Here is a 56,477-nt window from a genome sequence, read left to right as displayed (position 1 = left end):
AGTCGCGCAAGATGCCGGTGGTGTTCGTGATCGATCCGAAACTGCCGAAGGACGTTAAGACGATCACGCTGTCGTACACGTTCTTCGAGCTGAATACGCCGGCCACGCCGGCGCCCGCGCCGGGCAAGACCGCGGCGCAGGGCGCGGCGAAGCCGGACGCATGACGACGGAGGCGGAGCGATGACGGAGGGCAAGCGGGGCGGGTCGTTCGGCCAGGCGCTGAAAGCGGTGTTGTGGTCGTTTTTCGGGGTGCGCAAGCGGCGTGACCTGGAGGCCGACGCGACGCAGCTGAATCCGCTGCACGTGCTGATCGTCGCGTTGTTGGCAGCCGGTTTGTTCATCGGCGTGCTGATCCTGGTCGTGCGTGCCGTCGTGGGCTGAAGCCCGCGGCCACGAAAGAAGAATGCAGTGCGCGGCGCCACGGCGGCGCGTGCAGGAAGGAGCGGTGGTGGTCACGCCGCGCAAGAAATAAAGCCGGAGCGGTTTCCGGTACACAAATTGGACAGAAGTGGAGAATCAAGCATGAGCGGTCAAAACCAGACCCCGTACTATTTCGTGCCGCATCCGTCGCACCATCCGATCAGTGCGGCCATCGGCCTGCTGGTCATGCTCGGATCGGCGGCGCTGTGGATCAACGGTCACGACTGGGCGCCGTTTACGGCGCTGCTCGGCCTGCTGTGGTTGCTCTTCACGCTGTATCACTGGTTCGGCGACGCGATCGCCGAATCGGAAGGCGGTCATTACGGCAAGAACGTCGACAAATCGTACCGCTGGAGCATGAGCTGGTTCATCTTCTCGGAAGTCATGTTCTTCGGCGCGTTCTTCGGCGCGCTGTTCTATGCGCGTGAAATCGCGCTGCACCAGCTCGGCAGCCTCGACTACAAGCTGATCTGGCCGGATTTCTCCGCCGTGTGGCCGAACGAAGGCCCCGCCGCGCTCGCCGGTCACTTCAAGACGATGGGCCCGTGGCCGATCCCGACGCTGAACACCGCATTCCTGCTGTCGTCGGGCGTGACGCTGACGATCTCGCACCACGCGCTGCGTGACGATCATCGCAAGAAGGCGATCGCCTGGCTGGCCGCGACGCTCGCGTTCGGTATCTGCTTCCTGTTCCTGCAGGGCTTCGAGTACTACCACGCGTACAACGAACTGAACCTGACGCTGAACTCGGGCGTGTACGGTTCGACGTTCTTCCTGCTGACCGGCTTCCACGGCTTCCACGTGTTCCTCGGCGGCACGATGCTCGCGGTGGTGCTGGTGCGGATGATCCGCGGTCACTTCAAGCCCGATCACCACTTCGCATTCGAAGGCGCCGCGTGGTACTGGCACTTCGTCGACGTCGTCTGGCTCGGCCTGTACGTCGTCGTCTACTGGCTGTAAATGGAACAACGGCCCGCGCAGCAATGCGCGGGCCGTTTTCATTGGGTCGGCCGGGCAGCGTGACTGCCGGCCTTCACCCCTCGGGCGCCGCCGCGACTCAGTCAGGCGGCGCTTTTGCTTGGTGCCGCGGCCGTGCGGCGAAATGTCACAGCGGCGGCGGCGGCGAATCGATCAACGCCCGATCGGCAGGCCGGTCGAATGGATCCAGCCCATCGCGTTCGCGATCAGGATGAGCAGGAACAGCGACACCGACAGCCCGACGCGGGTGGCGAGCGACCAGACCATGCGTTTCGTGTGGCCGCGGTCGTGCATCATGAAGTAGAGCGCCGAGCCCATGCTGGCAATGATGAGGACGAAGGCGATGGGAACGAGTATGTGCATGACACGAACCGGACGACGGCAATTCGAAAGGAAGAGGATAATTATCGCACTTCGCTTGTCAGCAGGTGCCGGGCGGGCCGCATGATGAAGATCCGCTGGCTGCCCGCGCTGCTGATCCTCGTCGTCGTCGCGGTCACGATCCGTCTCGGTTTCTGGCAGCGCGACCGCGCGCACCAGAAGGAAGCGCTGCAGGCGAGCATCGCGCGCTACGAGCAGGCGCCGCCCGTCGACGTCGGCGCGCGGCCGATGCCGCTCGCGTCGATCGAGTTCCATCGCGTGCGTGCGACAGGCCGCTTCCTGCCCGAGCAGGCCGTGTTCCTCGACAATCGGCCGTATAACGACCAGCCGGGTTTTTACGTCGTGATGCCGTTTAAACTCACGGGCGGCGGCGTCGTGCTCGTGAATCGCGGCTGGCTGCCGCGCAATATCGCCGATCGCACGGCGATCGAGCCGTTCGCGACGCCCGCGGGCGACGTCGAGATCGTGGGCATCGCGCGCGCCGACGCGTCGCGGGCGTTCGAGCTCGGCGAAGGCGGGTCGGCGGCGCACCAGAAGATCCGGCAGAACCTGGACGTCGCCGCGTATGCGAAGGAAACGGGGCTGCCGCTGCAGCCGTTCGTGATCCAGCAGACGAGCGACGACGGCGACAAGCTCGTGCGTGACTGGCCGGCGGCGACGACCGGCGTCGAGCGCAATTACGGTTACATGTTTCAGTGGTGGGCGATGGCGGCGGCCGCGCTCGGCTTCGGCCTGTACGCTGCGCGGCGTGCGGCGAAGAAGTCGGCCGGCGCATGAGCGCCATGCCAGGACGCGGCGCTCGCGCCGCGGGTTCGTTTCGAGAGGTCTGATTTGTCCATGCAATCTCCCCGTCAGGGTTCGGCCGCTGCGCCGATGTCGCCGGCGGCCCGCAAGCGCGGCCGCTGGATGCTCGTGCTGCTGGGTCTCGTGTGCGCCGCGCCGATGATCGCGTCGTACTTCACCTATTACGTGATCAAGCCGAAGGGCGGCTCGACCAACTACGGCACGCTGATCGAGCCGCAGCGCCCGATCCCCGCGGATCTGCAGGTGACCGACGAAACCGGCAAGACCGTGCCGCTGTCGTCGCTGCGCGGCGTGTGGCTGTTCGTGATGACCGACAGCAGCGCGTGCGACGAGGCCTGCGCGAAGAAGCTCTATTTCATGCGCCAGATCCGCGTCACGCAGGCGGGCGAGCGGCACCGGCTCACGATGGTGTGGCTGCGCAGCGATGCGGGCGCGATGCCGCAGAAGGTGCTGGACGCGTACCCCGACACGCGCCGGCTCGTCGCCGATCCGGCCGCGGTGGCCGCGTGGCTGCCGGCCGACGCCGGCACGAAGGACAGCGACCACCTCTACATGGTCGATCCGAACGGCAACCTGATGATGCGTTTCCCGAAGGATCCGAACCCCGGCAAGATCAAGGCGGACGTGACGAAGCTGCTGAAGTGGTCGAGCATCGGCTAACGCAACACGAGAGGCATTGAACCGATGGCGTATCTACTGCAACTCGGCCTGATCGGCTTCTGCATCGCGCTGCTGCCGCTGTCGTACGTGTGGGTGAAGGCCGACGACAACAAGTTTCGCAAGCTGGTGTGGATCACCACCTTCCTGACGCTCGACCTGGTGATGTTCGGCGGCTTCACGCGGCTGACCGATTCGGGGCTCGGCTGCCCGGACTGGCCCGGCTGCTACGGCACGTCGTCGCCGTTCATCGCGCATGCCGCGATCACGGCCGCGCACCAGGCGATGCCGACGGGCCCCGTCAGCATGTCGAAGGCGTGGATCGAGATGATCCACCGCTATTTCGCGATGGCGATCGGCGTGCTGATCATCGCGCAGGTCGTGATCGCGTGGTCCGCGCGGCTGCGCCGCCGCCCGCTGCACGTGTCGCCGTGGTGGCCGACGAGCCTGCTGCTGCTGATCCTCGTGCAGGGCGCGTTCGGCGCGTGGACGGTCACGATGAAGCTGCAGCCGGTGATCGTCACGATCCACCTGCTGCTCGGCCTCACGCTGCTCGGCACGCTCGGCTGGCTCGCGGCGCGGCAGACGCCGCTGCCGTCGCATGACCCCGAAGCCGGCCGCTATCGCGCGGCCGCGCTCGCGGCGCTCGTGCTGCTGGTCGTGCAGATCGCGCTCGGCGGCTGGGTGAGCACCAACTACGCGGTGCTCGCGTGCACCGACTTCCCGACCTGCAACGGCCAGTGGATCCCGCCGATGGACTTCCAGCACGGCTTCCACCTGTGGCGCGCGCTCGGGATGACGAAGGACGGCGAGGCGATCACGCAGGACGCGCTGGTCGCGATCCACTGGACGCACCGCACGTTTGCGTTCGTGGTGGTCGCCTACCTGGTCGCGTTCGCGCTGAAGATGCGCCGCTTCGAGTCGCTGCGGCGGCCCGCGAACGGCGTGCTGCTGGTGGTCCTGCTGCAGTTCGTGACGGGCCTGACCAACATCGTGCTGCAGTGGCCGCTGCCGGTCGCCGTCGCGCACAACGGCGGGGCCGCGATCCTGCTGCTGCTCGTCGTCATGTTAAACTTTCGCATCCTTTCAAGCCGCCCCGGCCGTGTCGCGCAGCCTGTGCGCGACGCCGCCCCGGCGTGACCGCCCCCATGCAAAGCACCCTCTCCCAATCGCCCGGTAGCCGGTTTTCGCAGTACATGGCATTGACGAAGCCGCGTGTCACGCAGCTCGCGGTGTTCTGCGCGGTGATCGGCATGTTCCTCGCGACGCCGGGCATGGTGCCGTGGCACGTGCTGATCGGCGGTACGGTCGGCATCTGGCTGCTGGCCGGCGCCGCGTTCGCGATCAACTGCCTCGTCGAACAGAAGATCGACGCGATGATGCGCCGCACCGCGTGGCGCCCGTCCGCGCGCGGCGAGATCACGACCCCGCAGATCCTGCTGTTCTCGGCCGTGCTCGGCAGCGTCGGCGCATGGACGCTCTATACGTTCACGAACCCGCTGACGATGTGGCTGACGATCGCCACCTTCGTCGGCTACGCGGTGATCTACACGCTGCTGCTCAAGCCGATGACGCCGCAGAACATCGTGATCGGCGGCGCATCGGGCGCGATGCCGCCGGCGCTCGGCTGGGCCGCGGTCACCGGCGCGGTGCCGGGCGACGCGTGGATCCTCGTGCTGATCATCTTCGTGTGGACGCCGCCGCATTTCTGGGTGCTCGCGCTGTATCGCCGCAAGGATTACGAGAACGCGGGGCTGCCGATGCTGCCCGTCACGCACGGCGAGAAGTTCACGCGGCTGCACATCCTGCTGTACACGGTGATCCTGTTCGCGGTCACGCTGATGCCGTTCATCTCCGGGATGAGCGGGGCCGTCTACCTGACGAGCGCGGTGCTGCTCGGCGCGGTGTTCCTCGCGTATGCGTGGAAGATCCATCGCGACTACTCGGACGAACTCGCCCGCAAGGCCTTCCGATACTCGATCGTCTACCTGTCGCTGCTGTTCGCCGCGCTGCTCGTCGATCACTATGCACGCCCGCTGCTCGGCGTGTAACCGCACGGTTTGAACGCAATGCTCCAATCACGGTTCGGGCGCCGCGCGCGCCAAGGCTGGATGCTCGCATGCGCATTCACGGCAGCGCTGCTGCTCGCCGGATGCGACAACGCGCCGAAATTCCAGAATCTCGACATCACCGGCAACACGCAGTTCGGCAGCGACTTCTCGCTGCCCGATACGGCCGGCAAGGTACGCACGCTCGCCGACTTCAAGGGTAAGGCCGTCGTGATGTTCTTCGGCTATACGCACTGTCCGGACGTGTGCCCGACGACGATGGCCGAGTTGTCCGAAGCGCTGAAGCAGCTCGGGCCCGATGCCGCGAAGCGCGTGCAGGTGCTGTTCGTCACCGTCGACCCGGAGCGTGACACGCCGGCGCTGCTCGGCCAGTACGTGCCCGCGTTCGATCCGTCGTTCATCGGCCTGCGGCCGGCCGACGAAGCGGCACTCAAGAAGGTCACGAAGGATTTCCGCGTGTACTACGCGAAGGTGCCCGGCAAGACGCCCGGCAGCTACACGATGGATCACACGGCCGCGAGCTACGTGTTCGACCGCGACGGCAAGCTGCGCCTGTTCGTGCGCGATGGCCAGGGCCCCGGCCCGTGGGTCCACGACCTGAAGCTGCTGGTCGACTGACCAGTAGCCGCCGGGCGCCCGGCCCGGCGATCACGTGACGGCCGCCTCGCGCCGTCACGTTTTCCCTCTCTCTTCGTTGTTTGCATGCGCCGCCCGTCGGGCGGCGTGTCGGCCTGCGCGCGTATCGTGCAGATGTCGCGCAGGCGTCGCGTTACGGCAGCGCGGGCACGTTGAAGCCGGATGCGGCACGCGTGATCCGGAATTCCGTCACGCGATACGTGGCGAGCCCCTCGATGACGAACGGATCGGTCTTCAGGATCGCGTCCAGCTCGTCGCGATCGATGCGGGCCGCGAGGATCACGCCGCCTTCGCGCGGCACCTTCGGCCCCGCTGCGATGAAGATGCCCTTGTCGAATTGCGGCTGCAGGAATGCGCGATGGCGTTCGAGCGCGTCGTCGATGCGCTCGAGCGATGCGGTGTAGTGAATGTCGATGACGTACATGGGTGGCCCTCGGAATGGCGCCGGCTCTTCGTGTGCCGGCTAGCCGGTCTTTTTAGCACAGGGGATGCGGACTGTCGCGCCGGCGGTCGCGGTGCGGCGCGGGGCGCGGGCGGCCTGTCGATCGCCGGTTCGCGGCGCCGGCCGTATTCAAGTTGTAAGCCTCGGTGCCGTAAATGAATGGGCAAGCGTTTGCGCGCGGCGGGCCGTTCGCGCGCAGCGTGCGCATCGACATCGACAGAGGCACGCAGATGAGCAGAATGAGTTTGAACCGCAAGCTGTGGCTCGCGCTTGCGCTGGTATGGATCGGTCTCCTGGGCGTCGGCGCATGGAGCGCATACGAGACGCGCGCGACGATGCTCGCCGAACGCAAGGCAGGCATCGCGAATCTCGTCGATTCGGCGGCCGGCATCGTGAAGGCGTACCACGCACTCGCGCAGAGCGGTACGCTGCCGGAGGCCGACGCGAAGCGCGACGCGCTCGCGAGCCTCGCCGCGATGCGCTACGGCGATTCGGGCTACGTGTTCGTGATGGACTCGAAGCCGGTCGTGCTGATGCATCCGACGCTACCGAAGCTCGTCAACACGCAGGTCGGCGACTATCTCGACCCGGACGGCAAACCGCTGTTCGTCACGATCCTGAACGCCGCGAAGGAAACCGGCAGCGGCTTCGCTGAGTACCGCGGGCGCCTGCCGCACAGCGAGACCGCCGTGCCGAAGATCAGCTACGTCACGCGATTTACGCCGTGGGACTGGAACATCTCGAGCGGCGTGTTCCTGAAGGACATCGACACCATCTACTACCGGACGCTGCTCGGCCACCTCGCGGTCGTGTTCGTGATCGGCTTCGTGATCAGCGTGGCGATGCTGGTGATCATCCGCAACGTGCGCAGCAGCCTCGGCGGCGAGCCCGACGAAGCGGCCGCGCTCGCGACGCGCATCGCGCAGGGCGACCTGACGCAGCCGGTGCCCGTGCGGGCGGGCGACCGCACGAGCATGATGGCCGCGATGCACGACATGCAGGCACGGCTGCAGGCGACGATCGGCGGGATTCGCCAGTCGGCCGGATCGATCGCGTCGGCGAGCCGCCAGATCTCGGCCGGCAACGACGACCTGTCGCAGCGCACCGAGGAGCAGGCCGCCTCGCTGGAAGAAACCGCCGCGAGCATGGAGCAGCTGACCGCAACCGTGAAGCAGAACGCCGACAACGCGCGGCAGGCGAGCGGGCTCGCGAACAGCGCGTCGGAGATCGCGCGCACGGGGAGCGACGTCGTGAACCGCGTGATCGGCACGATGGGCCAGATCGACGACAGCTCGCGCAAGATCGCCGACATCATCGGCGTGATCGAAGGCATCGCGTTCCAGACCAACATCCTCGCGCTGAACGCGGCGGTCGAAGCCGCGCGCGCCGGCGAGCAGGGCCGCGGCTTCGCGGTGGTCGCGGGCGAAGTGCGTTCGCTCGCGCAGCGCAGCGCGACGGCGTCGAAGGAGATCCGCGAGCTGATCGTCGACTCGGTCGAGCGCGTGCGCAACGGGTCGACGCTGGTCGGCCAGGCCGGCACGACGATGGGCGAGATCCTGCAGGCCGTCGCGCGCGTGACCGACATCATGGGCGAGATCGCGGCGGCATCCGAGGAGCAGGCGAGCGGCATCACGCAGGTCGGGCGCGCGGTCACGCAGATGGACCAGGTGACGCAGCAGAACGCGGCGCTCGTCGAGGAGGCCGCTGCGGCCGCCGCGTCGCTACAGGAACAGGCCGCGAGACTGCGCGATACGGTCGGCGCGTTCCGGGTCGGCGGGCAGATGGGCGAGCCTGCATTCGAAACGAAGGCGGCCGACCGGGCGGCGGTGGCGTAACGCGCTCGGGCCGATGCGCAACTCGCACAAATGCAACTAACGGCCGAGTCGCGCCACCCCTGCCAGCACCGCTGCGGTGCATACCCATATGAGCGGGATGTATTTCACTTCCCGCCGATCCTGTGACACCATTTGCCCCTTCCTGCGAGTCGGGGCATACCCGTATCGCGCCCCATTTTCAGTCATCCAGTAAGCAAGAAAGCGAGAAACAGATGAAGCGTCGCAGTCTCCTGAAGGTATTTTCCGTGCTGGCCACCGGTGCAGCGCTGACGCTGTCGGCAGGCGCGCACGCCGAAGACAAGGTGATCAAGGTCGGCACGGTCGCCGGCCCGGATTCGGAAGTGTGGCAGCTCGTGCAGAAGGTCGCGAAGGAGAAGGAAGGCCTGAACGTGAAGGTCATCGAGTTCAACGACTACGTGCAGCCGAACGCGGCGCTCGACTCGGGCGACCTCGACGCGAACAGCTTCCAGCACCAGCCCTACCTCGACAGCCAGGTGAAGCAGCGCGGCTACAAGCTCGTCAGCGCGGGCCTGACCTACATCTCGCCGATGGGCGTGTACTCGAAGAAGTTCAAGGCGCTGAAGGACCTGCCGCAAGGCGCGAAGGTCGCGGTGCCGAACGATCCGTCGAACGAGAACCGCGCGCTGCTGCTGCTGCAGACGCAGGGCCTGATCAAGCTGAAGACGGGCGCCGGCACGGGCGGCAACAACGCGACGGTGCTCGACATCGCCGACAACCCGAAGAAGCTGAAGATCTCCGAACTCGACGCCGCGCAACTGCCGCGCGTGCTGTCGGACGTCGACGCAGCCGTGGTCAACACGAACTACGCGCTCGCCGCGAACCTGCAGCCGACCAAGGACGCAATCGCGCTCGAATCGCTGACGAGCCCGTACGCGAACCTGATCGCCGTGCGCGCGAAGGACAAGGATCAGCCGTGGGTGAAGAAGCTGGTCAAGGCGTACCAGTCGCCGGAAGTGAAGGAATTCATCAAGAAGCAGTTCAAGGGCTCGATGGTCGCGTCGTTCTGAGCGACGCACACCGGTCGGACCGCTGAAACGAAAGGGCCTGCATCGCGCAGGCCCTTTTTCATTGGTGCGGCCGCCACGCAACGGTGCGACGGCGACCGGCGTTTAGCGCCGGCTCACATCTCGCCGCGCCGCGAGCAGATCGACATGATCTGCTGGATCGCATAGTTGTCTCGCACGCCCGGCAGTGACTGCACGACGCACTCGTGAAAACGCCGCTCGCGCGGCAGCAGCATCGCGTTGTTGCGATACAGCGCGTCGCACGAGCGCTGGATCAGCTGCGCCGCCGCGCCGTTGCGGCTTTCGCGCAGCGCATTGAGCATGCAGTCGTCGTATTGCGCATAGCCGTCGGTCAGCGCGAATGCCGCGCCCGGCGGCGCCAGCGCGATGGCCGCGAATGCGATGGCTCGGATCGCCCGATTCATGTGCTCTCCAATGGCGTGGATTGGGTCGGTCGACAGCATAACGTAAAGCGGCGATGACGGCCGACGGGTTGTGCCGAGGTCGGGTACGAAGCGGGCCTGCCCCGTGTGGCCTTATCGGTGGTGCGACGCGCAACGCAAGAGGCGTCGATGCTTCACCGGCGCGAAAGAAGGACTGAAGTGGAATGTCGTGCGCCAACCGAGGAAATATAAAAACAAAATTATCTAAAAAATTTTCCGGGCAGGCGAGGCGATATATGGGAATGTCGTTGTCATTTGTTAGACGGTATCGATTGATTTCCCGTCACGTGTTTCCGTCACGCCGGATCCAGGCATGCCGAACGTTCGGCGAGGTCGGATCGCCGTAGCTCAGATCTTGCGATAAATCCTAGTGGAATGGTCGTTTTATTTGTCTGAACAAACGAATTCGCCATCTGAATGAGACAACTTTAGTACTTGTCCGATTATTTTTGGATCCACTTCCATACTTTGTCAGATGGCGGGCCATCGGCGGAAAATAAATAATGATGCCTGAATCGCGCCCCGTCAATTTAAATACAAGTTCATGAAATGATGAATGCGCGTTTCATATCGTCAATAACCGTTTTTTGAGATCAACATAATGAAACTCGCAACTAGCACCAAAGTCATTTCGATGCTTCTGGCCGTAGCGGGCCTCGGTCTGATGTCGGCCGCCCACGCGGCAGACGGCACGATCACGTTCACCGGCAACGTAACCGCGGCAACCTGCAAGATCGACGGTGCCGCGGCAGGCACCACGTCGAACAAGGCAGTTGCCCTGCCGACGGTCAGTACCGGCGCGCTGAACGCGGCCGGCTCGGTAGCTGGCCGCACCGCCTTCGGTTTCAAGCTGACGGGTTGCGCGGTGGATACCGCCGAGTCGAAGGGCAACCCCACCAAGGTCCAGGTTACGTTCGAGAACGCCACGAACGTGACGGCCGACGGCAAGCTGTCGCTCGACAAGGGCACGGCCGAGGCGCCTGCGGCGACGAACGTCGTGCTGCAGATCCTCAACGACCAGCAAAACGTGATCAAGGTCGGCGCGAACGCACCGGACCAGAACTCGCAGGTCGTCTCGATCGGCTCGGACGGTTCCGCCCAGCTGAACTTCTTTGCCGAGTACCTGGCGACGGGCGCGGCAGTAGGCGGTTCGGCGAATTCGAAGGTTCAGTACACGGTCGCCTACGAGTAAGTCTTGCGCTTACCCGAAGGCCCGCCCGCCGGCGGGCCTGGCGGCGGGCTTCGCACGCCGCCACTCCGATCCGCCAGTCGGCCACAACGATTAGAAATCCGCCCGAGTCATCATGAATGCCATCATCAAATCGCTCCAGGCCATCGCACTGGCCACCGTCCTGATCGCTTCGCAAGCCAGCGCGAGCGTCGTGATTTCGGCGACCCGCGTCATCTTTCCGGGCGGCGAGCGCGAGGTGACGATCAAGCTGTCGAACGAAGGTTCGGCGCCGGCATTGGTCCAGGCCTGGATCGACAAGGGCGACGCGAACGCATCGCCTGACACCATCGACGCGCCGTTCGTGCTCACGCCCGCGATGTTCCGCCTGGAGCCGAACAAGGGGCAAACCCTGCGGTTGATGTATACGAGCGAGCCGCTTCCCGCCGACAAGGAATCGCTTTTCTGGCTCAACGTGCTGGAAATTCCGCCGAAGGTTGCGTCGAGCGACGCTCACAACCAGCTTCAGGTCGCGTTCCGGACGCGCGTCAAGATCATGTTTCGCCCGCAAGGTCTGCCGGGCAAGGCACACGACGCGCCGGCGCAGATTCGCTGGCAGATCGAGCGCGGCCAGGCGGGCCGCTATACGTTGAAGGCGAGCAACCCGACGCCTTACGTCGTCAATATCGGCAGCGTCCAACTCCGATCGGGCGCACATCAATACGACGCCGGTGCGGGCTATATCCTGCCCGGCGGCACGCAGGAATTTCCCGTTGCGGATCTCAAGGCTCCGCCGGCGCCGGACGCGAAAGTACGGTTCGGCAGCATCAACGACTGGGGTGCGTCGACCAACAACGAGCTACCCGTTGCGATGCGGTAGTGCCGGCCGGGCTGCGGCCTGCCAGGGCCATTGGCCAGCCGGCTGACGCGGCATTCACGTCCACGTACGTTCGCCGATTCAACGGCAGCCTGCGTCGATTCAACGTCAGATTTCACCTCCGGATCGACACCGCTTTCCGCGTGTGCTGAGCGGCAGCGCCAATGCTCTCGCATTCGAATCCAGTTCACTATCAATAGGAGTCCTGCGGAATGACCCCGTCGATCCGACATCCTCGCCCGGACGTAACCTGCCTGCCTCGGCTCAAACCGATGTGCATGCTGGTGCTGTCCTGCCTCGCCGCGTGGTCGGCTGACGGCCGCGCGGACGCCGGCAATTCCGCGCCTGGCGATTCGATGACGATGCAGGTCGCGCAGGTCGACCTCGCACAGACGCAGTTCGCGCAGGTTCAGTTCGACCCGGATTTCGTGAACAATGGCAACGGCCGTGCGATCGACATCAAGCACTTCGAGCGCGGCAACTTCACCGCGCCGGGCACGTATGGCGTCGACCTCGTCGTCGGCCAGGACTGGGTAGGCCGTTACGACATCGCGTTCAAGGCCGCGCCGGACACGCCGGAAGCTCAGCCCTGCTTCGACGAGAAGGTCTTGCGCCGGATCGGCATCGACTTCGCCAGGCTGCCCGCGGACGTCGCGGCGGCGATCACGGCCAAGGGCGAATGCCTGCGTATCGGTCAGATCGTGCCCGAGGCGAGCGCGTCGTTCGATTTCAACGAACAGCGCCTGGCGCTCAGCATCCCGCAGGCATCGCTGGCGCACCGCGCGCGCGGCTACGTCAGCCCCGATCAATGGAACGACGGCGTGCCCGTCGGCATGCTCGACTACAACCTGAACGTCTACAGCGCGAAGGTCAAGGGCAGCCGCGCGGACACGCAGGGCTATCTCGGGCTGAACGGCGGCGTCAACGTCGGCAACTGGCATTTCCGTCACAACGGTTCGTACGCGTGGTCCGAGCGTGGTGGCGGCAGCTATCAGGATATTGCGACCTACCTGCAGCGGGATCTGCCGTCGCTGTCTTCGCAGCTCGTGATCGGCGAGACGTTCACGTCCGGCGAGTTGTTCGACTCGACGCAGTTCCGGGGCGTGCGGCTGTCGAGCGACGACCGGATGCTGCCCGACTCGCTGCGCGGTTATGCGCCGGTCGTGCGCGGCGTCGCGAACTCGAACGCCAAGGTGACGATTCGCCAGAACGGCGTGACGCTGTACGAAACGACCGTTTCGCCAGGGCCGTTCGAGATCGGCGACCTGTATCCGACCGGCTATGGCGGCGACCTGCGCGTGTCCGTCACCGAGGCGGATGGGTCGGTGCACACGTTTTCCGTGCCCTATGCGTCGGTCCCGCTGTCGCTGCGCCCCGGCATCCAGCGCTACAGCTTCGTCGCGGGTGCGCTGCGCAGCCAGCAGAACACCAGCAACCCGCTGTTCGCGCAGCTCACCTACCAGCGCGGCTTGACGAACCTGCTGACCGCCTATGGCGGCCTCACGGTCGCGGCGGGTTACGCGTCGGCCATGGCGGGCGGCGCGTTCAATACGCGATTCGGCGCGGTCGGCGTCGACTTCACGCAGGCCACCACGTCGATTCCCGGCGTGAAACGCTTCAGCGGATCGAGCCTGCGGGTCAGCTATTCGAAGTCCGTCGCACCGACCGGCACCGACGTGTCGATCGCCGCGTATCGCTATTCGACGAACGGCTATTTCAACCTCAACGACGCGATGAGCGCGCGCGATGCGGTCCGCATGGGCTATTCCGTGGATACCGTCGGGCGGCAGCGCAATCGCGCGTCGCTGATGGTCAGCCAGCGTCTCGGCGAGAAGGGCGGGCAGCTGAGCGTGACCGCGTCGGCGTCGAACTACTGGAATCGCGCGGGCTCGGACGTCAACTACTCCGTCGGGTACAACAACGCGTTCAGGAACGTGTCGTACAGCCTGTCGGCGACACGCCAGCGCGGCCAGGGCAACCAGGCGAGCACGCTGTACTACGCGAGCGTGTCGATTCCGCTCGGCAAGTCCAGCCCGATGATGCTGACGGGCAACATGACGCGCGATACCGAGGGCCGCACGCAGCTGCAGTCGATGCTGTCGGGCTCGCTCGGCGTGGACAACGACTTGTCGTACAGCCTTGCCGCGAACCACACGAATGGGCAGGGCAATGCGAGCACCGACGGCAGCGGCAGCCTCACGTACCGCGCGCGCTTCGCCGAGTTCAATCTCAGCGCCGGCGGCAGTTCGAACTATCAGCAGGGTTCGATCGGCATTCGCGGCGCGGCGGTCGCCCACCCGGGTGGCATCACGTTGTCGCAGCCGCTGTCGGAGACCTTCGGCATCGTCGAGGCGAAAGGTGCGGAAGGCGCGCGCGTCACGAATGCGTCCGGTGTGCGGGTCGACAGCCGCGGCTATGCGGTCGTGCCTTACCTCACGCCGTACAACATGAATACCGTCGAGCTCGACCCGAAGGGCATCTCGATGGACGTCGAGTTGAAGGAAACCAGCCAGCAGGTCGCGCCGCGCGCCGGCGCCGTCCCGCTGCTCAAGTTCGACACCGACACCGGGCGCGCGGCCGTGATCCAGGCGACTCGGTCCGACGGCACGCCGCTGCCGTTCGGTGCGGCGGTCAGCGACGAAACGGGCAAGAGCCTCGGCGTCGTCGGTCAGGCGAGCAGGATCTTCGCACGCGGCCTGAAGGACAAGGGCGAACTCACGGTGAAGTGGGGCGACGATGGCGTGTCGGGCTGCCGCATCGCGTACGACCTGCCGGTCCGGCAAGGGCGCAACAAGGCCCGGGCCTTCGAGCAGTTCAAGGGTGTTTGTGCGGCGAAGACGAGCGCGGCGCGTTGATGCCGTCGAGACGCGCCGCTATCCATTTATCGGACCGGGCCGGCTTCATGGCTCGCCGGAAGTCGACGCACCGGCAGTCGGTCAAAACCAGACAGGAACGTATATGAAGTGGACAAATGCAGGCGCCGACGGCGTCACGCGACGGTCGTCGAGGCGTGCCACGGCGGCGGCGAGGTTTGCGCGCCTTTTGATGCTGTGCCCGCTGCTCTGGTCCGGGTATGCCTTTGCCACTTGCGAACTGAGCAGCCATGCGTCAAGCATTTCGCCGTCACTCCCGGCTACGCTCAGCGTGGCACAGGACGGAACGCTTCTCGGCACTCAATTTCCATCGTCCACGATTGGGTTAGCGATGGTTGCACGGGTCGCCAACAGCGTCGGTACGGTATGCATGTATGACGAGTACGTCGTCAGCCCGGCTGGTGTGCTCATCCCGAATGTGACATACAAAACGAGCACCGGCGCAGTCGCTGCCGTTTTCGAATCGGGAATACCTGGCGTGGGATACGCAGTGGAGGTTGCGGACTATTCAGGCGGGGCATGGGTTGCGATCGGCGCGGACGCTACGTCGGTACCGATCCCTCCAATCGATAAAAGCCTGCTTAACGCAAAGGTGACGTATGTTTCTGTCGGGCCTCTCGCGACGGGCTCCTATACATCCAGAAGGCAGGTGCTCTTCAATTTCCGCTTGAAGTACAAGGGGAATTTGCTGCCGGGCAGCAGTGCGTCGACGCCGTTGAGCGCGACGAGCATGACCGTCACGGCCAGAACGTGCAAGATCACGTCCGGCACGTCCAGAACGGTGACGCTGCCTAGCCTCTATTCCGGCAGCCTGAAAGCGGTCGGCGATGTCGCTACGGCGAAGTCGGCGCCATTCTCGTTCGATCTGCGGTGCGATGCGGACCTGAGCATTTACGCGACCCTGAGCGACGTGACGAATCCCGCGAATACGAGCAACGTGCTGAGCCTTGGCCGTGGGTCGGGGGCTTCGGGCATCGGGATTCAGATCCTGAAAAAAGGGTCCGATACGCCGTTGCGTTTTGGTCCCGACTCGTCGGCCAAGGGCAATACGAACCAGTGGCTGGTCGGACGCTCCACCACGGCCAACACGATGATCCAGGTGCCGTTCGAGGCGAGATATGTCAAGACGGCCGAGAAGATTACGCCGGGCATCGTGGAAGCACTCGGCACGATCACGTTCTCTTATCAGTAGCGCGGAATCGGTCGCCCGGCGCCGCGATCCGGCGTGGCGCGTGAAAGTATGGCGTCAGGCGGTGGTCTGCGGAAATGGTATCCTCGTGCGTTCGCCGCTGCACGCTTTCCCGGAGCGTGCGCGGGCCGCTCGCCAGCACGTCGTACGCATGGCGGCGCCCGCCCGACGGCGGCGGGAATCCATCATCCAGAACCGACACAATACGGGGGAGACACACCCATGAAGCGTTTCAAGACTTTCGCGATCCGTTCGATCACGGCCGGCGTGGCTGCACTCGCGCTGGCCGGTGCCGCGCACGCCCAGACCGTCAAGGTGCTGTCGATCGTCGATCACCCGGCGCTCGATGCGATCCGCGACGGCGTGCGCGCCGAGCTGAAGGCGGAAGGTTACGGCGACGACAAGCTCAAGTGGGAATACCAGAGCGCGCAGGGCAACACGGGTACGGCCGCGCAGATCGCGCGCAAGTTCGTCGGCGACCAGCCCGACGTGATCGTCGCGATCGCGACGCCGGCCGCGCAGGCGGTGGTCGCGTCGACCAAGAGCGTGCCGGTCGTCTATTCGGGCGTGACCGATCCGGTTGCCGCGCAGCTCGTGAAGGGCTGGGGCCCGTCGGGCACCAACGTGACGGGCGTATCCGACAAGCTGCCGCTCGATCGCCAGGTCGCGCTGATCAAGCGCGTCGTGCCGAATGCGAAGACGGTCGGGATGGTCTACAACCCGGGCGAGGCGAACTCGGTCGTCGTCGTGAAGGAACTCAAGGAGATCCTCGCGAAGCAGGGGATGACGCTGAAGGAAGCGGCCGCGCCGCGTACCGTCGACATCGGCCCGGCCGCGAAGAGCCTGATCGGCAAGGTCGACGTGATCTACACGAACACCGACAACAACGTCGTGTCCGCGTACGAAGCGCTCGTGAAGGTCGCGAACGAAGCGAAGATCCCGCTCGTCGCCGGCGACACCGACAGCGTGAAGCGCGGCGGCATCGCGGCGCTCGGCATCAACTACGGCGACCTCGGCCGTCAGACGGGCAAGGTCGTCGCGCGCATCCTGAAGGGCGAGAAGCCGGGCGCGATCGCATCGGAAACGAGCAGCAACCTCGAATTGTTCGCGAACACGGGCGCGGCCGCGAAGCAGGGTGTGACGCTGTCGCCGGATCTGCTCAAGGACGCGAAGACGGTCATCAAGTAAGCCGCGGCCCGACCGCCGCGCTTGCAGGCCCGATCCGGGCCTGAACGACACCGCCGGACGGGCGGCTCCCACCCGGGGCCGCCCGTCCGCTTCGCCCGGCCGTACACGTCCGGCCGGGAAGCAACAGGATTTCCCCATCATGTCTCTGTTCTCGTTTCTGGGCGCGCTGGAGATCGGTCTGATCTTCAGCCTCGTCGCCCTCGGGGTGCTGATCTCGTTTCGCATCCTCAACTTCCCCGACCTCACCGTCGACGGCAGCTTTCCGCTCGGCGGCGCCGTTGCCGCGACGCTGATCTCGGCCGGTTACGACCCGTTCAGTTCGACCTGCATCGCGATCGTCGCGGGCGCGGTGGCCGGCTTCATCACCGGCTGGCTCAACGTGCGCCTGAAGATCATGGACCTGCTCGCCAGTATCCTGATGATGATCGCGCTCTATTCGGTGAACCTGCGGATCATGGGCCGGCCGAACGTGCCGCTGATCACCGAGCCGACCATCTTCACCGTGCTGCAGCCCGACTGGATGCCCGACTACGTGCTGCGCCCGGCGCTGCTCGCGATCGTCGTCGTGGTCGCGAAGCTCGGCCTCGACTGGTTCTTCTCGTCGCAGCTCGGCCTCGCGATGCGCGCGACCGGCGCGAACCCGCGGATGGCGCGCGCGCAAGGCATCGCGACCGGCCGTGCGACGCTCGCCGGGATGGCGCTGTCGAACGCGCTCGTCGCGCTCGCGGGCGCCCTGTTCGCGCAGACGCAGGGCGGCGCGGATATCTCGATGGGGATCGGCACGATCGTGATCGGGCTGGCCGCGGTCATCATCGGCGAGACGCTGCTGCCGGCGCGCCGGCTCGTGCTGACGACGCTCGCCGTCGTGCTCGGCGCGATCGTCTATCGCTTCTTCATCGCGCTTGCGCTCAACAGCGAATTCATCGGGTTGAAGGCGCAGGATCTGAACCTCGTGACGGCGGCGCTCGTCACGATCGCGCTGGTGCTGCCGGCGACGCGCAAGAAGCTGTTCGCGCGCAAGAACGGAGGCGTCTGACATGCTGTCCGCACAAGACCTGAAACTCACGTTCAATCCCGGCACGCCGATCGAGACGCGCGCGCTGCGCGGGTTGTCGCTCGAAATTCCCGACGGCCAGTTCGTCGCGGTGATCGGCTCGAACGGCGCCGGCAAGTCGACCTTCCTCAATGCGGTCAGCGGCGACCAGGCCGTCGATGCGGGACGCATCTCGATCGACGGCACGGACGTCACGCGCAAGGCCGCGTGGGATCGCGCGCACCTCGTCGCGCGCGTGTTCCAGGATCCGATGGCCGGCACCTGCGAGGCGCTGACGATCGAGGAGAACATGGCGCTCGCGATGGCGCGCGGTGCGCGGCGCGGCTTCCGGGCCGCGCTCGACCGGCCGTCGCGCGAGCTGTTCCGCGACAAGCTGCGGCTGCTGAACCTCGGCCTCGAGAACCGGCTGACCGACCGGATTGGGCTATTGTCAGGCGGCCAGCGGCAGGCGGTGAGCCTGTTGATGGCGTCGCTGCGGCCGTCGCGGATCCTGCTGCTCGACGAGCACACGGCCGCGCTCGACCCGAAGACGGCCGCGTTCGTGCTGGAGCTGACCGCGCGCATCGTCGCCGAGAGCAAGCTGACGACGATGATGGTCACGCACAGCATGCGGCAGGCGCTCGACTACGGCGACCGCACGGTGATGCTGCACCAGGGGCAGGTCGTGCTCGACGTGTCGGGCGACGCGCGCAAGGGGCTCGACGTGCCGGACCTGCTGCAGATGTTCGAGAAGGTGCGGCACGAGCAGCTCGACGACGACGCGTTGCTGCTCGGCTGACGGGCAGCTGGCGGACCGGCGCGGTGTGCAGGGTGCGCATCGTGCCGGTTGGCCGGCCGGGCCGGGCTCTGCTCGGTTCGGCCCGGCTGCGCGCTTCGGTTCGCATGCGCCGCGTCGGCGCCCGAGGGGTGTGGCGGGCGTCCGGGCGGTGCGAGCCGGTGATGCCGGGGGCGACCCGCCGTCATGGCGTGGGCCTGCCGGCTTTTCACCCGTCTTTCATCTGACGAAATACCGGTTTCGTACCAGTACTGTGCGGCGTGGACGCATTGCCATATACTGTATATCCATACAGTTGTGGGTGGCATCATGCTCGCATCCTCCATTTCTCCCGAATCCCTTCATCCGTCGCTGTGGCGCGGCTCGCAGCTCGCGCGTGGCGGCCCGCGCACGATCGAGACCGGCTTCGCGTCGCTGTCGGCCGAGCTGCCTGGCGGCGGCTGGCCGGTCGGCGGGCTCGTCGAACTGCTGGCCGCGCAGCCGGGCTGCGGCGAGATGCGGCTGCTCGCGCCCGCGCTCGCGCGCACCGTCAGCGCCCGGCGGCCGCTCGCGCTCGTCGCGCCGCCGCAGTCGCCGCATGCGACCGCGCTCGCCAGTCTCGGCGTGCCGGCCGACGCGCTGCTGTGGCTGCGTGCCGGCAGCCACGCGGATGCGTTGTGGGCCGCCGAGCAGGCACTCAAGACCGGTTGTTGCGGCGCGCTGCTGCTGTGGCAGGACGCGCGGCCCGATGCGCTGCGGCGCCTGCATCTCGCGGCCGCGCGCACGGGCGACACGCTGTTCGTGATGCTGCGCCCGCTGTCGGCCGAGCGGCAACCGTCGCCGGCCGTGCTGCGCGTTGCGCTGTACCCGGTGCCGGGCGGCGTGTCGCTCGACATCGTCAAGCGACGCGGCCCCGCCCGCAGCGAGCCGCTCGTGCTCGACCTGCCGTCGCCCATCGTGGAGAGCCGCTATGCGCGTCTTGCTCGGCATCCATCTGCCGCGCCTGCCGCTCGACGTGTGCGTCGCGCTTCCGTCTGACGGCGAGGCGGGCGAGGCCGGCAGCGCAGGCAGTGCGGTGCTCGAGCAGGGTGTCGTGCTGATCGCCGACGCGGCCGCGCGCCGGCAGGGCGTGCGCGCGGGCATGAAGCGCGGCGGCGTGCTCACGCTCGCGCCGCACACGCAGCTCGTCGAACGCGATCCCGCGCGCGAGGCCGATGCGCTGCGCGCGGTCGCGCTCGCGTTGCTGCGCTTCTCGCCGTGCGTCGCGCTCGGCGACGAAGCCACGCTGCTCGTCGACGTCGGCCCGAGCCTGCGCTTGTTCGGCGGCTTGCCGTCGCTGTGCCGCCAGGTGCGCGCGACGCTCGCGGCGCTCGGCTATGCGGCACGCCTGTCCGCCGCGCCGACCGGGGGCGGCGCGTGGCTGCTCGCGCGCGTGTCGGCCCGCGCGCGCATCCGGCGCCGCGTCGCGAGCCCGGCCTCGCTTGTCCGCGCGCTCGACCGGCTGCCCTGCGTGCTGCTGCCCGATGCGCGTCCGTATGCGGGCTGGTTCGACGGGCTCGGTTGCCGCACGCTCGCCGATCTGCGCGGCCTGCCGCGCGCGGGGCTGCAGCGCCGTTGCGGTCCCGCGTTGCTGGCCGCGCTCGATCGTGCGTATGGCGACGCGGTCGAGCCGCTTGCGTGGATGGCGGTGCCGCCCGTGTTCGACGTGCGGCTCGAATTGCAGGAGCGCGTCGAATACGCGGAAGCCGTGTTGTTCGTGGCGCGGCGGCTCGTCGTGCAGCTGTGCGGCTGGCTGGCCGCGCGGCACCTGTCGCTGGCCGCGATGACGTTCGATCTCGAACACGAGCGCGGCCGCCAGGCCGTGCCGCCGACGCCGCTCGAGCTCGCGTTCGCGTCGCCCGTGCGTGACGAGGCGCATTTCATGCGGCTGCTCGGCGAGCGGCTCGCGCGCGTCGAGTTGCCGGCTGCGGTGATTGCGGTGCGGCTGAAGGCCACGCGCGTCGAATCGGTCGCGCCGCCGGCCGACGATCTTTTCCCCGAGCCGGGCGGCACGCGCGAGACGCGCGCGCGGCTGTTCGAGCTGCTGGTCGCGCGGCTCGGCGCGGACAACGTATTGCGCGCGGCGCCCGTCGCCGATCACCGGCCCGAGGCCGCGAATCGCTGGCTGCCGCTCGATGCGCAGGCCGGCAAGCCGGCTCCCGGGCCGCCCGCCGTGCCGCCGAGGCCAGCCTGGTTGCTGGCGGAGCCGCTGCCGCTGTTGATGCGCGGGGAGCGGCCGGTATTTCATACGCCGCTGAGGATGATGTCGTCGGTGGAGCGGATCGAGGCCGGGTGGTTCGACGGTCAGCTCGCTGCGCGCGATTACTGCGTCGCGCAGGACGAGGCCGGCGCGTGCTACTGGGTGTTCAAGGAGCGGGCGGGGAGCGAGGCCGAGCCGCGCTGGTTCCTGCACGGCCTGTTCGGGTGAACGGTGATGGTTGCGGAATTCAGCTGGCTGCCCGATTACGCGGAGTTGTTCTGCCGTTCGAACTTTTCGTTCCTGCATGGCGCGTCGCATGCGGAGGAACTGGTCGAGCGTGCGGTCGAGCTCGGCTATCGCGGGATCGCGATCACCGACGAATGCTCGCTTGCCGGCGCGCCGCGCATGCACGTCGCGGCGAAGGCGAAGGGGTTGCCGCTCGTCATCGGGTCGTATTTCGACGTCACGCCGGATGAAGTCGCGCCCGGCCACGATCCGGGCCCCGGCGCGTTCGGGCTCGTGTTGCTGGCGCAGAATCGCGAGGGCTACGGCAACCTGTCCGAGCTGATTTCGTGGCGGCGGATGGCGTCGCCGAAGGGGACTTACAAGCTGACGTCGCGGATGCTGTCGGCGCCGCCTGCCGAGTTTGCGCATTTGCGCGGGATGCCTGATTGCTTCGCGATCCTCGTGCCGACGTATCCGGTGCGTGCTGATGTACTCGATGCGCAGGTCGCGTGGTTTCGCGCGACGTTCGGCGAGCGGGCGCGGCTCGGGCTCGTGCAACTGCAGCGTGCGCTGGACGGTGCGCAACGCGAGGAGATTCGTGCGGCGGGTGAGCGGCGCGGCGTGCGTGTCGTCGCGCTGGGCGACGTGACGATGCACCGGCGCTCGTGCAAGGAACTGCAGGACGTGATGACGGCGATTCGCGTCGGCATGCCGGTTTCCGAGTGCGGGTATGCGCTTGCGCCGAATGCGGAACAGCATTTGCGTGGGCGGAACCGGATCGGGAATCTGTTCTCGCCGGAGGAGATTGCGGAGACGTGCGCGATTCTTGATGCGTGCAATTTTTCACTTGGCGACTTGCACTATGAATATCCACTTGAACTCGTCCCAGCGGGACATACGCCGGCCAGCTACCTGAGACAGGAGGTTGGGGTGGGCGCGCACCGGCGTTATCCGAAAGGCGTGCCGGAGAAAGTGAAGAAGCTGATCGAGCACGAACTCGAATTGATCGAGGATTTGGAATACGAGCCGTTCTTCCTGACGGTCTACGACGTTGTCACCTATGCGCGTAGCCGGAACATTCTGTGCCAGGGTCGCGGTTCGGCGGCGAACTCAGTGGTCTGCTATTGCCTCGGTGTCACGGAGGTAGACCCAGAGCGCAGCACGCTGCTGTTCGAACGATTCATCAGCCGCGAGCGCGGCGAGCCGCCTGACATCGACGTTGACTTCGAGCATCAGCGGCGCGAGGAAGTCATTCAGTATCTCTATGAGAAATACGGTCACGACCGTGCCGCGCTCGCCGCTGCCGTATCGACATATCGACCACGCGGTGCATTGCGCGAGACAGGCAAGGCGCTCGGTGTCGATCCGATGTTGATCGAGCGGGTCTCAAAGGGACATCGCTGGTTTGACGGCAGCCGTGATCTGCTTCAACAATTCGCGTCGGTCAATCTTGACCCCAGCGCACCCATCATTCAGGCATGGGCGGAGCTTGCTGCCCGACTGCTCAACTTTCCGCGCCATCTGTCCCAGCATTCGGGCGGTTTTGTGATCAGTCGCGGCAAGCTGACGCGACTCGTGCCGGTTGAGAATGCAGCGATGGACGGACGGCGGGTGATTCAGTGGGATAAGGACGATCTCGAAGCGCTCGGACTGATGAAGGTCGACGTGCTTGCTCTCGGCATGTTGTCAGCGCTGCATCGCGCGTTCGACATGCGCACCGCATGGCGCGGGCCGCCGAAGAGGGATGAACGGCCCAACGACGATAGGCCATTCGGAATGGATGACATTCCACAAGATGACGACGAAACTTACGACATGATCTGTCGTGCCGACACGGTAGGTGTATTCCAGATCGAATCGCGCGCGCAGATGTCGATGCTGCCGCGTCTGAGGCCGCGCGACTACTACGACCTTGTGATCGAGGTTGCAATCGTGCGGCCGGGGCCGATCCAAGGCGGGGCCGTTCACCCATACCTGAAGCGACGTCAGGGGATCGAGAAAGTCAGTTATCCAAAGGATGATCTGAAGCCTGCGCTCGAACGTACAAAAGGCGTGCCGATCTTCCAGGAGCAGGTGATGCAGATCGCGATGATCGCGGCTGGTTTTACGCCCGGGGAGGCCGACGAGCTGCGCCGCGCGATGGCTGCGTGGAAGCGCAAAGGCAATCTCGAGCAGTATCACAGCAAGATCGTCGACGGGATGCGGGAGCGCGACTATCCGCCCGAGTTTGCCGAGCAGATCTTCGAGCAGATCAAGGGTTTCGGTGACTACGGTTTTCCGGAGAGTCATGCCGCGAGCTTTGCGCATCTCGTGTACGCCAGCAGCTGGCTCAAATGTCACGAACCGGCGATCTTCCTCGCCGCGCTGCTGAACAGCCAGCCGATGGGTTTCTACCCGCCGTCGCAGCTCGTGCAGGACGCGAAGCGGCACGGCGTGCAGGTGCTGCCGATCGACGTGACGCAAAGCAACTGGGAAGCATCGCTCGAAGCGCTGCCCGATCAGCCGCCGCCGCACGGCCAGCCGGCCGTGCGGCTCGGCCTGTCGCTCGTGCGGGGGCTCGGCGAAGCCGCCGCACGCCGCATCGAAGCCGCGCGCACGGCCGGCCGGTTCGACAACGTCGACACCCTCGCACGCCGCGCGCAACTCGAACGCCGCGATCTCGAAGCGCTCGCCGCCGCGAACGCGCTTGCGACGCTCGCCGGCCATCGCCGCGATGCGCTATGGCAAGCGGTTGCGGCCGCCCCCGAACGCGACCTGCTCGCGACCGCGCCGATCGACGAAGTGGAGAAGCCCGCACTCGGCGCGCCGTCGGAAGCCGACGACATCCTCGCCGACTATCACACCACCGGCCTCACGCTGAACCGCCACCCCGTCGCGCTGCTGCGGCCCGAGCTGCGCGCGCGGCGGCTGTCGTCCGCGGCCGAATTGCACGACCGCCCCGACGGCCGGCTCGCGCGCGCGTGCGGGCTCGTGACCGCGCGGCAGATGCCGGGCACCGCGAAAGGCGTGATGTTCATGACGCTCGAGGACGAAACGGGCTGTGTGAACCTGATCGTCCGGCCCGAGCTGCTCGCGCGGCAGCGCCGCGAAACCCTCGATTCGCGGCTGCTTGCCGCGTCCGGCGTGTGGCAGGTCGCGAGCGACGTGAGGCACCTCGTCGTGCAGCATTTCGAGGATCTGACGCCGCTGCTCGGCGGCCTGCGCACGTCGAGCCGCGAATTCCACTGATTCCACTGACACAACCGGCGCGCGCCGCCGAACGCGCGGTGCCTTGCCATCCGTGCATACCAGTTGGCTCAATTGGTTCTATCCAGGTCTCATATCCGTGCCCAAAACCAAGCCGAACCACATACTGGAACTGTCCCCTTGCATACCAATCCGGGTAAATCCCTATCCCGTACTTCGTTGTAAACAAAGGGTTTGTGAGGACTAAAACGCTTGCGGGGCAAGGCTCCTAGCGATTTCGGCATCGCTAATACCAGTTCGTTGACTGGTATTATGGTGGTTATATAATGCCCTCACTTTCGACGGCCTGCGGTCGTCGTCCGACACCCGGAGGCACATGGAAACCGGCTGGTCCGAACTGGCGCCCGATCCCCTCAGCGATACGCCGCTCTATCTGCAGCTTGCCCGCAACCTGGCGAGCGCGATCCACGCCGGCGCGTGGCGGGCCGGCGAGGCGCTGCCGTCGGAACGGCTGCTGTCGGTGTCGGTCGGCGTGTCGCGGATCACGGCCCGTCGCGCCCTCGCGCTGCTGGTCGAGCAGGGGCTGATCAAGCGGGCGCGCGGGGCGGGCAGCTTCATCACGCCGCGCGTCGCCGATCCGCTGTCGCGTCTCGTCGGCTTCACCGCGAAGATGCAGCAGCGCGGTTTCGTGCCCGATTCGGTGTGGCTGTCGCGCACGCTGCGCGCCGCAAACCGCGACGAGATCACGCGTCTCGGCCTCGCGCCCGGCGCGACGGTGGCGCGGCTCGAACGGCTGCGCCGCGCGGACGGCATCGTGATGGCCGTCGAGCACTCGACGCTGCCGGCCGCGGTGGTGCCCGATCCGCAGGTGCTCGGCGCGTCGCTGTACGAATACCTCGAAGCGCGCGGCATGACCGTCGTGCGCGCACTGCAGCACTTTCGCGCGGCGAACGCGACCCACGCGATCGCGAAATGGATGGCGGTGAAGCCGGGTTCGGCCCTGCTGGTGATCACGCGGATCGGCTACGGCGCCGACCAGCGCGCGATCGAAGTGAGTGAAACGTATTGCCGCGACGATTACTACGACTTCGTCGCCGAACTGAAACGCTGACGCGCGAGACTGCCCGCGCGCGACACGCGTGAAGCAACGACACGGATTGGCAAATCACGACGCGGATGCCCGCGTCACCAGATCATCAAGAGAACGTCATGCTGACTGGAAACATCCTTACCCCCGACGGCTGGATTCACGGTTCGCTCGATAGCGAGAACGGCCGCATCACGACCCTCGACGGCACGCCCGTCGATCCCGCGAAGAACGACGCGCCGTACATCCTGCCCGGCTTCATCGACCTGCACGTGCACGGCGGTGGCGGTGCCGACGTGATGGAAGGCGGCGACGCGATCGAGACGATCGCCCGCACGCACGCGCAATTCGGCACGACGAGCCTGCTCGCGACGACGATGACCGCGCCGCGCGACGAACTGATGCAGGTCGTCGCGAACCTCGGCACCGTCGCGCGCACCCGCACGCCGGGCGGCGCGCGCGTGCTCGGCGTGCACCTCGAAGGCCCGTACATCAACCCCGGCAAGCTCGGCGCGCAGCCCGACGCAGCCGTGTCGGCCGTGCTCGACGAAGTCCTGAAGTACCTGTCGATCGCGCCGATCCGCGTCGTCACGCTCGCGCCGGAAATCGCCGGCCACATCGAGATCATCGGCGAGATGGCCGCGCGCGGCGTGCGCGTCCAGCTCGGCCATTCGCTCGCGACCTACGACGACGCGGTGGCCGCGCTCAAGCACGGCGCGTGCGGTTTCACGCACCTGTTCAACGCGATGTCGCCGCTGCATCACCGCAACCCGGGCCTGGTGGGGGCGGCGCTTGCCCACGCCGAATACGCGGAAATCATCCCCGACCTGCTGCACGTGCACCCGGGCGCGATTCGTGCTGCGCTGCGCGCGATCCCGCGCCTGTACGTCGTGACCGACAGCACGTCGGCAACCGGCATGCCCGACGGCGAATACCGGCTCGGCAGCCAGCACGTGACGAAGTGCCTCGGCGGCGTGCGCCTTGCCGACGGCACGCTCGCCGGCAGCACGCTGACGATGGACCAGGCGCTGCGCAACCTCGTGTCGCTGGGCCTGCCGATCGCCGACGTGTCGAACCGGATGTCGCGCTATGCGGCCGACTACCTCGGCGTTGCCGATCGCGGCCGCCTCGAGCGCGGCGCATGGGCCGACCTCGCGGTGTTCGACCGCGACCTGAACCTCACCGCGACCTACGTCGAAGGAGAATCGATTGTCGAATATGCTTAAGGAAGCGCGCGAGTCCGCCCAGGTCGTCGCCGCGCAGCTCGCCGACACGACGCGCGTCGAAGCGCTCGCCGGCCAATTGCTCGATCACCCGCCGGCCGTCGCGCTGACGGTCGCACGCGGCAGCTCGGATCACGCCGCGAGCTATTTCGCGAGCCTGACGATGAGCCGCCTCGGCGTGCCGGTCGCGTCGCTGCCGATGTCGGTCGCGACGCTGCAGCAGGCGCCGCTGAAGGTGCAGGACCAGCTCGCGATCGCCTTCTCCCAGTCGGGCAAGAGCCCCGATCTCGTCAATACGATGGCTGCGCTGCGCGAAGCCGGCGCGCGCACCGTCGCCGCCGTGAACGTGCTGCCGTCGCCGCTCGCCGACGCGTGCGAGCACCAGTTGCCGCTGCTCGCCGGCCCCGAACTGTCGGTGGCCGCGACGAAGAGCTATATCGCGATGCTGTCGCTGTCCGCGCAGATCGTCGCGTACTGGCAGCGCGACGCCGCGCTGATGGCCGCACTGCGCGGCCTGCCCGACGTGCTCGCACAGGCCGGCCAGCTCGACTGGTCGCAGGCCGTCGCGGCGCTCGCGGGTGTCGAGCGGATGATCGTGATCGGCCGCGGCCTGGGCCTCGCGATCGCGCAGGAAGCCGCGCTGAAGCTGAAGGAAACGTCCGGTATACAGGCCGAGGCGTTCTCGAGTGCCGAAGTCCGTCACGGCCCGATGGAGCTGATCGACCGCGACTATCCGCTGCTCGTGTTCGCGCCGCCGGGGCCCGAGCAGGCCGGCCTGCTGCAGCTTGCCGCGGACATGCGCGCCCGCGGCGCCGCCGTGCTGCTCGCGGCGCCCGCCGGCATACCCGGTGCGACGCTGCCGCTCGCGCAGTCTGCCCATTCGGCGCTCGACCCGATCGCCGCCATTCTTTCGTTCTACGTGATGGCGGCGGATCTCGCCGTTGCGCGCGGCCGCAATCCCGACACGCCGCGCCACCTGAACAAAGTCACCGAAACGCACTGATAGCCGAGACCGCCGATGAGACGCGCCGAGGAGTCCCAGTTGAAGAGCCCCACCCACGATCAGATCGTCCTGCTTAGCCCCATGACGGGGCCGATCGTCGCACTGGCCGACGTGCCCGATCCGGTGTTCTCCGGCGGGATGTTCGGCGACGGCATCGGCATCGACCCGCTCGCGGGCCAGCTCGTCGCGCCGTGCGCGGGCGTCGTGTCGCATCTCGCGCGCACGGGCCACGCGGTGACGATCACGACGCCGCAAGGCGCGGAAGTGCTGCTGCACATCGGCATCGACACGGTCGAGCTGAACGGGCAGGGTTTCATCGCGCACGTCGAGGCCGGCGAGCGTGTCGAGGCCGGCACGCTGCTGATCGAGTTCGATCAGGATGCGGTGGCGCGCAGCGCGCATTCGCTCGTGTCGGTGATCGCGATCGCGAACTCGGATGCGTTCGAGGTCGTCGATCGTGCCAGTGGCTTCGCGACGGCCGGCGAGACGCCTCTGCTGGCACTGCGCGGCAAGGGCGAAGCGGCCGCGCAGGCGGCACAAACCGGCGCCGCGGCGCAAAACGAAGTGCGCCGTGAAATCGTGCTGGCGCAGCCGGGCGGCCTGCATGCGCGGCCGGCCGCGCGGGCGCGTGAAGCCGTGCGCGGGTTCGACGCGACCGTCGACGTGCTGTTCGACGGCCGCAAGGCGTCGATCGCGAGCGTCGTCGGCCTGCTCGGCCTCGGCGCCGGCGAAGGCGCGACGGTCGAACTGGTCGGCCGTGGCGCGCATGCGCAGCAGGCCGTCGATGCGGTCGAGCACGAGTTGCTGCGCGAAGCGCACGGCGAAGTCGAGGAGAAACCGGCGCGGCTGAGGTCGCCCGCGCCGCAGACGGTCGCACGCAACGTCGGTGCGCCCATCGACCCGAACACGCTCGCAGGCGTGTGCGCGGCGCCCGGCATCGCGGTCGGCACGCTGGTGCGTCTCGACGCTGCGGAAATCGTGCCGCCCGAGCAGGCCGCCGGCACGCCGGCCACGGAAAGCCGCCAGCTCGACCAGGCGCTGAAGGCCGTCGACGCCGAACTCGACGAAACGGTGCGCAACGCATCGGCGCGCGGCGCGGTCGGCGAAGCGGGCATCTTCGCGGTGCACCGCGTGCTGCTGGAAGACCCGACGCTGATCGACGCGGCGCGCGACCTGATCAGCCTCGGCAAGAGCGCGGGCTTCGCGTGGCGCGCGACGATCCGCACGCAGATCGACACGCTGTCGAAGCTCGACGATGCGCTGCTCGCCGAACGCGCGGCCGACCTGCGCGACATCGAGAAGCGCGTGCTGCGCGCGCTCGGCCATACGAACGGTGCTGCACGTGCGCTGCCCGACGAAGCGGTGCTCGCGGCCGAGGAATTCACGCCGTCCGACCTGTCGTCGCTCGATCGCCAGCGCGTGACCGCGCTCGTGATGGCGCGCGGCGGCGCGACGTCGCACGCGGCGATCATCGCGCGGCAGCTCGGCATTCCGGCGCTGGTCGCGGTCGGCGATGCGCTGTACGCGATTCCGGACGGCACGCAGGTCGTCGTCGATGCGAGCGCGGGCCGCCTCGAACACGCCCCGACCGCGCTCGACGTCGAGCGCGCGCGGCACGAACGCCAGCGCCTGGACGGCGTGCGCGAGGCGAACCGGCAACTGGCCGGTGAAGCCGCCGCGACCGCCGATGGCCGTGCGATCGAGGTCGCCGCGAACATCGCGACGCTCGACGACGCGAACACCGCGGTCGACAACGGCGCCGACGCGGTCGGCCTGCTGCGCACCGAGCTGATGTTCATCCATCGCCAGGCCGCGCCGACGGTCGTCGAGCACCAGCAGAGCTACCAGTCGATCGTCGACGCATTGCAGGGCCGCACGGCGATCATCCGCACGCTCGACGTCGGCGCCGACAAGGAAGTCGACTACCTGACGCTGCCGCCCGAGCCGAACCCGGCGCTCGGCCTGCGCGGCATCCGTCTCGCGCAGGTGCGCCCCGATCTGCTCGACGATCAGTTGCAGGGCCTGCTCGCGGTGAAGCCGTTCGGCGCGGTGCGCATCCTGCTGCCGATGGTGACCGACGCGGGCGAGCTCGTGCGCCTGAAAAAGCGCATCGACGAATTCGCGCGCGCGCAGGGCCGCACCGAGCCGATCGAGGTCGGCGTGATGATCGAGGTGCCGTCCGCCGCGCTGCTGGCCGACCAGCTCGCGCAGCACGCGGATTTCCTGTCGATCGGCACCAACGACCTAACGCAGTACACGCTCGCGATGGACCGCTGCCAGGCCGACCTGGCCGCGCAATCCGACGGCCTGCATCCGGCCGTGCTGCGCCTGATCGACATCGCGGTGCGCGGCGCCGAGAAGCACGGCAAGTGGGTGGGCGTGTGCGGTGCGCTCGGCGGCGATCCGCTCGCGGTGCCGATCCTGGTGGGCCTCGGCGTGACCGAACTGTCGGTCGACCCCGTGTCGGTGCCGGGCATCAAGGCGCGTGTGCGCCGTCTCGATTACCAGTTGTGCCGTCAGCGCGCGCAGGATCTGCTCGCGCTCGATTCGGCACAGGCGGTAAGGGCAGCAAGCCGCGAGGTCTGGCCGCTCGACTGAGCGTCGACGGCAGGTTCGCGACCGGTTTCAAGACGAAAGCAATTAGGTCAACGACGATTAATGACGAGACAAGGATTGGAGGACTGAATGAACGGGAATCCGTTTCTGAAAATACAGGGCCTGGGCCGGGCGCTGATGCTGCCGATCGCGGTATTGCCGGTTGCCGGCATCCTGCTGCGACTCGGCCAGCCGGACGTGTTCAACATCAAGATGATCGCCGACGCCGGCGGCGCGATCTTCGACAACCTGCCGCTGCTGTTCGCGATCGGCGTGGCGGTCGGTTTCGCGAAGGACAATAACGGCGTGGCGGCGCTCGCGGGCGCGATCGGCTACCTGATCGAAACCGCGATCATGAAGGACATCGATCCCAAGCTGAACATGGGCGTGCTGTCCGGGATCATCGCGGGTGTGGTCGCGGGCCTGCTGTACAACCGCTACAAGGACATCAAGCTGCCGGACTACCTCGCGTTCTTCGGCGGCAAACGGTTCGTGCCGATCATCACGGGCCTGGTCTGCGTGGTACTCGGCATCGCGTTCGGGTACGTCTGGCAGCCGGTCCAGCACGCAATCGACGCGGCCGGCCAGTGGCTGACGACGGCGGGCGCGATCGGTGCGTTCGTGTTCGGCTTCCTGAACCGTCTGCTGCTCGTCACGGGCCTGCACCACATCATCAACTCGCTCGCATGGTTCGTGTTCGGCAACTTCACGCCGCCCGCCGGCGGCGAGATCGTGCACGGCGACCTGCACCGCTTCTTCGCGGGCGACCCGACCGCGGGCACCTTCATGGCCGGTTTCTTCCCGATCATGATGTTCGGCCTGCCGGCGGCGTGCCTCGCGATGCTGCACGAAGCGCCGAAGGAACGCCGCGCGATGGTCGGCGGCCTGCTGTTCTCGATGGCGCTCACGTCGTTCCTGACCGGCGTGACCGAGCCGATCGAATTCAGCTTCATGTTCCTCGCACCGGTGCTGTACGTGATCCACGCGGTGCTGACGGGGCTGTCGCTCGCGATCTGCCAGATCCTCGGCGTGAAGCTCGGCTTCACGTTCTCGGCCGGCGCGATCGACTACGTGCTGAACTACGGGCTGTCGACGAAGGGCTGGATCGCGATCCCGCTCGGCATCGCGTACGGCGCCGCGTACTACGGGCTGTTCCGCTTCTTCATCCGCAAGTTCAACATGGCCACGCCGGGCCGTGAGCCGGCATCGGCCGACGCGGCCGCGGAATCGTACGCATCGGGCGGTTTCGTCGCGCCGGCTGCAGGTGCCGCTGCGGTTGCCGCTGCACCGCGTGCGCAACGCTACATCGCCGCGCTCGGCGGGGCAGGCAACCTGTCGGTCGTCGACGCGTGCACGACGCGCCTGCGCCTGACCGTCGTCGATCCGGAGAAGGTCTCGGAGCCGGAACTGAAGTCGATCGGCGCGCGCGGCGTGCTCAAGCGCGGCGGCAACAGCGTGCAGGTGATCATCGGGCCCGAGGCCGACATCATTGCCGACGAGATGCGTGCGGCCATCGGCAGCGGCGCGGCAGGCGCGGCATCGACGGCGACGGCCGCCGCGGCACAGCCCGTCACGGGCGCGGCCGCCGGCCCGCTCGATCCGGAGCCGACGCGCTGGCTCGCGGTGTTCGGCGGCGCGACCAACGTCGTGTCGCTCGACGCGGTCGCGACCACGCGCCTGCGGGTGGTCGTGCGCGATCCGTCGGCGGTCGATCGCGATCGTCTCGGTGCGCTCGACGTCGCATGGGTGTCGCTCGACACGTTCCACATCGTCTGCGGCAACGCGGCGGCGCGCTATGCCGAACAGCTCGGCGCGCGCCTGCCGCCGTCGGGCAGCGGGGCGGCCGCACAACCGGCCTGATGCTGATGCGATGAAGCCGATCCGATCCGCGCTGCGGGTTCGGGCCGGCCGGCAAAACGAAAACGGCTTGCGATGCGTCGCAAGCCGTTTTTCTTTGGTGCAGGTGATGGATGATGCGATGCGCCCGCGCGCATCGTGCAACGCGCATCACCTCGTCACTCAGCCGTTCACGGATTCGTCAGCGTGAAGGTCGGCTTCCGGTAGCCGACGCCGGCCCGGTCGAGCTTCGGCAGTTCGCGTTGCGTGAGCAGCGTCGCGAAGCCGGCCCAGTCGCGTTGCAGCGCGGCCGTGTCGACGTGATGCGTGTCGCCGCGCCTGAAGCGCACGCCGGCCGCATACGGCAGCTCCCAGTCGGCCCGGTGCCACGCACGCTCGGCGAGCGCCAGCAGCCGCGGATAGGCCATGTATTCGAGGAAGGTGTCGTTGCGCATCACCTCGCCCCACGCCTGCCCCTGCATGCCTTCGATGCGCGGCGCGGGGCCCGTGCCCGTCACCTCGAACGTGTTGCCGTCACGGTCGCCCATCACCTCGGCGTTCTGCGGCAGGTTCTCCGGCGCGAGCGAGAACACCTTGTACTCGTCCGTCGCGTGCGAGCCCCAGTAGTAGCCGCGCTCGCGCGGGTTGAGCGTGTACGGGAAGTCGAAGTACAGGTAGTCGGGCAGCGCGAGCACCGTCTGGTAGCCCTTGCCGCTCAGGTCGCGCGCGCTGTCCGATGCGCCCCAGAAGATCGTGTCCCACAGCGACACCATCACGTGGCGCGTGCTGAAGTCCTGCGGCCCGTTCGCATGCTTGATGCCGTCCTGCCACGCGGCCATCGTGTCGATCCCGTTCGCGCTGACCGCCGCGCTCACCTGTTGCGCGAAACGTGTCGGCAACTCGTCGATCGACTTGATCTCGCCGCGCTGGAGGAGTGCCGTGCACGCGGGCGAACGCGCCCACGGCTTGTCCTGCGCGGCGAGGTCGATGCGCCCCTTGCTCGGATCGGTGCCGTTCAGCGGCTGGAACCCCCCGCCGAGGAAGATGTTCTTCGCCTCGTCGCCGCCGTAGTGCCAGGTGTGCAGCGGCGCCTGCGCGTCCGCATGCATCGCCGCGATCTCGCGGATCACCTTCGACGCGAAATTGAGCGCGCCCGGCACGCACGGGTTCAGGTCGCTGCGCCGGTCGTAGAACTGCACCGTCGTCAGGTTCGACGTGTCCTGCGGATCGAGCAGCCGGTATGCGTTCGCTTCCTGCTCGCGGCCGGCCGCATGCAGCCGCTTGTAGCGTGCCTCCATCGTCACGACGGCCGCCCGCGCATGCGCGGGCATGTCGATCTCGGGGATGATCTCGACGAAATGCGCGGCCGCGTAGCGCACCAGCGACACGTAGTCGTCGCGCGTCAGGTAGCCGCCGCCGGAGCGGTTGTCCGGGCCGGAGCCGAGCTGCGGCAGCAGGCAGCGCGTCTCGCTCGGGTCATGGCAGCGGCGCCCCCCGATCTCGGTGAGTTCGGGCAGGCCGGGAATCTCGATGCGCCAGCCCTCGTCGTCGGACAGATGCAGGTGCAGACGGTTGAGCTTGTACGCGCTCATCTGGTCGATCAGCCGGCGCAGCGTCGCCGGGTGCTTGAAGTTGCGTGCGAGATCGACGTGCATTCCGCGATGCGTGAAGCGCGGCGCATCCTCGATCAGCATCGCCGGGATCGGGCCGCCGCCGGCGGGCGCGAGCGAGTAGAGCGTCTGCACGCCGTAGTAGAGGCCGGCACGATCGTACGCTTCGATGTACGCGCCGCGCGGCCCGATCGCGAGCCGGTAGCCGCCCGGCGTCGCGATGTCGGCCGGCAGCCGGCGCGGCGCGACGGCGCCCCACACCGGCACGCGTGCGCCGTCGAGCCCGAGTGTCGCCGCGCGCTCGCGCAGCGCCGCGACCTGCGCGTCCGGCAGGTTCGGCAGCGTGAGCTCGACGCCGCGCAGGTCGAGCGTGCCGGGCAGCGGCTGCTCGCGCTTCACGCTCGGCAGCGCGCGGCTCGCGTCGGGCCGTGCGGCGACGGGCGGCGCATTGCCGGTCGAGTTGTTCTGCGCGTCGGCCGGCAGCGATTCGACGTAGCGCAACTCGTCGTCGGTGTCGTTGTAGCGGAGCACGGCGGGCGGCGCGCCGTCGACGACCACGTACGGGCGCGGGATCACGTCGCTGTAGCGCAGCAGCCAGTATTCGGCGACGAACGGCAGCTCGATGCGCTCGCCCGGTGCCAGCCGCACCGAGCCCGGTTGCGGCGTCAGTTCGTACAGGTCGCCGGTGAGCCGCCGCAGCGCGAAGCCGGGGCGGTCGATCCGCAGCAGGCGGCGGATGCTGTGCAGGTAGAGCTTCCAGCCGCCGTCGGCGATCGCCTGGTGGCCGCGGTTCTGCAGGATCAGGCGGCCGGTTGCGCAGGCCGCGCCGTCGGCGCCGAGATCGGCGCACGGCACGCCGGCCGCGGCTGCATGATTGTTGTCGACGGCGACGCGCAACGCGAGGCCGTTCGACAACCGCGCCGCGAGATCGGCCGGCGGCACGGGTGGCCGGACGGCGCCGGACGTCGCGACCGCCGCGCTCGACGCCGGCGGCGCGCCGAGCGCGACCGGCGACAGCGCCGCGATCAGCAGGCCGGCAAACAGGGTGGACAAGGTTCGGTTCATGCGGACTCCTGAGACAAAAGGGGGCGTAGCGGCGTCACGGGATGACGTCGCTGCGAGCGGGTCTTTCAACGGAGCTGCGGGGACAACAGGGTGCGCGGGCGATGCGGCTGCTCCGCGCGAAGTCGGCACGCGGGCGCGTGCGTTACGGAACGGGTGGCGGGCAGGCGTGCCGGTCGGATCGGCGCGGGCGGGTGCGCGTCTTCATCGGCGGTGCACGGCAGCGGCTGCTGCTGATGGTGATGCCGTGACGACGTGCCCATGGGCAAAGGCGCGCGCGCGACCTGCGCGGTCGATGACGGCGACGCTCGCCGACGACGCACAACCGGCCGCCACGCGCCGACGACGAGACGGCGCGCCAGCGCGCGCCACATACGGGATTCGCATGTCTCCCCCACCCGGAAGGATTCGGCCTGTCAGCGGCCGTGTCCAAAGATCTTATGAAACCTTTTATTGGTATTCAAGTGGTATCAATCTGGCGCTAAATTGGCATCGCGCCGGCGGGCCTGTCCAGCCGGCCGGGGGCGAAAAAAAACCTCGCGCGCGGCGAGGTTCCTTCGGGACGGCGGCGGCGCGATCGGCCGCGCGCGCATCAGTCGTGGCGAACGCGTGCTTCCTGCGTCTTCTGCCGCGCTTCGAGCCACATCGCATTGACGATGCCGAACGACAGCGCGACGCCGATACCGAGAATCCAGCTGAAATACCACATGATCCGACTCCTTGCGAAACGGTGGGCGAGGGCGCGTGCGCGCCCCGGCCCGGTTCAAAGCTTCAATACATCGAATGCTTGTTCTCTTCGAGCACCTCGCGCGTGACCTTGCCGCGCATCACGCGATACACCCAGCTCGTGTAGAGCAGGACGATCGGCAGGAACACGATCACCGCGAACAGCATCACCTGCAGCGTCATGTGGCTCGACGTGGAATCCCACACGGTCAGGCTGCTGCGCGGGTCGAGCGACGACGGCATGATGAACGGGAACATCGAGAAGCCGGCGGTCAGGATCACGCCGGTGATCATCAGGCCCGTGCAGAAGAACGCCGTCTTCTCCTGCTTCGAGCCGGCGAGCAGCAGCGCGATCAGGCCACCCGCGATCGCGACGACGGGCGCCGCGATCATCCACGGGAATTCGCCGTAGTTCGCGAGCCACAGGCCCGAGCCGGCGGCGACGTCCTTGAGCAGCGGGTTCGCGACCGTATCGGTGGGCGCGGCGTGCGTGATGTGGAAGCCGCCGATGGTCGACGCGACCAGCACGCCGGCCAGCACGAACAGCACGACCGCGAGGAACGACGCCACGCGCAGCGCGACCGATGCACGGCGCGCGATCACGCCGTCCGTCTTCATCTTGATGAAGGCTGCGCCGTGCGCGACGAGCATCGTGAGGCTGACGAGCCCGCACAGCAGCGCGAACGGGTTCAGCAGCGCCCAGAAGCCGCCGTAGTAGGTCACGCGCAGGTCGCTGTCGAACTTGAACGGCACGCCTTGCAGCAGGTTGCCGAACGCGACGCCGAACACGAGCGCCGGCACGAAGCCGCCGACGAACAGGCCCCAGTCCCAGCCCGCACGCCAGCGCGGGTCAGGGCGCTTGCTGCGGTAGTCGAAGCCCACCGGCCGGAAGAACAGCGCGAACAGCACGAGCAGCATCGCGAAGTAGAAGCCGGAGAACGACGCCGCGTAGACGAGCGGCCAGGCCGCGAACATCGCGCCGCCGGCCGTGATCAGCCACACCTGGTTGCCTTCCCACGTCGCGCCGACGGTGTTGACGATGATGCGGCGCTCCTCATCGGTCTTGCCGAGGAACGGCAGCAGCGCGGTCGCGCCCATGTCGAAGCCGTCGGTGACGGCGAAGCCGATCAGCAGCACGCCGACGAGCAGCCACCAGATCAGCTTGAGAGTTGCATAGTCCATAGCGATTCCTTGTTCCGTTTCAGGTGCGTGCTCACGCCGTGGCGCGCTCGCTGGCGGCCGCGATTTCGTGGTGATAGCGGCCGGTATGCAACGACGACGGGCCGAGGCGCGCGTACTTGAACATCAGCTTGATCTCGATGACGAACAGCGCGGTATAGAACAGGATGAAGCCCGCGAGACTCAGGTACAGGTCGCTCGGCTGCAGGCTCGACGCGGACAGGTGCGTCGGCAGCACGCCGGCGATCGTCCACGGCTGGCGGCCGAGCTCGGCGACGATCCAGCCGAATTCGATCGCGATCCACGGCAGCGGGATCGACCACACCGCATAGCGGAGGAACCAGCGGCGGTTGTCCTGCAGCAGTTCGCGGCGCGCGCAGAACCAGAACGCGGCGATGAACGTCGCGACGAACAGGAAGCCGAGGGCCACCATGATCCGGAACGAGAAGAACACGGGTGCGACCGGCGGGATCGTCTTCTTCGCGGCGGCCTTGATCTGCTCGGGCGTCGCGTCGACCACGTTAGGCGTGAACTGCTTGAGCATCAGCCCGTAGCCGAGATACTGCTTGTGCTGGTCGAACAGCGCGCGGGTCGCGTCGCTCGTGTCGCCCTGCTTGATCTTCTGCAGCGCGCCGTACGCGACCATCCCGCTCTGGATGTGCTCCTCGCTGTGCTTCGCGAGCTCGCGCAGGCCGATCACCGGTTCGTCGATCGAGCGCGTCGCGATCAGGCCGAGCGCGTACGGGATCTTGATCGCATAGTCGGTGCGCTGTTCTTCCTGGTTCGGGATGCCGATCAGCGTGAACGATGCGGGTGCCGGCTGCGTTTCCCATTCGGATTCGATCGCGGCGAGCTTCATCTTCTGCACTTCGCCGGTCGTATAGCCCGATTCGTCACCGAGCACGATCACGCACAGCGTTGCCGCGAGGCCGAAGCCGGCCGCGACCGCGAACGAGCGCAGCGCGAAGTCGACGTCGCGCTTCTTCAGCAGGTACCACGACGACACGCCGAGCACGAACATCGCCGCCGACACATAGCCGGCCGACACCGTGTGCACGAACTTCACCTGCGCGACCGGGTTGAACAGCACGTCGAACAGGCTCGTCATCTCCATGCGCATCGTCTGGTAGTTGAACTCGGCGCCGACCGGGTTGTTCATCCAGCCGTTCGCGACGAGGATCCACAGCGCGGACAGGTTCGAGCCGAGCGCGACGAGGAACGTGACCATCAGGTGCTTGACCTTCGACAGGCGGTTCCAGCCGAAGAAGAACAGGCCGACGAAAGTCGATTCGAGGAAGAACGCCATCAGGCCTTCTACCGCGAGCGGTACGCCGAAGATGTCGCCGACATAGTGCGAGTAGTACGACCAGTTCGTGCCGAACTGGAATTCGAGCGTGATGCCGGTCGTCACGCCCATCGCGAAGTTGATCCCGAACAGCTTGCCCCAGAACTGGGTCATGTCCTTGTAGACCTGTTTGCCGGTCATCACGTACACCGCTTCCATGATGACGAGCAGCCAGGACAGGCCGAGCGTCAGCGGCACGAACAGGAAGTGGTAGAGCGCCGTGATGCCGAACTGCAGACGTGACAGATCGACGACTTCACTACTTATCATGGTGGTCTCCCTCGGTAGATGCAGGCGCCGGTACCGAGAGCAGCTTCTCGGCGACGGCGGCAGGCGGCAACGACATGTGCTCGGCCTGCGGATGATTGAAGAATGCGTATTTGAGCGACATCAGGAGGATCAGCTTGACGATCAGCACCAGGGTGATGTCGCGGGCGAGGGTCGGTCCGCGTGCCCACGCGGCGATGCGCGCGCGCCAGCCGATCGTGCCGGCCGGCCGCGCGGGCGGCGGCGCAGGCTCTTTATTGATCGAGATCAAGGCGAATATCCTGAATCGATTTAAATCTGATTTGGGGCGACTTTACGTCGGATTTATGACGGCCGTGAAGCTGTTTTAATCCTTTTGCGCCTGACATGCCAATTTTAAAAGGACGGCTTTCCGATGCCGAGTGCTGCGCTGCGGCAGACCGTCGCGAAACACGGGCCGAAACTTGAGGCAGATCAAGGTTATGCGGAAGGGGCCCCCAAACGGCCTATTACCTGACGAATCAGGTCAATTAATCCGCACTGAAACGCGTCGAGAAACGAACGAAGCAGCGCATGAAAAGCAGCGGAAAAGACGGGCAAAAAAAAAACCGCTGCCGGTCGGGCAGCGGTTTTTGATGAAGCGCTCTAAATCGCAGCGATTTACGCGTATTCGGCGAGGGCGGTGCGCATCTTTTTCATCGCGCTCGCCTCGATCTGGCGGATGCGTTCCGCCGACACACCGAACTCGGCGGCGAGATCGTGCAGCGTCGAGCCGCCCGAGCCGTCGTCGTCGACGTGCAGCCAGCGCGCCTCGATGATGCGGCGGCTGCGCGCGTCGAGTGCGCCGAGTGCCTGCGCGATGCCGTCCGTCTGCAGCGTGTCGCGCTGACGCGCGGCCAGCACGGCGGTCGGTTCGTTGTGCGAGTCGGCCAGGTAGGCGATCGGCGCGTACGACTCCTCGCCGTCCTCGACCTGCCCTTCGAGCGCGATGTCGCCGCCCGACAGGCGCGTTTCCATTTCGGTCACGTCTTCGCGCTTGACGTTCAGTTCCTTCGCGAGGCCGTCGATTTCCTCGGGCGTCATCGCCTGCAGGCCTTTCTTGTGGCTGCGCAGGTTGAAGAACAGCTTGCGCTGCGCCTTCGTCGTCGCGACCTTCACCGTGCGCCAGTTGCGCAGGATGTACTCGTGAATCTCGGCCTTGATCCAGTGGATCGCGTACGACACGAGACGCACGTTCTGGGCCGGATCGAAGCGCTTCACGGCCTTCATCAGGCCGATGTTGCCTTCCTGGATCAGGTCGCCGTGCGGGAGACCGTAGCCGAGATAGTTGCGCGAGATCGACACGACGAGCCGCAGGTGCGACAGCACGAGGCGGCGTGCCGAGTCGAGGTTGTTGCCCTCGCGGAATTCGGTCGCGTACTGGCGTTCCTCTTCCGGCGTCAGCAGCGGAATGCGATTGACGGCCTGGATATACGCGTCGATGTTGCCAAGCTGGCCCGGCAACATCGATTGGGCTGCGAGCGCCAGCGAGCCTGCCGATGCGGCCTTGGCCGGCGTCGGGCTCAGGGTGTTCGGGAGGGTCAGGGCGTTGCTCACTAAAAAACTCCTTTGGAATCAGGGACAAACCCCCGGTCTCGGATGAGATTCCGGGAGCCATCTTAGCACTCCCGGAAACCGAGTGCTAATTCCTTAGAGCAAGCGTGGGCATCGGAGTTCCCGTTTTTTCTATCGAGCAAGTCGAGTCGATAGTCTATTCTGCGACAGAGGGGGCGAAGCGAAGTTCCGTAAGCCGTTGTTTCTGATGGTAATCAGTAGACGATTTCAATTTTTGTCGTTTTGGAAGCAAGCCATTTCGCTTTGTGATGCCGATCCGAAAAGTCCTTTACCATACCATTCAGTTCGCTTGAGCCGGCCGATGCGGCTGGCTCCATTCAACCCCCAAAGTTGGAGTGACAGATGAACAATAAGAAGAATCGCCGGCCCCGCAGCCGGCTTGCGCTGCACGCGATGCTGGCGGCGTCCCTTCTGGCCGGATCGGGTGCGGCATGTGCGGATCGATGGGGGATTCAGGCGGGCGGTGGTTTTTCGGATCGCCGCGGGGTCGACAAGGCCGATCTCGGCGTGGTGTGGGATCCGGGCTGGAACTGGTGGGAAATCGGCGGCTGGCACTTTGCGTTCGTCGTGGAAGGGCACGCCGCCTACTGGCACACGGGCGGCAACGTCCACGGCAACATCGGCGAATTCGGCGTGACGCCGATGTTCCGCTTCATCAAGAGCGCCGGGGAGATCCGCCCGTTCATCGAGGCCGGCGGCGGCGTGAGGCTGCTGACGCACCCGACGATCTCGGATCACTTCTCGTTGGGCACCGCGTTCCAGTTCGCGCCGACGGGGGGCGTGGGCGTGCAGTTCGGCCAACGGCAACAGTATCAGGTCGGCTACCGTTTTGAACATGTGTCTAACGCGGGTATCAAAGAGCCGAATCCTGGTATAAATTTCCACCAGTTCTACTTGCAGTACAACTTCTGATCCGCACGCCCGCGCACGGCGTGCGCGTTGCCGAGGAGTCAGGCGATGGCGAAGGTGGTCGATGCGATCCGCGCGCTCGAGCGCGATCGGTTCCGGGCGATGGTGGACGGGGACGGCGAGGCGCTCGACACGCTTTTGTCGGACAAGGTGTTCTTCGTCCACACCAACGGCAAACGCGAAACCAAGCAGCAGTTCATCGACGCCATCGTCGCCGGCCGCCGCCGCTATCGCCAGATCGAAATCCAGTCGCAGGACGTGCTGCCCGTCGGCGATGAAACCTGCGTCGTCACCGGGCGCGCGTTGATCGAGATGGAAACGAACAACGGCGGCCTGGTCTTCCCGATTGCCTATACCTCCGTCCACACCCACCAACAGGGCCGCTGGAGCCTGTTCGCGTGGCAGGCGACGCGGTGCGCGACCGAGACATGAGCGCGCGTGGCGCTCCTTTTCATGTCCCGACCGAAGCGGCCTTCTGGGCCGCTTTTTGCTGCCTCGTGCGACGCGGATCGCGCGGCGCACGGGCGGTCACGCCCGCTCGCTGACGTTTGAACCCTGACGGAACCTGCCGCTCAGGCCGCCGCGCGGCGATCCGCGCAGTGCCAGGCCGAGCGGTTGATCGCGCTGACGACCGCGTCGAGCGCGGCGCTCGCCGCATCGGCGTGCAGGCCGACGCCGTGCCGCAGCGGGGCATCGCCGACCCGGCAGCCGACCGATACCGCGATCCGTCCATCCGTCGTGCGGGCGTGTTCGCACGACGCGACGTCGATCGCCGCGCCGGCGGCCGCCGCGAATGCCGCGGCCAAACGACGCACGGCCGCGTCGGGCGTTGCATCTGCCGCAGGCGCTGCCGCGATCTCGCGGTTCTGCCAGCGCACGCCGTTGCCGTGTCGCTCGGCCGGTCCGTCGGTATCGAAGAATTCGCGCGCGAACAACGCGCAGATCGCGTCGCCGGTCACTTCCTCGCCGGACGCGTCGGCGAGCGTCTGCACCGCATGGCTGAATTCGATCTGCACGCGGCGCGTCGGCGTGAAGCCCATCCCGCGTTCGAGCAGGAACGTCGCGCCGCCCTTGCCGGACTGGCTGTTCACGCGGATCACCGCGTCATAGCTGCGGCCGAGGTCGGCCGGGTCGATCGGCAGGTACGGCACTTCCCAGGCCGCGTCGGGGCGCTGCTGCGCGAAGCCCTTGCGGATCGCGTCCTGGTGCGAGCCCGAGAACGCGGTGAACACGAGGTCGCCCGCGTACGGGTGGCGCGGATGCACGGGAATCTGGTTGCAGCGTTCGACGACGCGGCGCACCGCGTCGATGTCGGAGAAATCGAGGCCCGGATCGATGCCCTGCGTGTAGAGATTCAGCGCGAGCGTGACGAGATCGACGTTGCCGGTGCGTTCGCCATTGCCGAACAGGCAGCCCTCGATGCGGTCGGCGCCCGCGAGCAGCGCGAGTTCGGCCGCCGCGACCGCGGTGCCGCGATCGTTGTGCGGATGCACGGACAACACGATGCTGTCGCGGTACGCGAGGTTGCGGTCCATCCACTCGATCTGGTCGGCGAACACGTTCGGGCTCGCGGCTTCGACGGTGGCCGGCAGGTTGATGATCATCTTGTGATCGCGGGTCGGCCGCCAGGTCTGCGCGACCGCGTCGCAGATCTCGCGCGCGAACGTCAGCTCGGTCATGCTGAAGGTTTCCGGCGAGTACTGGAAGGTCCACTGCGTGTCGGGGCGCGCGGCGGCGTGTTCCTTGATGATGCGCGTGCCGTCGATCGCGAGCGCCTTCACGTCGGCCTTCGACATCCCGAACACGATGCGGCGGAACGACGGGCACACCGCGTTGTACAGGTGCACGATCGCGCGCGGCACGCCTTCGAGCGCATCGAACGTGCGGGCGATCAGGTCCTCGCGCGCCTGCACGAGCACTTCGATCGTCACGTCGTCGGGAATCCGCCTGTCGTCGATCAGCTTGCGGACGAAATCGAAGTCGGTTTGCGACGCCGACGGAAAACCGACTTCGATCTCCTTGAACCCGATCGCGACCAGCATCTCGAAGAACTCGAGCTTCTGCTCGATGCTCATCGGCTCGATCAGCGACTGGTTGCCGTCGCGCAGGTCGGTGCTCATCCAGACGGGCGCGCGCTCGATGGTGCGCGACGGCCATTTGCGGCCATTGAGGCGGACGGGCTCGAACGGACGGTACTTGTCTTGCGGATTGCGCTGCATCTTCTGGACCTCGGGTCTCAAGTCGCGAGCGAAGACGGGCGGCATGGGCGACGGTTGGCGCTGCCTCGCTCCGCGGCACGTAAACGCGCTGCGGATGCGGATGATCTTCGCGAGTCGGCCGACGGATAGACGGACGAATGCTGACGACTTCGGGTTGTAAAAACTACGAGAGGGGTACTGCGAGGAACTGCTGGGAGGGACCGTGCGGACAGCACACGGCGCTACGAAAGCCTTAGGCTAGTCGTAGCGATAGCGGCCGCGCTAGGCGGCCGGAGGTAATTCGGAGGGTGTTCGGAAAGGAACGCATGAGGGCCACTCTATGCCAGGATGCGCTCGCGTGTCAAATGCCCCGCAAGCGGGGCCGGTTCGCGAGCGTGCCTTCAGCGTGCGATGCGGGCGATCTGCACGATCGTCGCGACCTGCCGGGCGACCGTGTCGGGCACCGGCACTTCGCCGCGCAATACGGCGTCGGTCCATGCGGCCGTCGTGGCCGCGTCGCGCGATTCGGGCAGGGCGACAGCGGGCGCATCGGTCGACGAGCGTTCTGCGTCGATCAGTGTGTCGCACACGCCGTCGTGCAGCCAGTCGACCTGCACCTGGCGCCGCGTGTCGGCAACGGCTTCGCCCTCGGTGCCGCGTGCCAGCAGCGCGCCGCCGAGCGCGGCATCCGGATGGTCGCGGAACAATTGCGCCAGGCTGTCGCGGTACGGCGGGTGCGTGTAGTTGACGAGCCGCAGGCCGGCCGGCGCGAACGGCTGCAGGATCTTCACGAGCGTATGCGTCGAGTTGCGCACGCCGAGCACGCGGCGCATCGACAGCAGGTGTGCGATGCGCGGCGCCAGCACCTCGATCGACGCGAAGGCGACGCGGCGCTCGGCGAGCATGTCCTCGATGGCATCGTGCGAAGCCGACGGTGCGAGCGACAACGCCGAGAAGATCTCGGCGCTCGTCACGCGGCCCGGATCCTGCTCGACGCCATGCACGAGCACCGGCACGCCTTCGCGCGCGAGCAGCAGCGCGAGCAGCGGCACGAGGTTCGGCTGCTTGCGCGCGCCGTTGTAGCTCGGGATCGACACGGGGCGGAATGCGGCATCCTGCACGTGCACCGGCTCGAACGACGCCTGCGCGGCGGCGAGCATCGCGGCCAGCTCGTCGGCGGATTCGCCTTTCAGCCGATAGGCGATCAGGATCGCGCCGAGTTCGACGTCCGACACGCGTGCGTCGAGCATCGCGCGATAGAGCTCGAACGTGTCCTCGGCGGACAGCGCGCGTGCGCCGTGCGGGCCGCGGCCGATTTCCTTGATGAAGCGGGCGCACGGGAACGGAACGGCGGCGGGATCGTGGGAAGCGGTCATCGGGGCGTGGGGCGGGCGGCCGGCATCGGGCCGCGCTGTGAGCGGTGAGGAATGCCCCGAGTATCGCACGGGTGCGGCTGCCGCCAAGCGAGGCCGCGCGGCGCGCTACACTCTGAGTCCCGGCGGTGCGCGCCGGCTGCGCCGCGCCCGTGCCGTCGCCGGCCGAATACGACTACGAGAGACATCCCATGAAGCTTTACAGCTATTTCCGCAGTTCCGCGTCGTACCGCGTGCGGATCGCCCTGAACCTGAAGCAGCTGCCGTTCGACTATGTCCCCGTGCACATGCTGCGCGACGGCGGCGAGCAACTGAAGGACGCGTACCGCGCGCTGAATCCGGATGCGGTCGTGCCGACGCTGATCGACGGCGACGCGACGCTGCAGCAGTCGCTCGCGATCATCGAATATCTCGAGGAAACCCATCCGGAGCCGGCGCTGCTGCCGAAGCAGCCGGTCGATCGCGCGTATGTGCGTGCGGTCGCGCTGCAGATCGCGTGCGAAATCCATCCGCTCAACAACCTGCGCGTGCTGAAGTACCTGAAGCACACGCTGAAGGTGCCCGAGGAGGCGAAGAACGCGTGGTACCGGCACTGGATCGAGGCGGGCTTCGAGACGCTCGAGACGCGTCTCGCGAGCGATCCGCGCACCGGCAAGCTGTGCTTCGGCGATACGCCGACGCTCGCCGACATATGCCTCGTGCCGCAGGTGTTCAACGCGAACCGCTTCTCGATCGACACGACGCGCTATCCGACGATCCAGCGGATCGTCGACCATGCGTCGACGCTCGATGCGTTCAAGGCCGCCGAGCCCGGCGCACAGCCCGACGCCGAATGAGCGCGGTGCGCCCGGGCCGCGCATGACTGGGCGCGCATGAAAAAAGGGCGCTCGACGGCGCCCTGTGCGATGCGTGCCCGCGGTGTTCAGCCGAGCAGCGCGTCCGCGAATTCGACCGCGCTGAACGGCTGCAGATCCTCGACCTTCTCGCCGACGCCGATGAAGTAGACCGGCACCGGGCGCTGCCGCGCGATCGCGGCGAGAATCCCGCCCTTCGCGGTGCCGTCGAGCTTCGTGACGATGAGGCCGGTGAGGCCGAGCGCGTCGTCGAATGCCTTGACCTGCGTGAGCGCGTTCTGGCCGGTGTTCGCATCGATCACCAGCAGCACTTCGTGCGGCGCGCCGTCGTGCGCCTTCGAGATCACGCGCTTCACCTTCTTCAGCTCTTCCATCAGGTGGAGCTGCGTCGGCAGGCGGCCGGCCGTGTCGGCCATCATCACGTCGATCTTGCGCGCGCGCGCGGCGCTGACCGCGTCGAAGATCACCGCGGCCGGATCGCCGCTTTCCTGCTGCACGACCGTCACGTTGTTGCGCTCGCCCCAGACCGCCAGTTGTTCGCGCGCGGCCGCGCGGAACGTGTCGCCCGCGGCCAGCAGCACCGACTGGTCGAAGCTCTGCAGGTGCTTCGCGAGCTTGCCGATGCTGGTCGTCTTGCCCGCACCGTTCACGCCGGTGATCATCATCACGAGCGGCTGCGCGCGGCCGAGCATCAGCGATTTCTCGAGCGGCGTCAGCAGCTCGACGAGCAGGTCGTGCAGTGCGGATTTCACCTGCTGCGGGTCGGTCAGGCGGCCGGTGCGCACCTTTTCGCGCAGCGCGCCGAGCAGGTACTCGGTCGCGTCGACGCCCGCGTCGGACATCAGCAGCGCGGTCTCGAGCTCCTCGTACAGATCCTCGTCGATCTTCGTGTTGACGAACACGCCGGTGATGCTCGAGCCCGTCTTGGCGAGCCCCGTTTTCAGGCGCGCGAGCCACGATTTCTTCGCGGTGGCGTCCTGCAGCGGCGGCGGGACGATTTCGACCGTCTCGACGACTTCGTCGCGGCCGTCGTTGGTCGGCGTGACCGTCATCACGACGGCCGGCGCGGCCGGTTGCGCGGGCACTTGCGGCACGTCGGCCGCAGGCGGGGCCTCGACCGCAGGCGCTTCGGACGGCTCGTCCGTTTGCTGCGCGTCGGCCGATTGCGATTCCGCCGGATCGGGCTCCTGCGTTTTCTTGAATCGTTTGAAGAAGCTGAACATGGTCTGACGTCGGGAAGAGGGCGGGCCGCCGCCAGGGGCGGGCACCGGACGGGCCGTTCTGCGTTCGCGCGGGCGCGGCGCACGGCGGCCGAAACCGTGCATTTTATCAGTGCGGCGTGGCGCTCGCGCCAGCGCGCATCGCCGCTGTGGTAACGTGCGCCTGTTTAGCGGTGCGCCCCCGCGCGCGCCCGGTCCCTCCGTCGTCGATATTCCGTATGTCCCGTTCCTCTCCCGGCCGCCCGGCGGCCCCTTCTGGCCGCGGCAAGCCGCACACGATCCGCATCATCGGCGGTGACTGGAAACGCACGCCGCTCGCGGTGCTCGATCTCGACGGCCTGCGGCCGACGCCCGATCGCGTGCGCGAGACGCTGTTCAACTGGCTCGGCCAGGATCTCGAAGGCCGGCGTTGCCTCGACCTGTTCGCGGGCACCGGCGCACTCGGTTTCGAGGCGGCGTCGCGCGGCGCGGCGAGCGTCGTGATGGTCGAGCGCCATCCGCGCGCCGCGCAGCAGCTGCGAGCGATCAAGGACAAGCTCGGCGCGCGTGCGGTCGAGGTTGCCGAGGCGGACGCGTTGCGGCTCGCGGCCGGGCTCACGCCGGGCGCGTTCGACGTCGTGTTTCTCGATCCGCCGTTCGACGATCTGGCCGCGCTCGAGCGCGCGATTGCGCTGGCGGCGCCGCTCGTCGCGGCGGGCGGCGCGCTGTACGTCGAGACGGGGGCGGAGCTCGATCCGGCCGCGCACGACGCACTCGCCGGCTGGGAGGTCGTGAAGCACGGCAAGGCCGGTGCGGTTCACTATCATTTGCTGCGGCGCGAAAATGATGAATAATGCGCGTTCCATACGAGGCGGCGCGCCGCAAAGGCGACGCATGCCCATCTCGGCAGCGGCGTGCGCATCGCACGGCTGCCATCCCGTTTGCGTGATGACAGGAGGAGCGACATGGTAGTCGCCGTGTATCCCGGTACGTTCGATCCGCTGACGCGCGGGCACGAAGACCTCGTGCGGCGTGCGTCGAGCATTTTTGATACGCTGGTGGTCGGTGTGGCCGACAGCCGCGCGAAAAAGCCGTTCTTCTCGCTCGAAGAACGTCTGACGATTGCGAACGAGGTGCTCGGCCATTATCCGAACGTGAAGGTGATGAGTTTCACCGGCCTCCTGAAGGATTTCGTCCGCACCAACAATGCGCGCGTGATCGTGCGTGGCCTGCGCGCCGTGTCCGATTTCGAATACGAGTTCCAGATGGCGGGGATGAACCGCTACCTGCTGCCCGACGTCGAGACGATGTTCATGACGCCGTCCGATCAGTACCAGTTCATCTCGGGGACGATCGTGCGCGAAATCGCGCAGTTGGGCGGCGATGTCAGCAAGTTCGTGTTCCCGTCCGTCGAGAAGTGGCTGACCGAGAAAGTCGCTGCGATCGGAGGCCCTGCCGCGTGATGCGGCGCCGGCCGGTTTCGTCGTGAAGCCGGCCGTCGGCCTGAAGAAGTGAGATCAGTATGGCTTTGATGATTACCGACGAGTGCATCAATTGCGACGTGTGCGAGCCCGAGTGCCCGAACGGCGCGATTTCGATGGGCCCGGACATCTACGTGATCGACCCGAACAAGTGCACCGAGTGCGTCGGCCATTTCGACGAACCGCAGTGCCAGCAGGTGTGTCCGGTCGAATGCATTCCGCGCGATCCGCAGCATGACGAATCGCACGCGCAATTGATGGAGAAGTATCACGCGTTGACCGCCGAAAAGGGCGACGACGCGTCGTGATTCAGCGGTGACGCGCGCGCTCGAGTCCTTCGGCACGCCCGTCACGCATCCGGGTCGGCGCCGCCCGGCGCCGGTTCTTCCGTTTCAGGCCAGCAGCTCGCGCAACGCCGCGACGAGCGCATCGCATTCGGCGTCGGTGCCGACGGTGATGCGAAGGTGCTGGTCGATCCGCGGCAGCCGGAAGTGCCGCACGAAAATCTCCCGTTCCTTCAGTTTCGCCGCAATCGCACCCGCGTCGTGCGCGGGATGGCGCGCGAACACGAAATTCGCGGCCGACGGCACGATGTCGAAGCCGAGCGTATCGAGCGCGTGCGTGAGCCGCGTCCGGCTGTCGATCACGTGCCGGCAGGTTGCGCTGAAATAATCGGTGTCTTCGTACGCGGCCTGCGCGGCGACTTGCGCGAGCCGGTCGAGCGGGTACGAGTTGAAGCTGTCCTTCACGCGGTTCAGCGCGTCGATCAGCGCGGCATCGCCGAACGCGAAACCGACGCGCATGCCCGCAAGCGAGCGCGCCTTTGATGTCGTATGCACGACGAGCAGGTTCGGATGGCGGTCGATCAGCGTAATCGCGGACTGCGCGCCGAAGTCGACATACGCCTCGTCGATCACGACGACCGACGACGGATTCGCGGCCGCGATCCGTTCGATGTCCGCGAGCGGCAGCGCGCGCCCGGTCGGTGCATTCGGGTTCGGAAACAGCACGCCGCCGGCATCGTCGAGGTAGTCGTCGACGCGGATCGAGAAGTCGTCCGCGAGCGGCACGATCGACGTCTGGACGCCGTACAGGCGCGCATAGGTCGGATAGAAGCTGTACGTGATGTCGGGAAAGCGCAGCGGCCGGTCGTGCTTGAGCAGCGCCTGGAACGTGTGCGCGAGCACCTCGTCGGAACCGTTGCCGACGAACACCTGCTCGGGCTTGATCCGGTGATGCGCCGCGACCGCTTCGCGCAGCGCGCGCGCAACCGGGTCGGGATAGCGGCGCAGCGTGTCGCCGGTCTCGCCGAGTTCGCGTGCGATTGCCGCGACGACGCGCGGCGACGGCGGATAGGGATTCTCGTTGGTGTTCAGCTTGACGGGGTGTGCGAGCGCGGGCTGCTCGCCCGGCACGTAAGGCACGAGTTGCTGAACGATGTCGCTCCAGTAACGGCTCACCGCTTGGCTCCTGTCGGGCAAAGCGACCAGATTACCGCATGTGCGCGCAGGAAGGGGCGGGCGGGGCCGCCCGGCGGCGCCGGACGGCTCGATGCACCGGAGCGGTGCGATGCGGTCAGTTGCGATGCAACTGCATCGTCGCGCGGTCGAGTTCGCCCTTGACGACCATCGGCATCACGGCGAGCGCGCGTTCGATCGACGCGTCGATCACGTCCTGTTCCTCGCGGCGCGGCGGCTTCAGCACGAAGTTCGCGACGTCGGGCTTCGCGCCGGCGCGCGCGCTTTCCGGAATCAGGTCGCGCGGATGGCCGATGCCGATCCGCAGCCGCCAGTACTGCTGCGACGACAGGTGCGCGGTGATGTCCTTCAGGCCGTTGTGGCCGCCGCTGCCGCCGCCGAGCTTCAGCTTCACGGTGCCGGGCGGCAGATCGAGCTCGTCGTGCGCGACGAGGATCTGGTCGGGCAGGATCTTGAAGAATTGCGCGAGCGCGACGACCGACTGGCCGGAGCGGTTCATGTAGGTTTGCGGCTCGAGCAGGTGGACTTCCTCGCCGTGCAGGCGCGCTTTCGCGTAGAAGCCATGGAAGCGGCGCTCGTCGCGCAGCGTCGTGCCGGCTTCGCGGGCGAGCTGGTCGATCAGCCAGAAGCCGGCGTTGTGGCGCGTCGCGGTGTATTCCGCCCCGGGATTGCCGAGGCCGACGATCAGTTTGATCATGACGTTTCGAAGGCGGCAACGGCCGCCTGGGCGCAGAAAAAGAAAAACCCGCCGGGCAAGCCGCGGCGGGTTGCGTCGACCGTTTCGAGAAACGGATCGATGGGGCGCGTGGGCAGCCCGCTCAGGCAGCCGGCGTTTCGCCTTCTGCTGCGTCCGACACGGCACCAGCCGGGACCGTCGCCGATGCGACAACCGGGTTTTCCGCGTCGATGTGCGCGACCAGCGCGACGCCCTTCGGCAGCGTGATGTCCTTCGCGTGCAGCGATTGACCGGCTTCGATCTTCGACAGGTCGACTTCGAGGAACTCCGGCAGGTCAGCCGGCAGGCACTCGATTTCGATTTCCGTCGCGACGTGCGAAACGATCGCGCTCGACAGCTTCACGGCCGGGCTGATTTCAGCGTTCAGGAAGTGCAGCGGAGCCTTCGTGTGCAGCTTCTTCTTCGCGTCAACGCGTTGGAAGTCCACGTGCAGCACCAGTTGCTTGAACGGGTGGTATTGCACGTCGCGCAGCAGAACCTGTTGCGACTGGCCAGCCACTTCGAGGTCGAGGATCGACGAGTGGAAAGCTTCCTTCTTCAGGGCGTGCCACAGGGCGTTGTGATCGAGTTCGATCTTTTGCGGGGCTGCTTCGCCACCGTAAACGATACCCGTGGTCTTACCAGCGTTGCGCAGGCGGCGGCTCGCACCCGTACCTTGCTCTTGGCGCTCGAAAGCGACGACTTTCATGTGATTCTCCAATAGCTGCCCGCGACCAGGCAGTAAAACGGGGCCGTCAAATTGCGGCCCCCGATGAAACGGCCGGGGTTTCGTCTATCCCGTCCGATTGTGCAAAAAGCGAAGCGTTGCCGCTTCGCTTTCTGCGCATGCTTTGTTCAGTCGATTCGCGATCAGGATTCCGCGAACAGCGACATCACCGAGTCGCCGCGGCGGATCCGCGAGAACGTTTCGGCCAGCAGGCTCGCGCTCGTCAGTGCACGGATCTTCGAGCAGCCGAGCGATTCGGCGGACAGCGGGATCGTGTCGGTGACGACCAGCTCGTCAAGGGCCGATGCGGCGATGCGGTCGCCTGCGCCACCCGACAGCACCGGGTGCGTCGCGTAGGCGAAGACCTGCTTCGCGCCGCGCTCTTTCAGCACTTGAGCAGCCTTGCAGAGCGTGCCTGCCGTATCGACCATGTCGTCCATGATCACGCAGGTGCGGCCTTCGACTTCACCGATGATGTTCATCACTTCGGAGACGTTCGCCTTCGGGCGACGCTTGTCGATGATCGCGAGATCGCAGTTGAGCTGCTTCGCGAGTGCCCGGGCACGCACCACGCCGCCGACGTCCGGCGACACGACGAGCAGATCCGGGTAGTTCTGCTTGCGCAGGTCACCCAGCAGGATCGGCGTTGCGTAGATGTTGTCGACCGGGATGTCGAAGAAGCCTTGAATCTGGTCGGCGTGCAGATCCATCGTGATGATCCGCTCGACGCCGGCGATTTCCAGCATGTTCGCGACGACCTTCGCCGAGATCGCGACGCGCGCCGAACGCGGGCGGCGATCCTGACGGGCGTAACCGAAGTAGGGGATGGCTGCAGTGATCCGGCCGGCGGATGCGCGCTTGAGCGCATCGACCATGATCATCAGTTCCATCAGGTTGTCGTTCGTCGGTGCGCACGTGGATTGCAGGACGAAGACGTCCTTGCCACGCACGTTTTCCTGGATCTCGACCTGGATCTCGCCGTCGGAGAAACGGCTGACCATTGCTTTGCCGAGGGGAATTCCAAGGATATTGACGACTTCCTGGGCGAGCGCGGGATTCGCGTTGCCAGTAAAAACCATCAGGCCGTCATGGCTGCTCATCGTGCACCTGCTTCGGGCTTAGGCGGGAAATGCGGGAAAATTTTTGGCAGGGGAGGAAGGACTCGAACCCTCGCATGCCGGAATCAAAATCCGGTGCCTTGACCAACTTGGCGACTCCCCTACACTTAACTGATAACTTCACCGAACTTGTGTAGGCCGTTCGGCAAAGTAAAACTTCATGACGCGAAAGCGAAGAGCGGATGCTCGTTCAGGCTCTCGGCAACTGCACCGTTCCAACCGGTGGGCAGCTTGGCTTGCGCCGCTTCTGCCTCATGCTTGCTGCGAAACGCTGCAAACACGCTTGCTCCGGAGCCGGTCATCCTCGCGGGGGTCACATCATACAACCATTTGACCACCTGCGCAACTTCCGCGTACTTACTTGTCACAACTTGCTGCATATCGTTCCGACCGAAACTATCTGGCCATCCCGCGTCGCTGCTTTGCTGTGCAAGAAAGTCCGTAATTGTGACGCGCTTCGAATCTCTTGTCAACAACTCATCTGAAAATATTTCAGCGGTTGGGACGTGAACGCGGGGCGTTACAACCAAGAACCAGCGAGTCGGCAATTGTACCTCAGCTAATTCTTCTCCGATACCCTCTGCGAACGCATTTTTTCCAAAAATAAAAAACGGGACGTCGGCGCCGAGTTTTACCGCGAGCGACTGGAGTTCGGCGCGCGGCAGGTCGAGTTGCCACAGGCGGTTCAGCGCGAGCAGCGTCGTCGCCGCGTCGGAGCTGCCGCCGCCGAGGCCGGCCCCCATCGGCAGGCACTTGTCGATCTCGATGTCGACACCGCGCGCGGTGCCCGTATGCGCTTTCAGCAGGTTGGCTGCGCGCACGACAAGATCGCTTTCCTCGGGCACGCCGGGTACGTCGGTGACGCGTGCGACGCGGCCGTCGTCGCGGAGCGTGAAGTGCAGCGTGTCACCCCAGTTCAGCAACTGGAACACGCTCTGCAGATCGTGATAGCCGTTCGGACGGCGGCCGGTGATGTGCAGGAACAGGTTGAGTTTCGCGGGCGCAAGGCAGTTGCGCAGCGAGCGGGTCGAATCGGTCATGCGTATGTCTGGGCTGGGCCAGTGCTCACTGATCGAGCACGAGCTTGATGTCGAGCGGCGGTGTCGCGCGCACGAGGTTGACGCGTTTGACGCCCGTGGCCGGGGCATCCGCGTAGGCAAGGTAGTCGATCGTCCAGCCGTCCTGGCGGATCTGCTTGACGCGCGTACCGTCGGCCGGATCGCGCACCGTCTGCGCGGGCGTGGCGGGCGCGGCGGTCGGCAGCAGCCAGTAGCGCAGGCCCGCGAGCGGCAGTTCGAAACCGAGCGTTTTCTGCATCAGGTCGCCGACGTCAGGCGCATATTGCGTCGGGCGGTTCGGCAATTCGAGCGACGCCGCGCGCGGCGTCGATTTCACGACCGCGAGCGTCTGGCCGAGCGGGCTGCGCAGCTCGAGCGACACGTCGTCGCCGTGCTCCTGCCAGTCGAAGTTGCCGTACACGTTCTGCGGATTGCCGAGACGGTCGTCGTACCGCACCGCGAAGCGGCCATGGTAAGCGTGCGTGGCGGCGGTCTGCAGCGCCGCGCCGGTCGGCGCGCTGGCCGACGGCGGCGTGCTCGCGCAGCCCGCGAGCACGAGTGCCGCGCCGGCTGCGGCCAGCGTGCGCTGCGCGCGGAAGGACAGGGAAAACGTCGGGAACATCTGCATCAGAGACCGTTGATCTGGAGGCGTTTCAGCGTCTGCACGAGCGTGTCGTTGTCCGGCTCGAGCTTCTGTGCGTCACGCCATGCGGAACGCGCATCGTCCTGCGCGCCGCTCTTCCACAGCACTTCGCCGAGATGCGCGCCGATCTCGGCGTTCGGCTGCAGTTCGTATGCGCGCCGCAGCACCTTCGCCGCGCCGGCCGTATCGCCCATCCGGTACTTCACCCAGCCGAGGCTGTCCATGATGTACGCGTCGTTCGGCGCCAGCGTCATCGCCTTGTCGATCAGCTTGCTGGCTTCGGGGAGCCGCTGGTTGCGGTCGGCGAGCGAATAGCCGAGTGCGTTGTACGCCTGCGGATTGTCGGGCTGGGTGCGGATCAGCTCGCGCAGCTGCTTTTCCATCGTCGTGTAGTGGCCGGTCTTTTCGGCCGCCATCGCGTAGTCGTAGCGCAGGTCGGGATCGTCGGGGAAGTCCTGGACCGCCTGCCCGAGCCGTGCCTCGGCTTCCGGGTAGCGCTTCGCGGTGAACAGGATCGACGCGTCGGTGCGTGCGACCACGGCCGCATCGCGCGGATCCGTGATCGGCAGGTCGTCGAGCACCTTGCGCGCCTCGTCGGTCTTGCCCTGTTTCTGCAGCAATTGCGCGCGCGTGATCTGCGCGGGCAGGTAGTGCTGGCTCGTCTGGTCGACCTTGTCGAGCCACTGCGACGCCTGCGCGTCGTTGTTCTGGTCGATCGCGATCTGCGCGAGGTAGATGTAGCCCTGGCCGACGTCGAGATTCGGCTGCTTGTCGCCGAGCTGGACGTACTGCTTCAGGTAGCCGGTCGCTTCGTCGAGCTTCTTCTGCTGGATCTTGATCAGCGCGAGCGCCATCAGCGGCGTCGGATCCTTCGCGTCGAGCTTGCGCATCGTCTCGAACTGCTTCTGCGCGTCGTCGAGGCGATCGTCGGCGAGATAGAGCTGCGACAGCGCGAGCCGCGCATCGCGCGACTTCGGATTCTGCTGAACATACTTCTCGAACGACGTGATGCCCGCCGCGCGTTCCGCCGGCCCCATCTGCGACAGCATCAAAGCCGCCGGCAGGTAGTCGGGGCGGAGCTGCAGCGCCTGCTTCAGCGACTGCGCGGCGCCGTCCTTGTCGTCGACCGCGAGCTGCTGGCGCGCGATCGCGAGCTGGGCTTCGGGCCGGTTCAGGTCGTTCTTCAGCATGTCCTTCAGCACCGCGAGGCCGCCGACGCGGTCGGAGCCGCGCACGAGCAGCGCCTGCAGCGCGAGGATCGCCGGGCCGCGCGTCTCGCCGGTCGCCCGGGCCAGCTCGCGCGCGAGCATCGGCTGTGCATCGGCCGGCTTGCCGGCGAGCACCAGCAATGCGGCGTCGACCTGCGATGCGCGATTCGAATCGGGTGCGTACTGGCGCCACAGGTTCGCGGCGGACAGCGCGTCGGCCGGACTCTGCGCGCCGAGCGCGATCTCGGTCGCACGCTGCGCCATGCGCGGATCGCGCGTGTCGCGGGCGAGCGCGAGGTAGGTCTGGTAGGCCGGCGCGGGCTGGTTACGCTGCAGCGCGACCTCGGCGGCGAGCACCTGGTAGACGATCTGGCTCGTCAGCGGAACGCCGGGGAGATCCTTTTTCTCGTCCGGCATCACATGCTCGAACGCGCCCTGCGACTCCGCGTCGTCCGATGCCGGATCCTGCGCGTGGGCCGGGAAGGCGGTGAGGGTCCAGGCGGCAAACAGCGCGGCGCCGAGTGCACGGCGGACCGGGAAGGCACGCGCGCCGCGCACGGCGGCGTGACGCTTCTGAAGCAGCTTCGAGGGCAGAGTCATGGAAATCCGTTCGATGTTTCAACCGATTGTAACGCGCTCGCTACAATACACGCACGATCGTGAATCCAGTCTCAGACCCGCAAAACATGCCAGAGTTGCCAGAAGTCGAAGTCACGCGCCGGGGCATCGAGCCCTTTGTCGCGGGCCGCCGCGTCGAGCGTGTCGACGTCCGTACCGAGATGCTGCGCTGGCCCGTCCCGGCGGGGCTCGCCGAGCAGTTGCGCGCGCGCGAGGTGCGCGCCGTCGAGCGTCGCGGCAAGTACCTGCTGTTCGAGGTCGACGCGGGCTGGTTCATCGTCCACCTCGGCATGACGGGCACGCTGCGCGTGCTGCCCGCGGCCGGCGTGCCGGTCGCCGCGAAGCACGACCACATCGACTGGATCTTCGACGAATTCGTGTTGCGGTTCCGCGATCCGCGTCGCTTCGGCGCGGTGCTGTGGCACCCGCGCGAAGCGGGCGACGTGCATGCGCATCCGCTCCTCGCGAGCCTCGGCGTCGAGCCGTTCTCGCCGGCGTTCACCGGCGCGCTGCTGCACGCGCGCACGCGCGGACGCACCGTGTCGGTCAAGCAGGCGCTGCTCGCGGGCGACATGGTCGTCGGCGTCGGCAACATCTATGCGTCGGAGAGCCTGTTTCGCGCCGGCATCCGGCCGACGACGGCCGCCGGCAAGGTGTCGCTGCCGCGCTACGAGCGTCTGGCCGACGCTGTGCGCGCGACGCTTGCCGACGCGATCGAGCGCGGCGGCAGCACATTGCGCGATTTCGTCGGCAGCAACGGCGAAAGCGGCTATTTCCAGCTCGACTGCTTCGTCTACGACCGTGCGGGCCAGCCATGCCGCGTATGCAACACGCCGATCCGCCAGATCGTGCAGGGTCAGCGGTCGACCTATTTCTGTCCGACCTGCCAGCGTTGAAACCTTTTTCCACAATTAGATAACTTGAAGCCT

The 56,477-nt window shown here is 66.8% G+C and carries 52 protein-coding genes and 1 tRNA gene (2 of these 53 only partly in view); 33 read left to right on the top strand and 20 right to left on the bottom strand.

From position 1 onward, the window contains the following. From CFB45_RS16020 to CFB45_RS16010, 3 genes are all read left to right on the top strand, one after another. Positions 1–164 carry the end of a cytochrome c oxidase assembly protein gene (locus tag CFB45_RS16020; protein WP_089426388.1) on the top strand. Its footprint begins 445 nt before the window's first position, so the window shows 164 of its 609 coding nt (coding positions 446–609); the start codon falls outside the window, past its left edge; its stop codon occupies positions 162–164. A 16-nt stretch (positions 165–180) separates the two neighbouring features. Then, on the top strand, positions 181–381 hold the full coding sequence (locus tag CFB45_RS16015) for a DUF2970 domain-containing protein (RefSeq protein WP_089426387.1): 201 nt from the start codon (positions 181–183) through the stop codon (positions 379–381). 141 nt (positions 382–522) lie between these two features. Continuing rightward, positions 523–1,380, top strand: a complete 858-nt coding sequence (locus tag CFB45_RS16010; protein ID WP_059233128.1) for a cytochrome c oxidase subunit 3 — start codon at positions 523–525, stop codon at positions 1,378–1,380. 171 nt (positions 1,381–1,551) lie between these two features. Here the strand turns inward: CFB45_RS16010 and CFB45_RS16005 are convergent, their stop codons facing one another. Continuing rightward, positions 1,552–1,761, bottom strand: coding sequence for a twin transmembrane helix small protein (locus CFB45_RS16005; protein ID WP_089426386.1), 210 nt, complete (start codon positions 1,759–1,761; stop codon positions 1,552–1,554). Between the two features lie 84 nt (positions 1,762–1,845). Here CFB45_RS16005 and CFB45_RS16000 point away from each other — a divergent pair, with 84 nt between their 5' ends. The 5 genes from CFB45_RS16000 to CFB45_RS15980 are packed head-to-tail and all read left to right on the top strand — an operon-like array spanning position 1,846 to position 5,927. Then, positions 1,846–2,556, top strand: coding sequence for an SURF1 family protein (locus tag CFB45_RS16000; RefSeq protein WP_256978254.1), 711 nt, complete (start codon positions 1,846–1,848; stop codon positions 2,554–2,556). Positions 2,557–2,616: 60 nt separating this feature from the next. Then, positions 2,617–3,243 carry an SCO family protein gene (locus CFB45_RS15995; RefSeq protein ID WP_089426384.1) on the top strand — a complete coding sequence of 209 codons (627 nt, stop codon included), beginning with the start codon at positions 2,617–2,619 and terminating at the stop codon, positions 3,241–3,243. Positions 3,244–3,267: 24 nt separating this feature from the next. Then, positions 3,268–4,380, top strand: a complete 1,113-nt coding sequence (locus tag CFB45_RS15990; RefSeq protein WP_069248923.1) for a COX15/CtaA family protein — start codon at positions 3,268–3,270, stop codon at positions 4,378–4,380. A gap of 8 nt (positions 4,381–4,388) precedes the next feature. After that, the gene (cyoE, locus tag CFB45_RS15985; protein WP_006477738.1) at positions 4,389–5,291 is read left to right on the top strand and encodes a heme o synthase; all 903 of its coding nucleotides are present in this window, start codon (positions 4,389–4,391) and stop codon (positions 5,289–5,291) included. Between the two features lie 18 nt (positions 5,292–5,309). After that, the gene (locus tag CFB45_RS15980; protein WP_043187233.1) at positions 5,310–5,927 is read left to right on the top strand and encodes an SCO family protein; all 618 of its coding nucleotides are present in this window, start codon (positions 5,310–5,312) and stop codon (positions 5,925–5,927) included. Positions 5,928–6,078: 151 nt separating this feature from the next. Here CFB45_RS15980 and CFB45_RS15975 read toward each other — a convergent pair whose 3' ends face one another. Continuing rightward, on the bottom strand, positions 6,079–6,369 hold the full coding sequence (locus tag CFB45_RS15975) for a YciI family protein (RefSeq protein WP_069248921.1): 291 nt from the start codon (positions 6,367–6,369) through the stop codon (positions 6,079–6,081). A gap of 248 nt (positions 6,370–6,617) precedes the next feature. Between CFB45_RS15975 and CFB45_RS15970 the strand changes: the two genes are divergently transcribed. After that, positions 6,618–8,222, top strand: a complete 1,605-nt coding sequence (locus CFB45_RS15970; protein WP_089426659.1) for a methyl-accepting chemotaxis protein — start codon at positions 6,618–6,620, stop codon at positions 8,220–8,222. Between the two features lie 212 nt (positions 8,223–8,434). Further along, a complete protein-coding gene (locus CFB45_RS15965; RefSeq protein ID WP_089426383.1) occupies positions 8,435–9,250 on the top strand; it encodes a MetQ/NlpA family ABC transporter substrate-binding protein in 816 nt (271 codons plus the stop codon). Positions 9,251–9,363: 113 nt separating this feature from the next. On the opposite strand, the gene CFB45_RS15960 is transcribed toward CFB45_RS15965, so the two are convergent. Then, positions 9,364–9,672: a VF_A0006 family four-cysteine protein gene (locus CFB45_RS15960; protein WP_089426382.1), complete on the bottom strand. Its 309-nt coding sequence runs from the start codon at positions 9,670–9,672 to the stop codon at positions 9,364–9,366. 619 nt (positions 9,673–10,291) lie between these two features. Here CFB45_RS15960 and CFB45_RS15955 point away from each other — a divergent pair. From CFB45_RS15955 to nagE, 15 genes are all read left to right on the top strand, one after another. Continuing rightward, a complete protein-coding gene (locus CFB45_RS15955) occupies positions 10,292–10,882 on the top strand; it encodes a fimbrial protein (RefSeq protein ID WP_089426381.1) in 591 nt (196 codons plus the stop codon). A 112-nt stretch (positions 10,883–10,994) separates the two neighbouring features. Continuing rightward, entirely contained in the window at positions 10,995–11,738 is a 744-nt protein-coding gene (locus tag CFB45_RS15950) for a fimbrial biogenesis chaperone (protein ID WP_089426380.1), read from the top strand. Positions 11,739–11,947: 209 nt separating this feature from the next. Further along, positions 11,948–14,590 carry a fimbria/pilus outer membrane usher protein gene (locus CFB45_RS15945; protein ID WP_089426379.1) on the top strand — a complete coding sequence of 881 codons (2,643 nt, stop codon included), beginning with the start codon at positions 11,948–11,950 and terminating at the stop codon, positions 14,588–14,590. A gap of 103 nt (positions 14,591–14,693) precedes the next feature. After that, positions 14,694–15,800, top strand: coding sequence for a fimbrial protein (locus CFB45_RS15940; protein ID WP_089426378.1), 1,107 nt, complete (start codon positions 14,694–14,696; stop codon positions 15,798–15,800). Between the two features lie 219 nt (positions 15,801–16,019). Next, positions 16,020–16,985 (top strand): ABC transporter substrate-binding protein, encoded by a 966-nt coding sequence (locus CFB45_RS15935; RefSeq protein ID WP_011353263.1) that lies wholly within the window; start codon positions 16,020–16,022, stop codon positions 16,983–16,985. Positions 16,986–17,124: 139 nt separating this feature from the next. Then, positions 17,125–18,021: an ABC transporter permease gene (locus CFB45_RS15930; protein ID WP_089426377.1), complete on the top strand. Its 897-nt coding sequence runs from the start codon at positions 17,125–17,127 to the stop codon at positions 18,019–18,021. 1 nt (position 18,022) lies between these two features. Further along, positions 18,023–18,817 carry an ABC transporter ATP-binding protein gene (locus tag CFB45_RS15925; protein ID WP_011353261.1) on the top strand — a complete coding sequence of 265 codons (795 nt, stop codon included), beginning with the start codon at positions 18,023–18,025 and terminating at the stop codon, positions 18,815–18,817. A 306-nt stretch (positions 18,818–19,123) separates the two neighbouring features. After that, positions 19,124–19,831, top strand: coding sequence for a translesion DNA synthesis-associated protein ImuA (gene imuA, locus CFB45_RS15920; RefSeq protein WP_089426376.1), 708 nt, complete (start codon positions 19,124–19,126; stop codon positions 19,829–19,831). Further along, a complete protein-coding gene (locus tag CFB45_RS15915; protein ID WP_089426375.1) occupies positions 19,764–21,260 on the top strand; it encodes a Y-family DNA polymerase in 1,497 nt (498 codons plus the stop codon). The genes imuA and CFB45_RS15915 overlap by 68 nt, the downstream gene beginning before the upstream one ends. Positions 21,261–21,266: 6 nt before the next feature. After that, entirely contained in the window at positions 21,267–24,485 is a 3,219-nt protein-coding gene (locus CFB45_RS15910; RefSeq protein ID WP_089426374.1) for an error-prone DNA polymerase, read from the top strand. A gap of 334 nt (positions 24,486–24,819) precedes the next feature. Beyond that, positions 24,820–25,554: a GntR family transcriptional regulator gene (locus CFB45_RS15905; protein ID WP_043187255.1), complete on the top strand. Its 735-nt coding sequence runs from the start codon at positions 24,820–24,822 to the stop codon at positions 25,552–25,554. Positions 25,555–25,652: 98 nt separating this feature from the next. After that, on the top strand, positions 25,653–26,756 hold the full coding sequence (nagA, locus tag CFB45_RS15900) for an N-acetylglucosamine-6-phosphate deacetylase (protein WP_089426373.1): 1,104 nt from the start codon (positions 25,653–25,655) through the stop codon (positions 26,754–26,756). Further along, positions 26,749–27,756, top strand: coding sequence for an SIS domain-containing protein (locus CFB45_RS15895; RefSeq protein WP_174973222.1), 1,008 nt, complete (start codon positions 26,749–26,751; stop codon positions 27,754–27,756). The genes nagA and CFB45_RS15895 overlap by 8 nt, the downstream gene beginning before the upstream one ends. Positions 27,757–27,771: 15 nt before the next feature. Next, positions 27,772–30,354 (top strand): phosphoenolpyruvate--protein phosphotransferase, encoded by a 2,583-nt coding sequence (gene ptsP, locus CFB45_RS15890; RefSeq protein ID WP_089426371.1) that lies wholly within the window; start codon positions 27,772–27,774, stop codon positions 30,352–30,354. An 87-nt stretch (positions 30,355–30,441) separates the two neighbouring features. Next, positions 30,442–32,211 carry an N-acetylglucosamine-specific PTS transporter subunit IIBC gene (gene nagE / locus CFB45_RS15885; protein WP_089426370.1) on the top strand — a complete coding sequence of 590 codons (1,770 nt, stop codon included), beginning with the start codon at positions 30,442–30,444 and terminating at the stop codon, positions 32,209–32,211. 167 nt (positions 32,212–32,378) lie between these two features. On the opposite strand, the gene CFB45_RS15880 is transcribed toward nagE, so the two are convergent. The 6 genes from CFB45_RS15880 to rpoH form a co-directional block, all read right to left on the bottom strand. After that, positions 32,379–34,862, bottom strand: coding sequence for a family 20 glycosylhydrolase (locus CFB45_RS15880; protein WP_089426369.1), 2,484 nt, complete (start codon positions 34,860–34,862; stop codon positions 32,379–32,381). 589 nt (positions 34,863–35,451) lie between these two features. Continuing rightward, positions 35,452–35,568 (bottom strand): cytochrome bd-I oxidase subunit CydX, encoded by a 117-nt coding sequence (cydX, locus tag CFB45_RS15870; RefSeq protein ID WP_011353251.1) that lies wholly within the window; start codon positions 35,566–35,568, stop codon positions 35,452–35,454. 62 nt (positions 35,569–35,630) lie between these two features. Then, entirely contained in the window at positions 35,631–36,767 is a 1,137-nt protein-coding gene (gene cydB / locus CFB45_RS15865; RefSeq protein ID WP_089426368.1) for a cytochrome d ubiquinol oxidase subunit II, read from the bottom strand. 31 nt (positions 36,768–36,798) lie between these two features. Further along, positions 36,799–38,379, bottom strand: a complete 1,581-nt coding sequence (locus CFB45_RS15860) for a cytochrome ubiquinol oxidase subunit I (protein ID WP_089426367.1) — start codon at positions 38,377–38,379, stop codon at positions 36,799–36,801. Then, a complete protein-coding gene (gene cydP / locus CFB45_RS15855) occupies positions 38,369–38,647 on the bottom strand; it encodes a cytochrome oxidase putative small subunit CydP (protein WP_089426366.1) in 279 nt (92 codons plus the stop codon). The genes CFB45_RS15860 and cydP overlap by 11 nt, the downstream gene beginning before the upstream one ends. Positions 38,648–39,015: 368 nt before the next feature. Beyond that, the gene (gene rpoH / locus CFB45_RS15850; protein WP_089426365.1) at positions 39,016–39,951 is read right to left on the bottom strand and encodes an RNA polymerase sigma factor RpoH; all 936 of its coding nucleotides are present in this window, start codon (positions 39,949–39,951) and stop codon (positions 39,016–39,018) included. 360 nt (positions 39,952–40,311) lie between these two features. On the opposite strand from rpoH, the gene CFB45_RS15845 reads away from it, so the two are divergent. Both CFB45_RS15845 and CFB45_RS15840 read left to right on the top strand, forming a co-directional pair. Then, the gene (locus tag CFB45_RS15845) at positions 40,312–40,881 is read left to right on the top strand and encodes an acyloxyacyl hydrolase (protein WP_089426364.1); all 570 of its coding nucleotides are present in this window, start codon (positions 40,312–40,314) and stop codon (positions 40,879–40,881) included. Positions 40,882–40,926: 45 nt separating this feature from the next. Further along, entirely contained in the window at positions 40,927–41,310 is a 384-nt protein-coding gene (locus tag CFB45_RS15840; RefSeq protein ID WP_069248904.1) for a nuclear transport factor 2 family protein, read from the top strand. A 140-nt stretch (positions 41,311–41,450) separates the two neighbouring features. On the opposite strand, the gene leuA is transcribed toward CFB45_RS15840, so the two are convergent. After that, positions 41,451–43,097 (bottom strand): 2-isopropylmalate synthase, encoded by a 1,647-nt coding sequence (gene leuA / locus CFB45_RS15835; RefSeq protein ID WP_089426363.1) that lies wholly within the window; start codon positions 43,095–43,097, stop codon positions 41,451–41,453. Positions 43,098–43,477: 380 nt separating this feature from the next. After that, positions 43,478–44,452: a DNA-binding protein YbiB gene (gene ybiB, locus CFB45_RS15830; protein WP_089426362.1), complete on the bottom strand. Its 975-nt coding sequence runs from the start codon at positions 44,450–44,452 to the stop codon at positions 43,478–43,480. Positions 44,453–44,640: 188 nt separating this feature from the next. Between ybiB and maiA the strand changes: the two genes are divergently transcribed. Further along, the gene (gene maiA / locus CFB45_RS15825; RefSeq protein ID WP_089426658.1) at positions 44,641–45,285 is read left to right on the top strand and encodes a maleylacetoacetate isomerase; all 645 of its coding nucleotides are present in this window, start codon (positions 44,641–44,643) and stop codon (positions 45,283–45,285) included. A gap of 86 nt (positions 45,286–45,371) precedes the next feature. Here the strand turns inward: maiA and ftsY are convergent, their stop codons facing one another. After that, entirely contained in the window at positions 45,372–46,526 is a 1,155-nt protein-coding gene (gene ftsY, locus CFB45_RS15820) for a signal recognition particle-docking protein FtsY (protein ID WP_089426361.1), read from the bottom strand. 215 nt (positions 46,527–46,741) lie between these two features. Here ftsY and rsmD point away from each other — a divergent pair, with 215 nt between their 5' ends. The 3 genes from rsmD (at position 46,742) to CFB45_RS15805 (ending at position 48,291) form a co-directional block, all read left to right on the top strand. After that, positions 46,742–47,356, top strand: a complete 615-nt coding sequence (rsmD, locus tag CFB45_RS15815; protein ID WP_089426360.1) for a 16S rRNA (guanine(966)-N(2))-methyltransferase RsmD — start codon at positions 46,742–46,744, stop codon at positions 47,354–47,356. 111 nt (positions 47,357–47,467) lie between these two features. Next, positions 47,468–47,965 carry a pantetheine-phosphate adenylyltransferase gene (coaD, locus tag CFB45_RS15810; RefSeq protein ID WP_039346084.1) on the top strand — a complete coding sequence of 166 codons (498 nt, stop codon included), beginning with the start codon at positions 47,468–47,470 and terminating at the stop codon, positions 47,963–47,965. Between the two features lie 59 nt (positions 47,966–48,024). Further along, entirely contained in the window at positions 48,025–48,291 is a 267-nt protein-coding gene (locus tag CFB45_RS15805) for a YfhL family 4Fe-4S dicluster ferredoxin (RefSeq protein ID WP_069248899.1), read from the top strand. An 84-nt stretch (positions 48,292–48,375) separates the two neighbouring features. Here CFB45_RS15805 and hisC read toward each other — a convergent pair whose 3' ends face one another. The 8 genes from hisC to CFB45_RS15765 all read right to left on the bottom strand — a co-directional run bounded on the left by hisC (position 48,376) and on the right by CFB45_RS15765 (position 55,530). Further along, positions 48,376–49,443: a histidinol-phosphate transaminase gene (gene hisC, locus CFB45_RS15800; RefSeq protein ID WP_089426359.1), complete on the bottom strand. Its 1,068-nt coding sequence runs from the start codon at positions 49,441–49,443 to the stop codon at positions 48,376–48,378. 115 nt (positions 49,444–49,558) lie between these two features. Beyond that, positions 49,559–50,158, bottom strand: a complete 600-nt coding sequence (gene pth / locus CFB45_RS15795; protein ID WP_006477776.1) for an aminoacyl-tRNA hydrolase — start codon at positions 50,156–50,158, stop codon at positions 49,559–49,561. A 121-nt stretch (positions 50,159–50,279) separates the two neighbouring features. Further along, positions 50,280–50,885 carry a 50S ribosomal protein L25/general stress protein Ctc gene (locus CFB45_RS15790; RefSeq protein WP_085042200.1) on the bottom strand — a complete coding sequence of 202 codons (606 nt, stop codon included), beginning with the start codon at positions 50,883–50,885 and terminating at the stop codon, positions 50,280–50,282. Between the two features lie 161 nt (positions 50,886–51,046). Next, positions 51,047–52,003, bottom strand: a complete 957-nt coding sequence (locus tag CFB45_RS15785; RefSeq protein WP_089426358.1) for a ribose-phosphate pyrophosphokinase — start codon at positions 52,001–52,003, stop codon at positions 51,047–51,049. A gap of 44 nt (positions 52,004–52,047) precedes the next feature. Beyond that, positions 52,048–52,124, bottom strand: a tRNA-Gln gene (locus CFB45_RS15780). A 55-nt stretch (positions 52,125–52,179) separates the two neighbouring features. Further along, entirely contained in the window at positions 52,180–53,061 is an 882-nt protein-coding gene (ispE, locus tag CFB45_RS15775) for a 4-(cytidine 5'-diphospho)-2-C-methyl-D-erythritol kinase (RefSeq protein ID WP_089426357.1), read from the bottom strand. A gap of 25 nt (positions 53,062–53,086) precedes the next feature. Continuing rightward, on the bottom strand, positions 53,087–53,707 hold the full coding sequence (gene lolB, locus CFB45_RS15770; protein ID WP_089426356.1) for a lipoprotein insertase outer membrane protein LolB: 621 nt from the start codon (positions 53,705–53,707) through the stop codon (positions 53,087–53,089). Next, positions 53,707–55,530, bottom strand: coding sequence for a tetratricopeptide repeat protein (locus CFB45_RS15765; protein ID WP_089426355.1), 1,824 nt, complete (start codon positions 55,528–55,530; stop codon positions 53,707–53,709). The genes lolB and CFB45_RS15765 overlap by 1 nt, the downstream gene beginning before the upstream one ends. 86 nt (positions 55,531–55,616) lie before the next feature. On the opposite strand from CFB45_RS15765, the gene mutM reads away from it, so the two are divergent. Both mutM and mutY read left to right on the top strand, forming a co-directional pair. Beyond that, the gene (gene mutM / locus CFB45_RS15760; protein WP_089426354.1) at positions 55,617–56,444 is read left to right on the top strand and encodes a bifunctional DNA-formamidopyrimidine glycosylase/DNA-(apurinic or apyrimidinic site) lyase; all 828 of its coding nucleotides are present in this window, start codon (positions 55,617–55,619) and stop codon (positions 56,442–56,444) included. A gap of 24 nt (positions 56,445–56,468) precedes the next feature. Then, on the top strand, positions 56,469–56,477 hold the start of the coding sequence (mutY, locus tag CFB45_RS15755) for an A/G-specific adenine glycosylase (protein ID WP_089426353.1). Its footprint extends 1,095 nt past the window's final position; 9 of the gene's 1,104 nt are visible here — the first part of the coding sequence; the start codon lies at positions 56,469–56,471; the stop codon falls past the right edge of the window.

Source organism: Burkholderia sp. HI2500, assembly GCF_002223055.1.
In the GTDB taxonomy this organism is placed as follows: domain Bacteria; phylum Pseudomonadota; class Gammaproteobacteria; order Burkholderiales; family Burkholderiaceae; genus Burkholderia.
Note: the sequence above shows the minus strand (reverse complement) of the source record. Positions and strands in the feature narration are given on the sequence as shown.

Bases quoted from the DNA above. Each gene is read 5' to 3' on its own strand.
- cyoE (WP_006477738.1), top strand. From the start codon at position 4,389: ATGCAAAGCACCCTCTCCCAATCGCCCGGTAGCCGGTTTTCGCAGTAC.
- CFB45_RS15935 (WP_011353263.1), top strand. From the start codon at position 16,020: ATGAAGCGTTTCAAGACTTTCGCGATCCGTTCGATCACGGCCGGCGTG.
- cydB (WP_089426368.1), bottom strand. From the start codon at position 36,767: ATGGACTATGCAACTCTCAAGCTGATCTGGTGGCTGCTCGTCGGCGTG.
- CFB45_RS15905 (WP_043187255.1), top strand. From the start codon at position 24,820: ATGGAAACCGGCTGGTCCGAACTGGCGCCCGATCCCCTCAGCGATACG.
- CFB45_RS15990 (WP_069248923.1), top strand. From the start codon at position 3,268: ATGGCGTATCTACTGCAACTCGGCCTGATCGGCTTCTGCATCGCGCTG.
- CFB45_RS15765 (WP_089426355.1), bottom strand. From the start codon at position 55,530: ATGACTCTGCCCTCGAAGCTGCTTCAGAAGCGTCACGCCGCCGTGCGC.
- CFB45_RS15790 (WP_085042200.1), bottom strand. From the start codon at position 50,885: ATGAAAGTCGTCGCTTTCGAGCGCCAAGAGCAAGGTACGGGTGCGAGC.
- CFB45_RS15975 (WP_069248921.1), bottom strand. From the start codon at position 6,369: ATGTACGTCATCGACATTCACTACACCGCATCGCTCGAGCGCATCGAC.
- ftsY (WP_089426361.1), bottom strand. From the start codon at position 46,526: ATGTTCAGCTTCTTCAAACGATTCAAGAAAACGCAGGAGCCCGATCCG.
- imuA (WP_089426376.1), top strand. From the start codon at position 19,124: ATGCTCGCATCCTCCATTTCTCCCGAATCCCTTCATCCGTCGCTGTGG.
- CFB45_RS15940 (WP_089426378.1), top strand. From the start codon at position 14,694: ATGAAGTGGACAAATGCAGGCGCCGACGGCGTCACGCGACGGTCGTCG.
- CFB45_RS15980 (WP_043187233.1), top strand. From the start codon at position 5,310: ATGCTCCAATCACGGTTCGGGCGCCGCGCGCGCCAAGGCTGGATGCTC.
- ispE (WP_089426357.1), bottom strand. From the start codon at position 53,061: ATGACCGATTCGACCCGCTCGCTGCGCAACTGCCTTGCGCCCGCGAAA.
- ybiB (WP_089426362.1), bottom strand. From the start codon at position 44,452: ATGACCGCTTCCCACGATCCCGCCGCCGTTCCGTTCCCGTGCGCCCGC.
- nagA (WP_089426373.1), top strand. From the start codon at position 25,653: ATGCTGACTGGAAACATCCTTACCCCCGACGGCTGGATTCACGGTTCG.
- CFB45_RS15845 (WP_089426364.1), top strand. From the start codon at position 40,312: ATGAACAATAAGAAGAATCGCCGGCCCCGCAGCCGGCTTGCGCTGCAC.
- CFB45_RS15880 (WP_089426369.1), bottom strand. From the start codon at position 34,862: ATGAACCGAACCTTGTCCACCCTGTTTGCCGGCCTGCTGATCGCGGCG.
- CFB45_RS15960 (WP_089426382.1), bottom strand. From the start codon at position 9,672: ATGAATCGGGCGATCCGAGCCATCGCATTCGCGGCCATCGCGCTGGCG.
- mutM (WP_089426354.1), top strand. From the start codon at position 55,617: ATGCCAGAGTTGCCAGAAGTCGAAGTCACGCGCCGGGGCATCGAGCCC.
- CFB45_RS16010 (WP_059233128.1), top strand. From the start codon at position 523: ATGAGCGGTCAAAACCAGACCCCGTACTATTTCGTGCCGCATCCGTCG.
- rsmD (WP_089426360.1), top strand. From the start codon at position 46,742: ATGTCCCGTTCCTCTCCCGGCCGCCCGGCGGCCCCTTCTGGCCGCGGC.
- CFB45_RS15965 (WP_089426383.1), top strand. From the start codon at position 8,435: ATGAAGCGTCGCAGTCTCCTGAAGGTATTTTCCGTGCTGGCCACCGGT.
- CFB45_RS16005 (WP_089426386.1), bottom strand. From the start codon at position 1,761: ATGCACATACTCGTTCCCATCGCCTTCGTCCTCATCATTGCCAGCATG.
- pth (WP_006477776.1), bottom strand. From the start codon at position 50,158: ATGATCAAACTGATCGTCGGCCTCGGCAATCCCGGGGCGGAATACACC.
- CFB45_RS15930 (WP_089426377.1), top strand. From the start codon at position 17,125: ATGTCTCTGTTCTCGTTTCTGGGCGCGCTGGAGATCGGTCTGATCTTC.
- CFB45_RS16000 (WP_256978254.1), top strand. From the start codon at position 1,846: ATGAAGATCCGCTGGCTGCCCGCGCTGCTGATCCTCGTCGTCGTCGCG.
- cydX (WP_011353251.1), bottom strand. From the start codon at position 35,568: ATGTGGTATTTCAGCTGGATTCTCGGTATCGGCGTCGCGCTGTCGTTC.
- CFB45_RS15840 (WP_069248904.1), top strand. From the start codon at position 40,927: ATGGCGAAGGTGGTCGATGCGATCCGCGCGCTCGAGCGCGATCGGTTC.
- lolB (WP_089426356.1), bottom strand. From the start codon at position 53,707: ATGCAGATGTTCCCGACGTTTTCCCTGTCCTTCCGCGCGCAGCGCACG.
- CFB45_RS15925 (WP_011353261.1), top strand. From the start codon at position 18,023: ATGCTGTCCGCACAAGACCTGAAACTCACGTTCAATCCCGGCACGCCG.
- CFB45_RS15995 (WP_089426384.1), top strand. From the start codon at position 2,617: ATGCAATCTCCCCGTCAGGGTTCGGCCGCTGCGCCGATGTCGCCGGCG.
- coaD (WP_039346084.1), top strand. From the start codon at position 47,468: ATGGTAGTCGCCGTGTATCCCGGTACGTTCGATCCGCTGACGCGCGGG.
- CFB45_RS15785 (WP_089426358.1), bottom strand. From the start codon at position 52,003: ATGAGCAGCCATGACGGCCTGATGGTTTTTACTGGCAACGCGAATCCC.
- CFB45_RS15970 (WP_089426659.1), top strand. From the start codon at position 6,618: ATGAGCAGAATGAGTTTGAACCGCAAGCTGTGGCTCGCGCTTGCGCTG.
- CFB45_RS15895 (WP_174973222.1), top strand. From the start codon at position 26,749: ATGCTTAAGGAAGCGCGCGAGTCCGCCCAGGTCGTCGCCGCGCAGCTC.
- CFB45_RS15915 (WP_089426375.1), top strand. From the start codon at position 19,764: ATGCGCGTCTTGCTCGGCATCCATCTGCCGCGCCTGCCGCTCGACGTG.
- CFB45_RS15860 (WP_089426367.1), bottom strand. From the start codon at position 38,379: ATGATAAGTAGTGAAGTCGTCGATCTGTCACGTCTGCAGTTCGGCATC.
- CFB45_RS16015 (WP_089426387.1), top strand. From the start codon at position 181: ATGACGGAGGGCAAGCGGGGCGGGTCGTTCGGCCAGGCGCTGAAAGCG.
- CFB45_RS15945 (WP_089426379.1), top strand. From the start codon at position 11,948: ATGACCCCGTCGATCCGACATCCTCGCCCGGACGTAACCTGCCTGCCT.
- leuA (WP_089426363.1), bottom strand. From the start codon at position 43,097: ATGCAGCGCAATCCGCAAGACAAGTACCGTCCGTTCGAGCCCGTCCGC.
- CFB45_RS15955 (WP_089426381.1), top strand. From the start codon at position 10,292: ATGAAACTCGCAACTAGCACCAAAGTCATTTCGATGCTTCTGGCCGTA.
- maiA (WP_089426658.1), top strand. From the start codon at position 44,641: ATGAAGCTTTACAGCTATTTCCGCAGTTCCGCGTCGTACCGCGTGCGG.
- nagE (WP_089426370.1), top strand. From the start codon at position 30,442: ATGAACGGGAATCCGTTTCTGAAAATACAGGGCCTGGGCCGGGCGCTG.
- ptsP (WP_089426371.1), top strand. From the start codon at position 27,772: ATGAGACGCGCCGAGGAGTCCCAGTTGAAGAGCCCCACCCACGATCAG.
- CFB45_RS15910 (WP_089426374.1), top strand. From the start codon at position 21,267: ATGGTTGCGGAATTCAGCTGGCTGCCCGATTACGCGGAGTTGTTCTGC.
- CFB45_RS15950 (WP_089426380.1), top strand. From the start codon at position 10,995: ATGAATGCCATCATCAAATCGCTCCAGGCCATCGCACTGGCCACCGTC.
- CFB45_RS15805 (WP_069248899.1), top strand. From the start codon at position 48,025: ATGGCTTTGATGATTACCGACGAGTGCATCAATTGCGACGTGTGCGAG.